The 41,962-nt window shown below is 41.5% G+C and carries 38 protein-coding genes; 7 read left to right on the top strand and 31 right to left on the bottom strand.

Translation table 11 applies throughout. The annotated features are described in order from the left end of the window. Nucleotides 1-78: 78 nt before the first annotated feature. The 4 genes from hemG to pepQ are packed head-to-tail and all read right to left on the bottom strand — an operon-like array spanning nt 79 to nt 4,092. A complete protein-coding gene (gene hemG / locus PSF67_RS08910; protein ID WP_272676790.1) occupies nt 79-603 on the bottom strand; it encodes a menaquinone-dependent protoporphyrinogen IX dehydrogenase in 525 nt (174 codons plus the stop codon). A gap of 60 nt (nt 604-663) precedes the next feature. Then, nucleotides 664-2,115 carry a Trk system potassium transporter TrkH gene (gene trkH, locus PSF67_RS08905; RefSeq protein ID WP_166267368.1) on the bottom strand — a complete coding sequence of 484 codons (1,452 nt, stop codon included), beginning with the start codon at nt 2,113-2,115 and terminating at the stop codon, nt 664-666. Between the two features lie 28 nt (nt 2,116-2,143). Further along, the gene (locus PSF67_RS08900) at nt 2,144-2,758 is read right to left on the bottom strand and encodes an IMPACT family protein (protein ID WP_102139071.1); all 615 of its coding nucleotides are present in this window, start codon (nt 2,756-2,758) and stop codon (nt 2,144-2,146) included. Then, complete coding sequence (gene pepQ, locus PSF67_RS08895) at nt 2,758-4,092, bottom strand: Xaa-Pro dipeptidase (RefSeq protein ID WP_102139072.1); 1,335 nt, start codon at nt 4,090-4,092, stop codon at nt 2,758-2,760. The genes PSF67_RS08900 and pepQ overlap by 1 nt, the downstream gene beginning before the upstream one ends. A gap of 257 nt (nt 4,093-4,349) precedes the next feature. On the opposite strand from pepQ, the gene fadB reads away from it, so the two are divergent. Next, complete coding sequence (gene fadB / locus PSF67_RS08890; RefSeq protein ID WP_272676789.1) at nt 4,350-6,542, top strand: fatty acid oxidation complex subunit alpha FadB; 2,193 nt, start codon at nt 4,350-4,352, stop codon at nt 6,540-6,542. A gap of 4 nt (nt 6,543-6,546) precedes the next feature. Further along, nucleotides 6,547-7,713: an acetyl-CoA C-acyltransferase FadA gene (gene fadA, locus PSF67_RS08885; protein WP_272676788.1), complete on the top strand. Its 1,167-nt coding sequence runs from the start codon at nt 6,547-6,549 to the stop codon at nt 7,711-7,713. A gap of 224 nt (nt 7,714-7,937) precedes the next feature. On the opposite strand, the gene fre is transcribed toward fadA, so the two are convergent. The 3 genes from fre to pepE form a co-directional block, all read right to left on the bottom strand. Continuing rightward, nucleotides 7,938-8,639: an NAD(P)H-flavin reductase gene (gene fre, locus PSF67_RS08880; protein WP_166267361.1), complete on the bottom strand. Its 702-nt coding sequence runs from the start codon at nt 8,637-8,639 to the stop codon at nt 7,938-7,940. A gap of 10 nt (nt 8,640-8,649) precedes the next feature. After that, on the bottom strand, nt 8,650-10,125 hold the full coding sequence (gene ubiD / locus PSF67_RS08875) for a 4-hydroxy-3-polyprenylbenzoate decarboxylase (protein ID WP_272676787.1): 1,476 nt from the start codon (nt 10,123-10,125) through the stop codon (nt 8,650-8,652). Nucleotides 10,126-10,377: 252 nt separating this feature from the next. Next, nucleotides 10,378-11,103: a dipeptidase PepE gene (gene pepE / locus PSF67_RS08870; protein ID WP_272676786.1), complete on the bottom strand. Its 726-nt coding sequence runs from the start codon at nt 11,101-11,103 to the stop codon at nt 10,378-10,380. A gap of 165 nt (nt 11,104-11,268) precedes the next feature. On the opposite strand from pepE, the gene rfaH reads away from it, so the two are divergent. Continuing rightward, the gene (gene rfaH, locus PSF67_RS08865) at nt 11,269-11,763 is read left to right on the top strand and encodes a transcription/translation regulatory transformer protein RfaH (RefSeq protein ID WP_102139078.1); all 495 of its coding nucleotides are present in this window, start codon (nt 11,269-11,271) and stop codon (nt 11,761-11,763) included. A 95-nt stretch (nt 11,764-11,858) separates the two neighbouring features. On the opposite strand, the gene tatC is transcribed toward rfaH, so the two are convergent. From tatC to ltnD, 17 genes are all read right to left on the bottom strand, one after another. Beyond that, entirely contained in the window at nt 11,859-12,626 is a 768-nt protein-coding gene (tatC, locus tag PSF67_RS08860) for a Sec-independent protein translocase subunit TatC (protein WP_004260806.1), read from the bottom strand. Nucleotides 12,627-12,629: 3 nt separating this feature from the next. Next, nucleotides 12,630-13,172 carry a Sec-independent protein translocase protein TatB gene (tatB, locus tag PSF67_RS08855; protein WP_102139079.1) on the bottom strand — a complete coding sequence of 181 codons (543 nt, stop codon included), beginning with the start codon at nt 13,170-13,172 and terminating at the stop codon, nt 12,630-12,632. Nucleotides 13,173-13,175: 3 nt separating this feature from the next. Beyond that, nucleotides 13,176-13,457 (bottom strand): twin-arginine translocase TatA/TatE family subunit, encoded by a 282-nt coding sequence (gene tatA / locus PSF67_RS08850; RefSeq protein WP_102139080.1) that lies wholly within the window; start codon nt 13,455-13,457, stop codon nt 13,176-13,178. Nucleotides 13,458-13,571: 114 nt separating this feature from the next. Further along, a complete protein-coding gene (gene ubiB / locus PSF67_RS08845) occupies nt 13,572-15,206 on the bottom strand; it encodes a ubiquinone biosynthesis regulatory protein kinase UbiB (protein WP_102139081.1) in 1,635 nt (544 codons plus the stop codon). Then, entirely contained in the window at nt 15,193-15,846 is a 654-nt protein-coding gene (locus PSF67_RS08840) for a ubiquinone biosynthesis accessory factor UbiJ (protein ID WP_272676785.1), read from the bottom strand. Before PSF67_RS08840 ends, ubiB begins: the two co-directional genes overlap by 14 nt. Nucleotide 15,847: 1 nt before the next feature. Next, nucleotides 15,848-16,603, bottom strand: coding sequence for a bifunctional demethylmenaquinone methyltransferase/2-methoxy-6-polyprenyl-1,4-benzoquinol methylase UbiE (gene ubiE, locus PSF67_RS08835; protein ID WP_102139083.1), 756 nt, complete (start codon nt 16,601-16,603; stop codon nt 15,848-15,850). 75 nt (nt 16,604-16,678) lie between these two features. Beyond that, nucleotides 16,679-18,034 (bottom strand): DNA recombination protein RmuC, encoded by a 1,356-nt coding sequence (rmuC, locus tag PSF67_RS08830; RefSeq protein ID WP_210848964.1) that lies wholly within the window; start codon nt 18,032-18,034, stop codon nt 16,679-16,681. A 107-nt stretch (nt 18,035-18,141) separates the two neighbouring features. Next, nucleotides 18,142-18,672, bottom strand: a complete 531-nt coding sequence (locus PSF67_RS08825; RefSeq protein WP_102139085.1) for a DedA family protein — start codon at nt 18,670-18,672, stop codon at nt 18,142-18,144. Nucleotides 18,673-18,821: 149 nt separating this feature from the next. Further along, nucleotides 18,822-19,604, bottom strand: a complete 783-nt coding sequence (locus PSF67_RS08820) for a tyrosine-protein phosphatase (protein ID WP_096865127.1) — start codon at nt 19,602-19,604, stop codon at nt 18,822-18,824. A 274-nt stretch (nt 19,605-19,878) separates the two neighbouring features. Beyond that, nucleotides 19,879-20,637, bottom strand: coding sequence for a uridine phosphorylase (udp, locus tag PSF67_RS08815; protein ID WP_042848832.1), 759 nt, complete (start codon nt 20,635-20,637; stop codon nt 19,879-19,881). A gap of 289 nt (nt 20,638-20,926) precedes the next feature. Then, entirely contained in the window at nt 20,927-22,303 is a 1,377-nt protein-coding gene (locus PSF67_RS08810) for a GntP family permease (RefSeq protein ID WP_094961394.1), read from the bottom strand. A 10-nt stretch (nt 22,304-22,313) separates the two neighbouring features. Then, a complete protein-coding gene (gene denD, locus PSF67_RS08805; protein WP_102139086.1) occupies nt 22,314-23,273 on the bottom strand; it encodes a D-erythronate dehydrogenase in 960 nt (319 codons plus the stop codon). A gap of 63 nt (nt 23,274-23,336) precedes the next feature. Next, nucleotides 23,337-24,104, bottom strand: a complete 768-nt coding sequence (locus PSF67_RS08800) for a DeoR/GlpR family DNA-binding transcription regulator (RefSeq protein ID WP_004260836.1) — start codon at nt 24,102-24,104, stop codon at nt 23,337-23,339. Nucleotides 24,105-24,116: 12 nt separating this feature from the next. Next, complete coding sequence (gene otnI, locus PSF67_RS08795) at nt 24,117-24,896, bottom strand: 2-oxo-tetronate isomerase (protein WP_102139087.1); 780 nt, start codon at nt 24,894-24,896, stop codon at nt 24,117-24,119. 10 nt (nt 24,897-24,906) lie between these two features. Continuing rightward, on the bottom strand, nt 24,907-25,548 hold the full coding sequence (gene otnC, locus PSF67_RS08790) for a 3-oxo-tetronate 4-phosphate decarboxylase (RefSeq protein WP_004260842.1): 642 nt from the start codon (nt 25,546-25,548) through the stop codon (nt 24,907-24,909). Then, nucleotides 25,541-26,818, bottom strand: coding sequence for a 3-oxo-tetronate kinase (gene otnK / locus PSF67_RS08785; protein ID WP_272676784.1), 1,278 nt, complete (start codon nt 26,816-26,818; stop codon nt 25,541-25,543). Before otnK ends, otnC begins: the two co-directional genes overlap by 8 nt. Further along, nucleotides 26,815-27,723, bottom strand: coding sequence for an L-threonate dehydrogenase (ltnD, locus tag PSF67_RS08780; protein ID WP_102139089.1), 909 nt, complete (start codon nt 27,721-27,723; stop codon nt 26,815-26,817). The genes otnK and ltnD overlap by 4 nt, the downstream gene beginning before the upstream one ends. A 382-nt stretch (nt 27,724-28,105) precedes the next feature. Between ltnD and PSF67_RS08775 the strand changes: the two genes are divergently transcribed. Next, nucleotides 28,106-28,495, top strand: a complete 390-nt coding sequence (locus PSF67_RS08775) for a YidB family protein (RefSeq protein ID WP_102139090.1) — start codon at nt 28,106-28,108, stop codon at nt 28,493-28,495. A 56-nt stretch (nt 28,496-28,551) separates the two neighbouring features. Here PSF67_RS08775 and metE read toward each other — a convergent pair whose 3' ends face one another. Next, nucleotides 28,552-30,825, bottom strand: a complete 2,274-nt coding sequence (gene metE, locus PSF67_RS08770) for a 5-methyltetrahydropteroyltriglutamate--homocysteine S-methyltransferase (RefSeq protein WP_272676783.1) — start codon at nt 30,823-30,825, stop codon at nt 28,552-28,554. A 108-nt stretch (nt 30,826-30,933) separates the two neighbouring features. Here metE and metR point away from each other — a divergent pair, with 108 nt between their 5' ends. Further along, on the top strand, nt 30,934-31,890 hold the full coding sequence (gene metR, locus PSF67_RS08765; RefSeq protein WP_272676782.1) for an HTH-type transcriptional regulator MetR: 957 nt from the start codon (nt 30,934-30,936) through the stop codon (nt 31,888-31,890). On the opposite strand, the gene PSF67_RS08760 is transcribed toward metR, so the two are convergent. The 3 genes from PSF67_RS08760 to PSF67_RS08750 form a co-directional block, all read right to left on the bottom strand. Then, nucleotides 31,775-32,674 carry a carboxylate/amino acid/amine transporter gene (locus tag PSF67_RS08760; protein ID WP_210844223.1) on the bottom strand — a complete coding sequence of 300 codons (900 nt, stop codon included), beginning with the start codon at nt 32,672-32,674 and terminating at the stop codon, nt 31,775-31,777. The genes metR and PSF67_RS08760 overlap by 116 nt on opposite strands. A gap of 57 nt (nt 32,675-32,731) precedes the next feature. Next, complete coding sequence (locus tag PSF67_RS08755; protein ID WP_102139093.1) at nt 32,732-34,381, bottom strand: Na+/H+ antiporter; 1,650 nt, start codon at nt 34,379-34,381, stop codon at nt 32,732-32,734. Nucleotides 34,382-34,642: 261 nt separating this feature from the next. Further along, nucleotides 34,643-35,989, bottom strand: coding sequence for an NCS2 family permease (locus PSF67_RS08750; RefSeq protein ID WP_102139094.1), 1,347 nt, complete (start codon nt 35,987-35,989; stop codon nt 34,643-34,645). Between the two features lie 607 nt (nt 35,990-36,596). Here PSF67_RS08750 and PSF67_RS08745 point away from each other — a divergent pair. Then, on the top strand, nt 36,597-38,285 hold the full coding sequence (locus PSF67_RS08745) for an ArnT family glycosyltransferase (protein WP_272676781.1): 1,689 nt from the start codon (nt 36,597-36,599) through the stop codon (nt 38,283-38,285). Between the two features lie 45 nt (nt 38,286-38,330). Here the strand turns inward: PSF67_RS08745 and PSF67_RS08740 are convergent, their stop codons facing one another. Together PSF67_RS08740 and PSF67_RS08735 are read right to left on the bottom strand one after the other, a co-directional pair. Continuing rightward, on the bottom strand, nt 38,331-39,614 hold the full coding sequence (locus tag PSF67_RS08740; protein WP_331001562.1) for an MFS transporter: 1,284 nt from the start codon (nt 39,612-39,614) through the stop codon (nt 38,331-38,333). Between the two features lie 94 nt (nt 39,615-39,708). Then, a complete protein-coding gene (locus tag PSF67_RS08735; RefSeq protein WP_102139097.1) occupies nt 39,709-40,461 on the bottom strand; it encodes a sulfite exporter TauE/SafE family protein in 753 nt (250 codons plus the stop codon). Nucleotides 40,462-40,672: 211 nt separating this feature from the next. Between PSF67_RS08735 and PSF67_RS08730 the strand changes: the two genes are divergently transcribed. Next, nucleotides 40,673-41,230, top strand: coding sequence for a helix-turn-helix domain-containing protein (locus PSF67_RS08730; protein ID WP_102139098.1), 558 nt, complete (start codon nt 40,673-40,675; stop codon nt 41,228-41,230). On the opposite strand, the gene PSF67_RS08725 is transcribed toward PSF67_RS08730, so the two are convergent. After that, nucleotides 41,227-41,889 carry a hypothetical protein gene (locus tag PSF67_RS08725; RefSeq protein ID WP_210848958.1) on the bottom strand — a complete coding sequence of 221 codons (663 nt, stop codon included), beginning with the start codon at nt 41,887-41,889 and terminating at the stop codon, nt 41,227-41,229. The genes PSF67_RS08730 and PSF67_RS08725 overlap by 4 nt on opposite strands. Nucleotides 41,890-41,962: the final 73 nt, after the last annotated feature.

Here is a 41,962-nt window from a genome sequence, read left to right as displayed (position 1 = left end):
TTTTTTTGATTTATTTCACCAAGCGATGATTTATTAAACAAAAAACACAAAATAACTACATTTTGTTGAAATTAAGACCTATAAACCATCAAATTCAGTTGCGAATTCGGCAACCTTTTCCCAGTTAGTATACTCAATCTCTGTTTTTGGGTCGGTTGGGCCATCTGTCATTTTCATAATTAGGCGGATCATCATTCTATCAAACCATTTATAACGCGGATAAAACAGCGCTCCGGCAAAAACAGACTTCAATGTTGGCTTCCAAGGACACGCTTCTAAAAACTTTCGCGTATATGCGTTAGTTTCAACCGTATTCTTACCTTTTTTCCTTGCCGTTAAATTTACAGCAAAAAAACCGGTCTTCATTGAATTCAATTGATTTTGATGGGAGGTCACAAAGCGTTGTAGTTTTTTATTGAAATGCCCGTAACGAATAGATGCCCCTACTAATACTTTATCGTAGCCTGATAAATTAAGCTGTTGGTCAGTATTTAAATCACGAATATCACATTCACGACCTAAGCCTCTCAGCTGTTCCGCCATTTTTAAAATAATTTTTTTTGTTTGCCCATCCGTACTGGAGTGTAAAAGTAAATAGCTCATTATTGTTCCTAGATTATTATCATTTCTATATAGATAGTCTTATATATAGATTGCATTCAATTATTCACGCCAGAAAGTTGGAGTCAGTAGCACTAATAAAGTAAACACTTCCAAACGCCCAAATAGCATCGTCACCACTAGAATCCATTTACCGGCTGGATTCATTGACGTAAAGTTATCTGCAACAGTCCCAAGGCCTGGCCCCAAGTTATTGAGTGTGGTCGCTATTGCTGAGAATGCAGAAAACTCATCAACACCTGTTGCGATCAGCAATAATAAGCTGACGACAAAAACAAGTGCATAGGCAGAGAAGAACCCCCAGACCGCTTCGATGATCCTTTCAGGCAATGCACGCTGCCCCAGTTTGATTGTGTAGACCGCATTTGGGTGAACTAAGCGCTTTAATTCACGCGAGCCTTGCAAGAAAAGCAATAAGATACGAATAACTTTTAATCCGCCCCCTGTTGAACCTGCACATCCACCAACAAATGCAGCACATAATAGAAGCATTGGTAAGAAAAGAGGCCAACCAGAAAAACTGTCTGTCGTAAATCCTGCCGTTGTCGCCATTGACACAACTTGGAAGAATGCCTGATCAAGCGTTTGCCCGAAGCTGCCATAAACCGAATGGTACATAAGTATTAAAGTACAAATCACCACTAAGACAAATTGGAAGCTGATGAACATTCTAAATTCGGGATCGCGCCAATAAATCCCTAAACTACGTCCAGTTAGTACTGCAAAGTGTAAACCGAAGTTACAACCAGAGATAATCAGGAAAATACCTATGATAGTGTTAATCGCAGGACTATTGAAATAACCAATACTGGCATCATGAGTTGAAAACCCGCCAATAGCGATAGTCGAAAAGCTGTGGGAAATAGCATCAAAAACATCCATTCCTGCTATCCATAAAGCAACTGCACAAGCAATTGTGAGCAGTACATAGATTAGCCATAATGTTTTTGCCGTTTCTGCAATGCGAGGCCGCATTTTATTGTCTTTCAAAGGACCCGGCATTTCTGCGCGGTATAACTGCATTCCCCCAACGCCCAAAAGCGGTAAGATTGCAACAGCGAGCACAATTATCCCCATCCCCCCAAGCCATTGAAGCATCTGCCGATAAAACAAAATAGCTTTGGGCAAGGAATCAAGCCCTGTCAGCGTTGTCGCACCAGTGGTAGTCAAGCCTGAAAACGATTCAAAAAAAGCATCTGTAACCGAAAGGTTAGGCCTTTCAGAAAAAATAAAAGGTAATGCCCCAACGCTTCCCAGTACTGTCCAAAATAAAACAACAATAAGGAAACCTTCTTTTGCTTTAAGCTCGTGCCGGCTATTGCGGGTTGGTAGCCACAGAAAAAGGCCAATTAGCAAAGCAGTAACAAAAGTCTGGCTAAAAGCTCGACCTGCACCATCACGATAAATTAGCGCAACAATACCAGGAATAACCATGGTAAAAGAAAAGATAATGACAAGCAGCCCGACTATGCGGGTTATTGCACGAAAATGCATTCGGCAGGTTCCTTGATAAAACTGTTTACTATTCCGATTCTGGCGTGAGCGCTAAGGCCCCACGACTTATATCGCGTAATTTATCATTGACCTCCTGCTCAAGAGTAGCAGGAATTGCAATTTGTAAAGAGACAGTTTCATTATAATCACTGTGCAAAACCGTGCCATTCACCTGAGCAAGGAGTTGTTCAATCGCATTAATCAACGAATAGTCACACACTAAATTAAAGATTTTTTGTGGTACTTTTGTCTTTGTCGGTAATATTCTTAATGCTTGCTGGACACCATTTCCATAGGCTTTAACGAGCCCACCCGTTCCCAGTTTTATCCCACCAAAATAACGCACAACAACACAGGTAACCTCCCCTAGGTTGCTACCTAATAGTTGCGCCATAATGGGTTTTCCTGCTGTTCCAGTTGGTTCTCCGTCATCAGAGAACCCCAACTTTTGTGAATCATCAGGCCGACCAGCGACAAATGCCCAGCAATGGTGCCGGGCATCTGGGTATTGAGCTTTAATTGATTGAATATAATCTTTTGCCGCGTCAATACCATCTGTATGAGCTAAATACGTAATAAATTGGCTTTTTTTGATCTCTTCTGTAAAAGAAATAGTTTCAGCCGGTATTAAATAAGGTTTCATTAACGTAAATGTAAGTCTCGAGTCATATTTTCAATACGATTTGCGTGGATCACGATATTGTCTTCAATACGGATCCCACCGTAAGGTTTGAAAAACTCAATTTTATCCCAATTAAAATACTGGCTAAACTCCCCATTTCGCCATTCAGATAATAGAGATTCAATGAAGTAGAGCCCAGGTTCAATAGTTAACACCATTTTAGGTTCTAAAACACGAGTACATCGTAAGAATGGATACATTTTAGGAGCCGCAAGATGTGTACCGCTGTCATCTTGCATAAAGCCAGCAGCATCATGAACTTGTAACCCAAGCGGGTGCCCTAAACCATGAGGCAAAAATGGCGTTGTTAAGCCACTTTCCACCATTGACTCTTCGCTAATACCTTTAATAATATCATGTTTAATCAGTATTTTAGCAATTCTATGATGCATATCTACATGATAATCGGTATAGCGCACACCCGCCTTGATTGTATCAATTAAAGCGAGCTGTTCCGTATTGACATCCGCAACTAATTCAGCAAATTCATCTTTCCCTTTTGCCGCATAAGTTCTCGTAATATCAGCAGCATAACCGTTATATTCAGCTCCTGCATCAATAAGGAAGCTGCGTAATTCATTCGGCACAGTTTGCTGTAGCTTAGTGTAATGCAATACCGCTGCGTTTTCGTTCAGCGCAACAATGTTACCATAAGGGACATTGGTATCTCGATGCCCAGTTGATTGTAAATAGCTGATATTAATATCAAACTCACTCATACCTGCACGGAATGCTTCGAGAGCTGCAAGGTGCCCATTTACTGCCATTTTTTGCGCTTCACGCATGCAGTAAAGTTCATAATCGGTTTTATAAGAACGATGATAATGATAGTAATCTAAAACAGGTTTGGGATTGATATTATGTAGCGAAATCCCTAACGACTCAGCTTTTGCAGTTGCCGAACCAATATAAGCCACATTTTCTTTCGGTAGACTTGTTAGGAAGGTTTTAATGTCATCCGCATTTTTTAAATGGATTAATTCAATATCTTTAGTCCAAAAACTGTTCGGTAGTGGCTCAACACTATGCCAATAGTCAACAGGGGAATAAAACCATAGTTTAGGTTTATTTACGCCATCAACTAATAACCATGAATGTGGAACATCGGTGACAGGTACCCACGCTTTAAAATGAGGGTTAACTTTAAACGGATAGTCGCTATCATCAAGAAAGATGCGTAGGGGTTCACCTGAATGAATCAATATGGCATCTAATTTGCTGCGCTGTAAAACTTGCTGAGTTCTGTTTTGTAACGTTTTAATATGTTCAGCGTAGAGTGCAGTCAGTTTTTCCATTTCCTTCAACCTTTCAGCATTAATTAGAAAAATTAAGCTTACCACGTTCTGTTATTAACGGATATGCGCTCTGTTGCAAACCTGCACTAATTAATTGATATATAGTTAATTTATCATTTAAAACATTAATTATTTCACTTAATTGCTGTGACCAATCTTCCATTTTTGTTATTAAAAGTTTGCAATTAATTAACATTCTAGTCACACTCAACTCATCTGGTCGTACCAGATAACACTACCACGTAGAGGAGAGCAGAATGCTTTATCAAAGTGACACTATCTATATTCAATGGTTGAAACAAGGGATTGCAGAACTGGTTTTTAACTCACCAGGGCCAATTAACAAATTGGATACCCACACCGTTGCTTCACTTGATGAAGCCGTGTCTGTTCTTGAGCAACAAACCGAGCTGCAAGGTGTAATTTTCCGCTCTGATAAATCCGCTTTTATTGTTGGTGCTGATATCAAAGAGTTTCTTTCACTCTTTGAAGCATCAAAAGAAACGCTAAGTGATTGGTTGCACTACGCTAACAGTATTTTTAATCGCATTGAAGACCTGCCTGTTCCAACGATTTGTGCCATTAATGGCTATGCATTAGGTGGTGGCTGTGAATGTGTTTTATCCACTGATTTTCGCATCGCTTCACCTGATGCTCGAATTGGGCTTCCTGAAACAAAACTTGGGATCATGCCTGGATTTGGTGGGTCTGTTCGTCTACCTCGATTAATTGGTTTAGATAGCGCATTAGAAATTATTACTGCAGGTAAAGATGTCGATGCCTCTCAAGCTTTAAAACTTGGCCTTATTGACGCGATTGTTAGTACAGAAGCTCTCGCACACTCAGCGCTGCAAGTTATTGAATCTGCAATCACCGGGGCCTTCAATTGGCAGAAGAAACGCCAACCTAAACTTAATCCTCTACAATTGAAACCTATTGAGCAAACGATGAGTTTCAATGTCGCTAAGGGGATGGTGTACAAGGTTGCTGGCAAACACTATCCAGCCCCTATGGCTGCTGTGAATACGATAGAAAAAACAGCAAACTGCACTCGTGATGAGGCATTGAAGCATGAAACAGCTGCATTTGTTCCTCTAGCGCATAGTGATGTTGCACGTGCTTTAGTGAATATTTTTCTAAATGACCAACAAGTTAAATCAAACAGTAAAAAAGTCGCACAACATGTTGATATTCCAACACATGCTACAGTATTAGGTGCAGGGATTATGGGCGGTGGCATTGCTTATCAATCAGCCAGTAAAGGCGTGCCAGTCTTAATGAAGGATATTAATGTTAAGTCATTAGACTTAGGGATTGAAGAAGCGCAAAAGCTATTAAATAATCAGTTTGAGCGTGGAAAAATTACAGCTGCGAAAATGGCAGCAACCTTATCATCAATTCATCCCTCATTATCTTACAACGGGGTGGAAAATAGCCAAATCGTCGTAGAAGCCGTTGTTGAGAACCCGAAAGTCAAAGCTGCTGTATTATCTGAAGTTGAATCCTTAGTAACAACAGAAACCATACTGGCTTCAAATACTTCAACGATTCCAATTTCAACCCTCGCAAAATCACTAAAACGCCCAGAAAATTTCTGCGGCATGCACTTTTTTAACCCAGTGCATCGGATGCCATTAGTCGAAATTATCCGAGGAGAACAAACTTCTGATAACACGGTTGCTAAGGTTGTTGCCTACGCCAATAAAATGGGTAAAACCCCTATTGTTGTCAATGATTGCCCTGGCTTCTTTGTTAACCGAGTACTTTTTCCTTATTTTGCAGGCTTTAATTTGCTGCTACAAGATGGAGCTGACTTTAGAGAAATAGATAAAGTCATGGAAAAAGAGTTTGGCTGGCCAATGGGGCCTGCTTATCTCCTTGATGTCGTTGGTATTGATACCGCTTTTCATGCGGAACAAGTTATGGCCCAAGGTTTTCCTGAAAGGATGGGGAAAAAAGGAAAAAATGCCATCGATGTAATGTATGAACAACAACGATTTGGCCAAAAGAATGGCCAAGGGTTTTATCAATATGAAAAAGATAAAAAAGGGAAACCGAAAAAAATTGATGACCCTCGGACTGATGAATTACTTGCTACTATTTGCCCAACAAAGCGCACTTTCACCAAAGAAGAAATTATTGCTCGAATGATGGCTCCCATGATTAACGAAGTTGTTCGTTGCTTAGAGGAAGGTATCATTCAAAGCCCTTCAGATGCAGATATTGCTTTAGTTTATGGTTTAGGTTTTCCACCATTTAGAGGGGGAGTGTTCTGCTATTTAGATACCTTAGGTAGCCAGTCTTACTTGAAAACGACGGAATCTTTGCAGCACTTAAGCCCGCTATATCACGCGCCTAGTGGCTTAAAAGAAAAAGCGGCTACCAATGCAAGATATTACCCACAGCCACCTGTCGTGGCGATTGATGTCAAAAAAGTTGCGAGAGGTTAATTTTATGGAAAATGTCGTCATTATTGATGGAATACGTACACCAATGGGCCGTTCAAAAGGTGGGGTATTTCGCCATGTTAGAGCTGAAGACCTTTCTGCACACCTCATGAATGCAATTTTTGAACGTAATCCAAACGCAAGTAAAAAAGAATTGGATGACATTATCTGGGGTTGTGTTCAGCAAACACTGGAACAAGGGTTTAATGTTGCTAAAAATGCAGCATTGCTCACGGATATTCCTCATACAGTTCCAGCAGTTACAGTAAATCGCCTTTGTGGTTCATCAATGCAAGCAATACATGATGCGAGTCGGTTAATTATGACGGGTGATGCAAAATCTGTACTCATTGGTGGGGTGGAGCATATGGGCCACGTACCAATGACTCATGGTATAGATTTCAACCCTAAGCTGACTTTACACGTTGCTAAAGCCGCAGGCGCTATGGGTCTAACCGCTGAAATGCTTGCCAAAATGTATAAGATTAGCCGAGAAGAGCAAGATGCGTTTGCGTTACGGTCTCACCAACTTGCTGCCTTAGCGACGGAAAAAGAGAAGTTCAATAACGAAATCGTCCCAATTAGTGGCCATGATGCCACAGGTAACCTCATTTCAGTCAATTATGATGAAGTGATTCGTTTTGATGCAAATCTCCAAGGTTTAGCCGCTCTTCGCCCCGCTTTTGACCCTGTTAGTGGAACGGTAACCGCAGGTAATTCATCTGCTCTGTCTGATGGTGCTTCTGCGATGTTACTGACTAGCGAAAGTTATGCCATGCAGCAAGGAATTAAGCCACGAGCCAAAATACGCGCAATGGCCGTTGTTGGCTGTGACCCATCAATCATGGGATTTGGGCCTGTGCCAGCAAGTGAACTCGCTTTGAAACGCGCAGGACTAACTTTAAATGATATTGATATTATTGAATTAAACGAAGCTTTTGCGGCGCAATCTATTGCCTGTCTAAAAGGCTTGAAGCTATCAGAAAACCAATTAGATGATAAAGTAAATCTCAGCGGAGGGGCTATTGCACTTGGCCATCCTTTGGGTTGTTCAGGAGCAAGAATTTCAACAGCTTTGCTTAATCATTTAGAACAAAACGATAAACAATTTGGTTTAGCCACCATGTGCATCGGGTTCGGCCAAGGTATAGCCACAATTATTGAACGAGTTTAACAATTTAGTTTTAGTTTTCGCAAACATTGTATTTTGTCGATGTTCCCGCCTAGTCAGGGGCGGGTTTTTTTTGCCTTTTTTTGCCCAAATAACCACAACAAACTTAACCCTCATAGTTCGGGTTATCGGTAGGCGGCAAGCAAATGAGACCCTAGGAGCATACAAAAGTATGTAACTAGAGCGAATGAGTGAAGCCACCCCCCTACAATTTGAAATATGACGGGTTAAATGAATTCGTAAGCATCACCGAATAACTGCTCCGATTTAGCTCCGCGCTCATTACAAAACCGTTCTCTCGCTATTTTCGCCATTTCAAAACGACCTGCAATATAGATATCATGACTGGACAAATCGCCAAAATCTTCTAATACTGCGCTCAGGACTGTTCCTGTTCTACCACGCCATAGTTCATCTGGTTGCTCAACAACAGGGGTGATCTTTAAATTAGGATAGTTTTCACTGAGGGCCTGCAATTCACCAAGATCGTATAAGTGCTCCAATTGACGACCGCCCCAATAGAAAGTTATGTCACGATTTGGGTTTTCAGCTAACGCCGCAAGCAATACTGAGTGGGTATAGGAAAAACCTGTTCCACCTGCAATTAAAATCATTGCGTTACTGCTATTTTCCCGAAACCAAGCTTTACCGTGAGGAATGTCAATATTTATACGTTTCTGATCCAGAATTCGATCCATTACAGCCATTGCGTATAAATTAATCTCAGAAGCACCAATATGTAATTCGATAGTTTCTTTATTATTTGGAGTTGAAGCCATTGAAAATGGTCGTTTGTCACGCTCATCCATCACGACCATTAAATATTGGCCTGCTTTAAAATGAAAAGGACCATCTGGCAACAAAATCACCCGATAAACCGTATCCGTGATAGATTCAACAGATGTTACTTTACAGCTTAAAGTTGCCATGGTTTCCCTCTTATTTTTTATCAAAAATATTTAATTGTTCCCAAATATCATCAATGCGAGATTTAACGCTCTCTGTCATTACGATAGGACGCCCCCACTCACGATCTGTCTCACCAGGCCATTTATTGGTAGCATCAAGTCCCATTTTTGAACCTAACCCTGAGACAGGAGAAGCGAAGTCGAGATAATCTATTGGTGTGTTTTCCATCATCACTGTGTCACGGGCTGGGTCCATCCGAGTTGTAATTGCCCAGATAACATCTTTCCAGTCCCGTGCATTAATATCATCATCACAAACAATAACAAATTTAGTGTACATGAATTGGCGCAGGTATGACCAGACCCCCATCATGACCCTTTTGGCATGTCCTGCATATTGTTTTTTCATTGTTACAACGGCAAGACGATACGAGCACCCTTCTGGAGGAAGATAAAAATCAACAATTTCAGGGAATTGCTTTTGAAGAATAGGGACAAGTACCTCATTTAACGCCTCCCCTAATACTGCAGGCTCATCGGGTGGCCTTCCTGTATAGGTTGAGTGATAAATTGCATCACGACGCTGAGTCACATGAGTCACGGTAAATACAGGGAAATTATCGATTTCATTATAATATCCTGTATGGTCACCATAAGGGCCTTCAGGGGCCATTTCGCCCGACTCAATATACCCTTCTAAAATAATTTCAGCGCCAGCGGGAACTTCAAGGTCATTCGATATGCATTTAACAACCTCGGTTTTATTGCCACGCAATAACCCCGCAAAAGCATATTCAGATAATGTGTCAGGGACTGGTGTTACCGCACCTAAAATGGTTGCGGGATCTGCGCCAAGAGCGACTGCAACAGGAAATTTTTCGCCTGGATGAGCTTGGCACCACTCTTGAAAATCCAAAGCGCCACCGCGATGAGATAGCCAACGCATAATGACTTTATTTTTTCCAAGAACTTGCTGGCGATAAATACCTAAATTTTGCCTTTCTTTATGTGGGCCCTTAGTGACTGTCAACCCCCACGTAATTAAAGGTGCAGCATCTTCTGGCCAACAATGCATAACTGGGATTTTTGTCAGATCAACGTCTTCACCGGCCCAAATTTGTTCCTGACAAGGCGCAGAACTTAGCCGTTTTGCAGGCATGTTCAGCACTTGCTTGAATTTTGGTAGTTTATCGAAAAGGTCACGAAAGCCTTTCGGAGGATCGGGCTCTTTCAGAAAAGCGAGTAATTTGCCTACATCATGTAAAGCTTTTATGTCCTCTTGCCCCATTCCCATCGCAACACGTTTAGTTGTGCCAAACAGGTTACACAAGACAGGCATGTTGTAGCCTTTGGGATTTTCAAATAATAGGGCCGGTCCCCCTGCTCTTAGTGTGCGATCTGCAATTTCGGTCATTTCCAAGTAGGGATCGACTTCCATTGTAATACGTTTTAACTCGCCTTGTTTTTCAAGTTGCGAGATGAAATCTCTAAGGTCACGGTATTTCATTATCTTCTTTTACTGTTACAGAGGGAGTCTCATTATAAGACGTCCGGCCAAGGTTACAAGTTACAGCCTATCTCCTTAATCCTTCAAGTTACAGCGCTTTTCGTTGAAGTATAAGTGACTACTCTCAGCTAGCCGAGTCACATAGTTTATCTATGTGCCCCGCCAATCTTCCTTTATCACCTACCTGTAGCTCGAATTATTTGGAGTATAAAACACTTTAAAATCAATCTTTTTCTGGCTTAGTATACCATTTTACTGGCAATCAAAAGGGACTAATTTTTCTAATAGTAATGTATTAAATTGTTCTGAGAATGTTTTATTATGCTGAAATAGTTTAAAACCTTCATCTTTTCCGCTGAAATAATGAAGTTCATTACCTTTAATTTGTAACCCACTTCCCTCCCTGAGCGCAACAACAACTTCGTGCGGGTTAATCACACAAAACTCTTGTAATCGCTCATCACGAGTTTCTCCCATATGACCAGAGATGTGAGCATCAATATAGTGAGGATTAATTTGTAATGGAAATATCCCCAGAGATGGCATAATTACGGCGTTACTAACAGGCATATCATTCGTAGTACGAATACTTGGCGTCGCTACATTACATCCCGCACTCCAGCCGATATATGGTACACCACGCTCACGAACCGCACGTTGAATAGCAACGATCAACCCATTCTCATGTAGGCATTTATTCAGCCACCAAGTATTACCACCACTGACAAGAATACATTCAGCCTGCTCAATCGCTTCTACAGGGCTAGAAAAGTGCTCAATTGTCGTAACTTTTATTCCCAACGCTTCCGAAAGTTGTTCAGCTCTCTCATCATGTGAACCTCGAAGAACCGCATAAGGAACCAAAACTGCTGACTTTATGTTCTTACGAGCAATCATTTCTTTGATTCGAGGTAAGGCGTAGCTAAGCCATACAGGGTTGCCTGGTAGCTTACCATTACTCAACAAAAAGATATCCATTATGTCTCCTACTGATTTAGTTTTTGCACTACAGTTATCATAAGAATATATTGGATTAATATAGACCTAAGAGTATCAATAATATGGTGCCATTATTCATTAGTCACATTGTTATGTCGTAATTTGTTATCATAAACATAGTTTTGTCAGATGGAATTCAAAAAAATGGAAAAATGGTATTTGCTTTACTGCAAACGAGGGCAAATTGAGCGTGCTATGGAGCATTTAAACCGACAGAATGTTATTTGTATGACGCCCATGACTGAAATGGAAAAAGTGGTTAGAGGGAAAAGAACGACTGTGCAAGAAGCGCTGTTCCCAAATTACTTATTTGTGAAATTTGATCACAATGAAATCCATACAACAACAGTCCAATCAACAAGAGGGGTCAGCCATTTTATTCGTTTTGGCCAATTGCCAGTGGAAGTCCCCGAAAAAATTATTGAGCTTCTACAACAAACTCCCATTAGTTATACCGTTGCACCAGATATGCCAAAGCATGGTGATCAGGTTACAATTACGGAAGGTATTTTTGCGGGTGTACAAGCTATTTTTGATGAGCCTAATGGTGAATATCGTTCTATTCTTTTACTGAATATTTTAAATAAAAGCGTACCAAAAGTAGTTGATAACACACAGTTTAAAAAAAATACAGATTGAATGTTTCAAGCAATAATGTTTCAAGCAATAAAAAGCCCTCTTTAGAGGGCTTTTTTTGTCATTGTACATTACAAATAACAGCTATTTGATGCAAATCAGGACTCTTCTTTTTCTTCTTCCTCTGCCCCTTCTTGTCGATTTCTGCCTTTGCCAACATAGAAATTGGATAGCAAGACACCGAGTTCAAAAAGCAAATACATTGGAACAGCAAGTAAAGTTTGAGAGAGTACATCTGGCGGTGTTAAAAACATCCCAACAATAAATGCCCCGACTAAAATATAAGGACGTTTACGTTTCAGTGATTCCGGTGTAGTCACACCAGTCCAACACAGTAAAATAATTGCAATAGGTACTTCAAATGCTGCACCGAAAGCCATGAATAATGTCATGACAAAGCTAAGGTATTTACTGATATCAGGAATAAAGTTGACGCTATCCGGGGTCGTTTTAACAAAGAAACCAAATGCGAGCGGAAAAACAACGAAGTAGGCAAATGCCATTCCCAAATAAAACAAGAAGCTACTTGAAACAAGCAAAGGCAACATGAGTTTGCGTTCATGCTTGTATAAGGCGGGCGCAATAAAAGCCCAAATTTGATAGAGAATAACTGGGATCGATACAAAAACCGATACCATCATTGTCAATTTAATTGGGGTAAAGAATGTTGACGCCACATCCGTCGCACTCATTTGCGAACCTACTGGCAGCTTATCAATCAAAGGGGCTGCTACCAGCCGATAGATATCATTTGAAAAATAAGCAAGGGCAGCAAAAACAATTAAAACTGTAATTAAACAGTTTAGCAGCCGTTTGCGAAGTTCAATGAGGTGGCTAATAAGTGGTTGTGTATCATTTACAGCCATGTGTTATTTTTCACTTTCAGTTTGATTAGAGTTTTTTACGTTAGCTTCGAGTGATCCTACTGTTTTTACAGCTGTTGAATCTTCCGGTTTTTCATCCTCAACAACGGCAGCCATTTTCGCTGCATGTTCAGGGTTTGGATCAGACTCCTCAGGTTGCTGAGTATTATCTTTCGCTTCCTTTACAGCACTATCGTAACTGTCAGTGATCTCTTTTGCTTTGTTTAACTCTGTTTCAATATCATTGGTTGTCTCTTGGTAGCCGCTTTTAAGCGATTGTGCAGCTGTACGCAATTCTTCCATGGACTGCTTAAGTTCAGGAGAAAGTGCTTCTAAATTAGCCTTTTCTTCAACCTTTTTCAGCGTGTCCTGTAGTTCCTGCAATTTTAACTCTTGCGTTAACTCATTTTGTACATTTGCAGCCATAGAACGCATCGCACGGATCCACCCAGCGACAGTTCTCACTGCCACTGGTAATCGCTCAGGGCCTAATACAACGAGACCAATAACTGCAATAAGCAACAGTTCACTAAAACCTATGTCAAACACGGTTTAACCCTGCTCTTTATTTTTGCTCTCAACTGGGCTTTCTTTCTTCTCAGCAGCCTGTTGTTCCGTAATATTTTTAGGTGCGAAGTCAGCATCTTGCTTTTCTTGTTCTGCTTTTGCTTTTTCATCATCGCTCATCGCTTTTTTAAAGCCTTTGAGTGATTCACCTAAATCAGAACCTAAAGAACGTAATTTCTTGGTGCCGAAAATCAAAATAATAAGTAAAGCAATGATAATGAGTTGCCAAGGACTACCGAAAGCAGCCATTGCAAAAGTTGATTCCATTGTTAATACCTCTATATAGTTTTGGGATCAATGTTATGAGATCTATTATATACAACCAACACAAAATACGGAAATGTTCACAGCCTTATAAACTTGTCGCAAAACAAAGTTTACTTAATTTTCGTCTGTTTTACACCAACCAAACAGCCAAGACAAGGCGCCTGCGGCCATAAATACCACGGCTAGCTGCTTTAAGTCAGAAATAAAAAATAAGCTACCGCATAAGACAAATGTCGCCCCGATCCCTAGGAGGAATTGCGACTTACGCTGTTTATTACGCTGATTTTTCAATTGCTGTGTTAATTGGTCAATATTCGACTGTAAGTATTTATGCTGCCTCAAAGCACCATATATCAAATCAGGAATCTCAGGCATTTTTTCTGCCCAATAAGGCGCCTTTTCTTTTAATGCTTGAGTGATTGCAGGTATCCCTACTTGGCTATGAACCCAGTCCTCAAGGAATGGTTTGGCTGTTTTCCATAGGTCAAGCTGAGGGTAGAGCTGCCGTCCTAGCCCTTCTACATACAGCAGTGTTTTTTGTAATAAGACTAACTGTGGCTGAACTTCCATGTTGAAACGGCGTGCTGTATTAAATAAATTTAATAATACTTGCCCAAATGAAATTTCAGCCAATGGTTTTTCAAAAATAGGTTCACATACAGTACGAATAGCAAACTCAAAGTCTTCCACATTTGTGTCTGAAGGAACCCAGCCCGAGTCAACGTGCAATTCTGCAACTTTGCGGTAATCACGATTAAAAAAAGCAATGAAGTTTTCTGCCAAATAGCGTTTATCTTCTTTGTTTAATGAACCGACTATTCCACAGTCTATCCCTATGTATTGAGGATCTTCTGGATGATCGTAACTAACAAAGATATTGCCTGGATGCATATCTGCATGGAAAAAACTGTCACGGAAAACCTGTGTGAAGAAGACTTTAACACCACGTTCTGCCAGCAGTTTCATATTGGTTCCCTGCGCTTTAAGCGCAGCAATATCAGAAACTGGGATCCCGTAGATACGTTCCATGACCATCACGTTTTCACGACAATAATCTGGATAGACCTCTGGCACATACAGCATGGCGCTGTTTTCAAAATTACGACGAAGCTGAATGGCATTTGCTGATTCACGGAGTAAATTCAGCTCATCAATCAATGTTTTTTCGTATTCACGCACGACTTCTTTTGGCCTTAATCGCCGCCCATCTGGCAACAAAGGAACCCAATTTGCAATGCGGTACATTAATTTAATGTCAGCTTTAATAATTGGCAAAATATCAGGGCGGATCACCTTGATGACAACATCTTTGCCATTTTCTTTTAATGTTGCGGTATGAACCTGAGCGATGGACGCAGACGCTAAAGCTTGCTCATCAAAATCATCAAACCACTGTTCTAGTGGCCCTTCGAGAGACTCTTCAATATAGCTTCGTGCCAGTTTGCCATCAAAACTCGCGACTTTGTCTTGCAATAACGAAAGTTGATCTGCGATTGCTGGAGGGAAAAGATCTCGACGAGTCGATAGCATTTGGCCAAATTTGATCCAAACGGGCCCAAGTTCTTGTAGGGCGAGACGAAGCCTTTCACCCAATGCTTTGTCTTTATGCTTATTTCTGATCCAAAAGAAACCTAAGCGACCAATTCTTAATGGTAACGTTAGTTTAATTTTGGGGATTAACTCATCTAATCCGTAAGAGAGAAAAACCCGAATAATGAAGTAAAGTCGTTTTATTTCACCGGGTGTCATTCTTCTCCTCCAACTGGCTTAACCGTTGTTCAAGCGCACTCAATGAATTTTCTATTTGCTCAACTCCATCACTAAAATGAGCTAGCTCAAGTTGGCTAGGAGCCATTTTCCATTCTTCAACTATTGCGTCTTTGATATACGTTTTTTGCCGTTTTACTAAATGAGATGCAAGGCACGCGCCTTTATTCAGTAGCTTACTAAGACCCTCGGCTGCAACATCACCAATATAAGGTGATAAATAGTGAGCAGGATTCCAAATTGCTAAATCAAGCAAAGAAGACCAGTGCTGCACAATTTGCATATCCCCTTCAATCACGATATCACCGCGATTGATAAGTTGAGCTAATTGCTGTTTGTCTTTCAATTTAACAAGCGTAAAGATGGATATTTTAATGGTACAGTCCGCAGGCTCAACCCACTGGCTTAACACATCAACATGGTTTTCAGCAAAAACAAGTGTTAACGTTTTATTCAGTTCTTTAAGTTCAATCGCCATAACTTTACCAGCCAAACGCATTCTAGCAGGCTGTAGAACTTTTTCTTTAAACAACATGTGGTTAAGAGAGGTTTCCATCAATGCTGTTATCAAAGAATACAAAACTGTATTTTGATTTTCGGTATGTGTTGATGGTGCTTCCATCTTAGAATTTAAACCCTTTGTGCAATGCGACAATTCCACCTGTCATATTGGTGTACGACACTTGTTCAAAACCTGCATTTTCCATCATACCTTTTAATGTTTCTTGGTTTGGATGCATGCGGATTGACTCAGCTAAATAACGATAGCTATCGGGATCATTAACGATCGCCTGACCAATACGAGGGAGTATATGGAATGAATAGGCGTCATAAGCTTTATTCAAAGGTTCAATAATTGGTTTTGAGAACTCTAATACCAATAAACGCCCACCTGGTTTTAGCACTCGGAACATAGAGCGTAGCGCTTTGTCTTTGTCGGTGACATTACGCAGGCCAAAAGAGATAGTAATGCAGTCAAAATAGTTATCAGGGAATGGCAGCTCTTCCGCATTGGCTTGCACATAATTAACATTACCGACAATACCAAGGTCACGTAATTTCTCACGCCCCATTTTTAGCATTGAGTCATTAATGTCTGCGAGTATGACTTCGCCTTTTTCACCTACTAAACGTGAAAATTTAGCAGTTAAGTCACCTGTTCCACCTGCAAGGTCAAGTACTCGCTGATTACGACGTACTCCGCTCGCTTCAATGGTAAAACGCTTCCAAATACGATGGATACCAAATGACATTAAATCATTCATTAAGTCATATTTTGATGCTACTGAGTGAAAAACATTCGCTACTAGGCCAGCTTTATCTTCTTTGCCGACAGTACGGAAACCGAAATCAATGGTTTCTTTAGTTGGTTCAGTCATTTCTCTTATGCCTGCTTATCATTCAAACTTTTGTAGGAAGTGTAACAGTCTTTGAGCCAAAACCCTATCAGAAGTCTAAGATTCCGCACAATTAGGCGTATCAGACCGCTCAACTAATTGAGGCGCTATAGGTTGCTTAATTTCGACTCCGAGCTCTTTAAAACTTTCCGCTTGGCTAATTAAATTTCCACGTCCTTGAGCAAGGCGCTTCATTGCCGATAGGTAAGTATTATTCGCTTTATCAAGACTGGCGCCTAAAACTTGCATATCATCAACAAACAAACGCAGCTTGTCATACATTTTCGCTGCTCTGTTTGCTATCTCTTGAGCATTTTGCCCTTGGCGTTCATACCGCCATATATTATTAATCGTTCTTACTGCGACTAACAATGTTGAAGGACAAACTAACATAATATTCTGTTTAATTCCTTCATCAAGTAACTCGGGAGCCTCTTTCAAAGCAAGTAAATAAGCAGGCTCAATAGGGATAAACATTAAAACGTAATCCAATGAGCGAATTCCCGGTAACTGGTGGTAATCTTTACGACTCAACATACGCATATGATTGCGGATAGAAGCCACATGGTTTTTCAATGCTTGTTGCTGTTCATGTGGGTCTTCGCTATTGAAGTAATGTTCATAAGAAACTAGCGACATTTTGGCATCAACAACCACATCTTTACCTTCAGGAAGATGGATAATCACATCCGGTTGATAACGGCTATTATAACTTGTATTGATGCTAACTTGAGTTTCAAATTCACTTCCTTCACGTAAACCTGAGACTTCGAGAATTCTGGTAAGAATGGTTTCGCCCCAGTTCCCTTGAATTTTGTTATCCCCTTTCAAAGCTCGTGTCAGGTTAACCGCTTCTTTGGTCATTTGATTATTGAGCTGCTGTAATTGCCGAATTTCATAGGCTAAAGTGTGGCGCTCTTTGGCTTCTTCACCAAAACTTTGCTGAACTTGCTGACGAAACCCCTCTAATTGCTCACGAAAAGGTGACAACATCGCCAATAGGCTTTTCTGTTGTTGCTCTGATGCACGGCGCTCATTTTGTTCAAAAATACGATTTGCTAAGTTTTCGAATTGTGCTGTCAGCCGTTGTTCACTATTTTGTAAAATTCGCTGTTTTTCTTCGTTTGCTAGCTGGTTTTGCTCAAAACGGGTGATGACCTCGCGAAGTTCTGCTTCTTGTTCTCGGTTGATGTCCCTTTGAGTACGCAGTTCTTGATCTAGCCTGTCATATTCTTCTTTCCATTGCGCAAGGTGAATATTTTTTTCGTCACTTGCTGCAAGTTGACGGTTGAGTTGCTGCAGTTCCTGATCTTTTTGCGCAATTTTTTGGGCAATAGAGAACCAAGTGGCTAAACCACCAACTAAAATGCCACTCAACGCCCCAATAACAGCATATAAAAGAGAGGTATCCACGGTTAAATCCTTACTTTACAAAGTCTAGTGTAAGGTAATGGGATACTGTATAAGTGTCCAGAGGTAATTTAGCTATCAAAGAAAATTTTGCGAAGCGCTTCGCAAGCTTAGCCTATCCAACTTGCGAACCACTTTAGGCCCAGTGCCCCTGGCGCTAAAATACCAAATGCCCAAATCATCGCAGAAGCGATATTGGCGAGTTGGAAATGCCGTTGTGGCATTGCGCAAATCCCAGCAACCAAGGGAACAATGGCTCGTAACGGCCCAAAGAAGCGCCCAAAGAAAATGCCCCAGATACCCCAGCGGTCAAAGAAACGCTGCCCTTTATCAATCATTTGCGGGTTACGAGAAATCGGCCACATATGACGTACATTTTCTTTGTAATGATAACCAATCCAATAAGAGAGCCAGTCCCCAAAGAAAGCACCGAGTGCGGCCGCTAACCATATTGGCCAGAAAGCAATATTACTTTCGCCAATCAAAGCACCAAGTGCGAGTAAAATCACCGTGGCGGGTAACAAAAGTGATAAAAATGCCAGAGATTCCCCAAACGCCAAAAAGAAAATAATAGGAAGCGCCCATACTTCATGTTCGCGTGTAAAGTCCGTCACAATGGTGACAATTTCATGGAGTGTCACGGTCAGTTCCTTTCATAAGGGGATAATCAGAATACTGTAGCGAAAAAGTGGTAAATCAAAGTTAAACAAAGCAAAAACACCTTTGGAAAAACCGAGTTGTGGATACAGAAAAATGGATCATCCACAACTCATCTTACAGTTAGTGAAACTTAGTCCAAAAACTGACTTTGCAGTGCTTCTCGTTGTTGCCTTCCTAAGCCAAAATCTTTTTCTAGCCATTGGTCAACATTACCATAATGGCTTTCAATGCTGTTTAGGGCCGTTCTCAAGAAGTCTTCACGTACTGAATAGACATACTCAAATTTTTTCACAATGCTTTCGTCCATCGTTTTTGCATGCTCTTCGAGTAAATGCTTGCGGTATGGCGCAAGTGTTTCATTAGTCAGTAAGTAATCTTCCATTACTGTGTCTAAATCTGCCCCTAACGCAAATAATACGAGTGCAGACCCGACCCCAGTACGGTCTTTTCCTACCGCACAGTGTTGCACGATCCCGCCTTTTTCTGGCTGCTTGAGTAAATTGACCAATTGGTGATAAGCAGGGTTGTTCAGCGGTAATAATTCATATAAACGAAACATGAAGGCTTGTGGATCAAACTGTTCCAATATTTCTGGTGTGAGTTTATCTAAATTCGCGGTGACTTCTTTAGCTAACGGATTTGCTGGAGCATGAACATAATGCGCTCCTTGCCAAATAACATCAGGCTTATCTAAGATTTCAGCTTCATCACGATAATCAATGATTTGGAAAAGATTTTGTGAACGTAAAACCGCTTCGTCTTCCTGTGTTAATCGGTCTAACGCACCGGAACGGAACAGGACTCCAGGCTTGATTTTTCCACCATTAGCAAGTTTTTTACCACCGAGATCGCGGAAGTTAATACCGCCTTTTAAAGGCAAAACAGAAGGATGAAGATAAGGTGTTGTTGACATAATAATTCCTTTTCGCCCTACAGCTTTTATTCCAGTTAACAACAAAACAAATGTAACCTGAATAATTTAAGGGCACATAACATTGATAATTGTTTTTATGACAATAACAGATCTAGCGAATAAGAGGATCAGAATATTTCCTGTAAATTAATTAACAATTGTAATATTTATAAAGGAAACAAAGAGAAATAAGGGATATATAAGAGGACTAAGCCCGCTTACTTTTTGTCCACAACCGAGTGAAAGCCAAGTAAGCGAGCCAGTAAATCACGGACTACAGTAAGCGGCGTGCAGCTTCAACCACAATACTTAATACGTTACCTTCCGTTTTCTTCAGTAACGCTTCATTTGGAATTTCTTGTTGGGTACGATTTACGATAACCCCCGCAACCATACCAGCACGTAACCCTTTACTGCTAGAACACATAGTCAGCAATGTGGCTGATTCCATTTCATAGTTCATTACGCCCATGTCTTGCCACTCTTTCATCGAACCTCTGAAATGACGCATTACACGGCCAGTATAGGTATCATAACGCTCTTGACCGGGGTAGAAGGTATCTGATGACGCGGTGACACCGACATGAACGGTTGCGCCCGCATCTTTCGCTGCGGCATAAAGCGCATTGGTACAGTTAAAATCAGCAACAGCAGGGTATTCTAATGGTGCAAAGTGTTGGCTAGCGCCATCTAAACGTACAGCCCCCGTTGTGACTAACACATCACCGACATTAATATCTTCTTGAATTGCACCTGTTGTACCAATACGTAAGAAAGTACGGATACCAAGTTGTGCCAGTTCTTCTACGGCAATCGATGTTGATGGACCACCAATACCCGTTGAGCAAACAATGACGGCTTTTCCGTCAAGTTCACCACGCCAAGAGGTATATTCACGTAATGACGCAAGGTGTACAGGGTTATCCATCAGACGTGCAATTTTTTCAACACGGTTAGGATCCCCAGGAACAATCGCTACGGTCGCACCCTGTAAGTCACTTTTCTTTAAACCTAAGTGGAAAACGTCGGACATTTCAAACTCCTTTACACAATGGCATCATTAAATCAGTCGATACTGATTAATCGTTATTTGTAATATAACGAGAAAACGATAAATTTTTAGTGATGAACATCACCTTTAATGAAAACAATAAAAGTTTGATTTCATTATTTAGTGATTTACATCACATATATTCATTGATTTTATTTCTCTTTAACACCCATTGCCATCAGTATAGATGAAAGTTTGACATAACGACAAAAGCGCCCCTGATTACTGGGCGCTTTGATTATTTGGCAGAACTAAAAATAGTAACGCTATACTAGAGAATTACATCAAGAACGAGGACACCAACTAGACCTATCGCCCACGCAATGGTGGTCGGAATAGACCAAACAATGATTTGTTGTTTAACGTCCTTAATTCCCATCATTCTGTTCACCACCCAATACAGGCTATCGTTGAAGTAACCGAAGAACAGAGACCCCATGGTTGCCGCTTGCGCCGCGACCAATAAGTTAATATCAGGTATTTGGCTAATGATTGGAGCAGAAATAGATGCTGCGGTAATCATTGCTACTGTACCCGAGCCTTGAATCAAACGAACCAAGGTCGCAATAATAAAAGGAATCAATACAGGTGTAATTGGCAGATTTGCTACATGTTCAGCAAGAATGTTTCCTGTGCCACTATCACGCAGTACCGCCCCTAATGCACCACCAGCCCCCGTAACAAGCAGAATAATACCGGCTGCTTGTAAGCCCTCTTCCATACGGTCGATGACTTCTTCTTTTGTTGCTTTTGGCATTAATGTGTAAACAGAGATCAACACACTAATTGATAATGCGATAATTGGTGCGCCTAAAAATTCAAACGTTTGGAAGTACCAATTGCTTTCCATGCCTTGGAAAGATTCTGTTTTTAGAATTAACCCATTGATTGCATTTATGAAAATCAACAAAATAGGTGTGATAATTGGTAAAAGCGATAAGAATAGGCTGGGTAATGGTTTATTCGCTTTTTCTTCCATATAACGAGCGTGAACTTCTTTCAGGTCTTCGCTGCCCGTTTCATCTGGCATAAATTCAGGGTACTTAGTCCCTAACCATTTTGCATACAAAACAATACCGATAACACAAGGAATAGCGAGGCTCATACCCGCGAGGATCATCGCGCCAACATCGACACCAAAAATCCCTGCAACGCCTAAAGGCCCCGGAGTCGGTGGAACAGTATGGTGTGTCACCACCAACCCACCAGCGAGTGCAACGCCTAGAGTCAGTATGCTACGTTTACCATTTTTGGCTAATGCTTTTGCCAATGGATATAAAATCACAAAAGCAGAGTCAACGAAGATAGGAATACTGACAATATAACCGGTAATTGCTAACGCCCATTCTTCGCGTTTTTTACCTAGCCATTTGATAAAGCTATAAGCTATCTGTTCAGCAGCACCTGAAACTTCCAGCACCCTTCCCATCATTACCCCGAGTCCAATAACAATACCGATGCTACCGAGTGTTGACCCAAAGCCTTTTGTGATGACTGTCACCGTCTCTGCCGCGGTCAAACCACCGGATATACCCGCGATTGCCGCAGCAATTAGCATTGCTAATAACGCATGAACACGCGTTCGTAATACTAAAAAGATCAGGACAAATATGGCCACTGCGAGGCCAATAATAGGAATATAGGACATAGGCTATCTCCTACTTAGACGAACCGTGGTTGGTGATAAACGAACGGATCGCATCACCAAACGAGCCATCGGCACGGAAACCGAGATCCAATGCACGGCTGATATCAAATTTGCCCGGCCAGCTCGCCACAATACGGTTAATGGCTTCGTCAGGTTCAAAGCGAATCAGATCTACCGCTTCTTGGCCTGCAACATCACGTAACGCATCAATCATACCTTGGACGGTAACGGTGATACCTGGCAGGTTCACAGTGCGTGATTTACCGAATTTCTCAGCAGGGATACTCACTGCATGAATAAAGTTGTTAATCACAGTTTCAGGGCTAGATAACCATAGCGCGAGGTCAGGGGAGACAGGACAAACACTTTCAATCCCATTTAATGGCTCACGAATAATGCCACTTGCGAATGAAGAGGCCGCTTTATTTGGCACACCCGGACGAATACTAATGGTTGGCAAACGCATCACACGGCCATCAACAAAGCCTTTACGTGAATAGTCATTGACCATCAATTCACACATGGCTTTTTGAGCGCCATAGGACGACTGTGGGTTAACGACACACAAGTCTGTGATGACATCAGGTAGCTCACCACCAAACACAGCGAGGGAGCTGGTGAACATAAATTTGATTGCAGGGTTCTTGGCACGAGCGACTTCCAATAATTGGCGAGTGGCTTCAAAGTTAACCTTCATTCCCAAGTCAAAATCACTTTCAGCGTGGCTACTTACGATAGCTGCAAGGTGGAAAACCACATCGGTTTGTGCATCAATCAGTTTATCAGCTGCCCCTGCTTGCGTTAAATCTAACGCAACACAACTGACTCTGGCATCTTCAACCGGTGATGTAGGGCATTGAATATCGGCTAAAACAAGGTGGTCAAATTTTAAACCCTGGCGATTTTTAAGCAAAGCAGCGGCTAGCTGCTGGCCCAGAAAGCCTGCGCCACCAGTAATAATAACTTTCATTGTAATTCTCCTTGCTATAGCCTTTTAACTGGCTATGCAGTTTTAGGTAAGATTATTTATGTTTTATGTCTTGATTAAATGAAGTTTTATGTTTTGTTCTGTTATCCGCTGCACCACATCAGTTGGCAATTGGTCATCACAAATGATGTCGTGCAATTGATTCAATGGGCAAACACGAAACATGCCATATTTGCCGAACTTACTACTGTCTGAAACCAGCACACAACGGCGAGCAACATCCAATAGCGTTTGTTTTATCTGAACTTTTTCCTCATGTGGAGTAGAAACCCCATGCTGCAAATCCCATGAACTGGTGCTGATAAAAGCAATATCAACATTGAGCGTTTTCAGCATCATCGCAGCCGTATTTCCGACACTAGAATGGTTACGTTTATCCACTAATCCCCCGGTGTGGTATAGGTTTAGCTGCGATTTATTCATTAAGTACTGCATAATGGAAAAATCATTGGTGACAATCGTTAAATTAAAACGCTCGCCAAGTACGCGTGCTATCTCAAAGGTGGTTGTTCCCGCATCGAGATAGACCACTTGCCCATCTTCAACTAATGAGCTGGCAAACTGGCCAATTTCACGCTTATGGCGATGATGCAACCGTGCCTTTTCACTCCAAGGTAGCTCTTGGCGCAATACATCATTTAACTTAACGCCACCACTGATACTGAGCACCTTCCCTTCTTCTTCTAACATCCGAATATCACGTCGCACTGTCATATGAGAGACATTCATTAGCTCAACCAAGTCACTGATCGATACGGTTTGATGTTCATGCACGTAACGGTAAATAAAATCACGACGCTCAGAAGGGAGCATAGGTTCTCCTAATTATGAATTTGCTTGTTTAAGCCAGCCTAATCCATCTTCGGTACGGCCTGCTGGATGATATTCACATCCTAACCAGCCTTCATAACCCATTTCATCTAATTGCTTAAAAATCCATGGGTAATTGACTTCACCGCTATCCGGTTCATGACGATAAGGGACTGACGCTATCTGAATGTGACTAAATTTACCCCATAAACGCTCAATTGTTTTCAATAAATCACCTTCCATAATTTGGCAGTGATATAAATCCAACTGGATAAAGACATTTTCACGATTAATTTCAGGCAGTAATGCTTCAGCTTGTTTTTGCGTGGTCAAAAAGTATCCGGGCATATCACGGGTATTGATGGGTTCGATAAGCACACGAATACCGTGCTCAGCCATCACATCGGCCGCATATTGAATGTTTTTGATATAACACGCAGTTTGCTGTTCAAGTGTATAGTTATCATTCACTTTTCCTGCCATCGCATGAACTTGTTTACAACCTAACGCTTTCGCATATTTCAATGCGGTCTGTACGCCTTCGGCAAATTCGTTCTCACGACCGGGGATCGACGCCATTCCGCGCTCACCTTGTGCCCAATTTCCTGCTGGCATATTAAACAGAGCCTGAGTTAAATGGTGTTTACTCAGCTCACCAGCAATGACATCGGCATCTTCTTCATAAGGAAAAAGATATTCAACACCTTTGAACCCTGCATTTGCAGCTCGCTCAAAGCGCTGTATAAAAGGCACTTCGGTAAACATCATGCTTAGATTTGCAGCAAATTTAGCCATTTTCGCCTCTCTACTTTTGTGGATAACGACTTTCGAGCTGTTCAACTTGCTCTTGCGTTAATGTTGTAAAGCCATGTGGGCGTAATGTGATATATAAGCGAGCGGTATCTTCTAACTCTTCTGCATTGAAGAAAGCTTGTCTTAATGTTTTACCACCCACGACCGGGCCATGATTCGATAGCAATACCGCATTATGTGTCGGTGCTAATTTTGCAATTTCCTCACCAATTCGGTCATCCCCCGGTGGCAAGTATTCAATCAATGGCAGTTTCCCCACTCGCATCACATAATATGGTGTGATTGGAGGCAAACAATTTTTTGTATCTAACCCCGGCAAGCAAGACAACGCCGTTAACCAAGGTGAGTGAAGATGAACAACCGCTTGGCAATCAGGGCGTTGCAGATACATCGCCATATGCATAGAAACTTCTTTTGTCGGTTTATCTCCCCCAATCCAATTGCCTTGTGCATCGAGCTTACTCAGTTTGTTAGGGTCTAAATCACCAAAACTGGAGTTTGTCGGTGTCACGATAATCGAACCATCAGGTAACCGAGCACTAATATTTCCTGCGCCACCGCTACTGTAGCCGCGGTTAAACATTGATTTAGCCCAATCGACTAACTCTTGGCGCAGCGCCTTTTCATCACTCATTAAACATCTCCTGTGCAAACTGGAAGAAATTTTCTTGGCCGAAATTACCTGATTTCAGCGCCAACCAGTTACCGCTTGCTAAGTCCTGTACCCATGGCACACCAGGGGCGATTGGTGAACCAATACTTAATTGTTCTGTCCCAAGGCTTTGAACCACTTTTCCAGAGGTTTCGCCGCCAGCAATAATAAAGGTGTCATACCCTTGCGCTTTCAACAGCACGACAACTTCACCAAATACCTTCTCGACCGCGGAACTTGATTCCGCTGCGCCATATTTTTCTTGTGTCTGTTTCAATAATTCAGGTGATTGAGTGGCATAAAGCATTGGTGCTAAACCAGTTAGTTGCTGTGCTTGCACCCAATCTGCCAATGTTTTGGCATACTCAGGGTTATTTAAACACTCCCCCACATCCAACATTTTTGCAGGGGCAACTTGCTGATAAGCCAGCACTTGTTTGTTAGTCATTACCGAGCAACTGCCTGATAAAACAACTATTTTCCTGTTTTTACCTGTTGGTTTTTCACCTCGTTGCGTTGTGCCGCCCCATGAACATTGGCTATCCACATTGGCCAGTGCAGCACCGAGGCCGGAACCCCCAGTTAACAATGGCATCGCTTTAACCGCTTGTGCGATAGGAAGCAAATCATCCATCGTCAAGCCATCAACGACCGCGTAACTCACGCCTTGTTGAGCTAATTCGGCAAGTTTTTGGCTAACAACGTCACTGCCTTTTTGAATATCATCAAGTCTGACTAAACCTGCTTTGCCTTTTGATTGCTTTTCCATCACACGCAATAAATTTGCGTCGGTCATTGGGGTTACAGGGTGATGCTGCATGCCACTTTCATTAAGTAGCTGGCCATTCACAAACAAATGACCATGAATAACTGTTCTGCCGTTAATCGGTAACGCAGGGCAAACTAATGCTAAGCCTGTTCCCAGTTGCGCCATCAATGCATCTGTAACGGGACCAATATTGCCTTTTTCAGTTGAGTCAAACGTCGAGCAATATTTAAAGAAAATTTGCTGACAATTCGCTTTTTGTTTCAGCCAATTGCACGCATTGGTCGATGCACTGACAGCTTCATCGACAGGACAAGAGCGGCTTTTTAAACTAATGACTATGGCATCAACATCTTGTGGTACCGGTGTGTTTTCATCGGGTTCATTCAATAACTGGACGACCTTCCAACCGTTTTGCACCATAAAGCCTGCGATATCAGTCGCACCGGTAAAATCATCCGCTATTACGCCTAACTTCACTGTCATGCTTTTTTCTCCGGTAAAGTAATACCTTTAAATGTTTTGATCACCGCGCTGTCATCCTGCAAACCAAAACCTTCATTGCTCGCTGAAATAAACATTTGATGGGCGGTTGAAGCTAGTGGGAGCGGGAAATTTAATGCTTTCCCTGTTTCCATCACTAGCCCTAAATCTTTGACAAAAATATCGACTGACGATTTTGGGGTGTAATCACCATCTAGAACATGTTGCATGCGGTTTTCAAACATCCATGAATTTCCAGCTGCATGGGTAACAATGTCATACATCACATCAAGGTTAATACCCGCTTTGGCGGCTAAAGCCATACTTTCTGCAGCAACAGCAATATGCACCCCAGCTAATAACTGGTGAATCGTTTTGACGGTTGAGCCTAAGCCAACGTCATCCCCTACACGATATAAGCGCTCAGAAATAGCGTCAAATACGGGTGAAAGCCGCTCAAATAAAGCAGGCTCACCTGAAGCCATTATGGTCAACTTCCCTTCAGCGGCTTTAATTGAACCGCCTGAAATAGGCGCATCTACAAGCGGTAATTGATATGAGGCAAGGCGCTGAGCGATATTTTTTGTTTGCTCAGCGGAGAGTGTGCTATGCAGTACAATAACTGTACCGGGGCGTAATTGCTCAACAAGAGGCTGTTCACCCGAAAATAAAATCGCTTCAACTTGACGACCATTGACGACCACTAACAATAAAGCGTCAATCTCATGGGCGAATTCCGCTGCATTTTGTCCCACTGCAACAGCTCCACCACGAAGTAGGCTTTCGCAAGCACCTTGGTTTAAATCAAATCCATAGGTAGGAATGTTATTTTTTATAAGAGATTGTGCGATCCCCATCCCCATAGAACCTAGGCCAATCACGCCAACTTTATTAACGAAATTTCCCATAATGACCCCTGATGTTGTTAATCTTCGTGACTGTTGTGAATTTTCACACAATAAAATTCACAAACACATGACTAACATCACATTTGAGATAATATAAAAAACCAACAAATAAAACGTAACCAATTGAATCAAAACAAATTAAATGAACAAAACCCTCAACACCCCCTTCACAAGATAATGTGATAAAAAATGTGATGCCCATTGCGTTTACTCACATTTAATTCACAAATGAAAAACCGTTATTTTTCTACTGCACTATATTCAATGCATCATTTCTATTGACCTAAAACTCAAATTGCTGAAAATAGCCGACTACAATTTTTTGAATAATGCTCCATACTATGGATGAGAGCATGAATTGGCTGATTGCCTAGGAGATAACATGGGGTTATTTGAGCAAATGATGGGTATGGTTGCAGGCGACAAAATGCAACAATTTCAATCAGTAATAAACTGGGTTGAGGAGCAAGGTGGCCTTCAAGGTGTTATCGAAAAATTTAACGAACAAGGCTTAGGTGGTGTTATTGCATCGTGGATCAGTGAAGGTAATAATTTACCTATCGATGCTAGCCAATTAATGCAAGTCTTTGGAAATGCCAATATCCAAGAGTTAGCTCAACAGGTTGGCTTAGAGCCTCAAGCAACCTCAGAAATGATTGCTAAATATCTTCCTCAATTAGTTGATAGTGCCACACCAAATGGCGAAGTTCCTGAAAGCCTCGATCTTGCTTCTATCGGTATGAACTTACTGAAATCTAAATTATTTGGTTAATATTTTCAAAAAGGCAGGTTTCCCCTGCCTTTTTGACACACTAGCTGATCACCATTTTACTGCTCATTTCTAAGCTGTTTCGCTGCCTCAACCATGTTGGCTAATGCTTGGCGAGTTTCTGGCCAGCCGCGAGTTTTTAAGCCACAATCTGGGTTAACCCATAAACGTTCCACCGGGACACGCTTCGCCGCCTTTCTTAATAATGCAACAATCCATTCCACATTAGGTACATTTGGTGAGTGAATATCATAGACACCGGGACCAATTTCATTTGGATAATCAAAATCTTCGAATGCGTCTAACAGATCCATATCTGAACGTGATGTTTCAATCGTGATCACGTCAGCATCCAGAGCCGCAATAGAATCCATGATGTCATTAAACTCGCAATAGCACATATGAGTGTGAATTTGCGTGTCATCATCAGCAATCGCAGCACTAAGCTTGAAGGCGTCAACTGCCCATTTGAGGTAAGCCGCCCACTCATCTCTGCGCAATGGTAACCCTTCACGCAGTGCAGGCTCATCGATTTGAATAATACCGATCCCCGCTTTTTGTAAGTCATCGACTTCATCACGTAACGCTAGCGCAATCTGTTTAGCAATCGTTTCACGGCTAACATCTTCACGTGGGAATGACCAACACAGAATAGTGACAGGGCCAGTTAACATCCCTTTGACCGGTTTCTCCGTTAAGGACTGAGCGTATTTTGCCCACTCCACGGTTATCGCTTCTGGGCGACTAATATCACCAATAATCACTGGGGGCTTAACGCAACGTGAGCCATAGCTTTGAACCCAACCATTTTGGGTAAATACATAACCATCAAAGTGCTCACCAAAGTATTCCACCATGTCATTACGTTCAGCTTCGCCATGCACAAGAACGTCGATATCTAAAATTTCTTGTTCTTTAATAGCTTGCTTAATATGTTCACTAATATTGGTGCGATAGTAGGTTTTATCCACATTTCCTTTTTTGAAATCTAAACGTAGCGTTCTAATTTCACTGGTTTGTGGGAAAGAACCAATCGTGGTGGTCGGCCATAATGGTAAGTTAAAGCGTTGACGTTGGCGCGCTGCTCGCTGTGGATATGGGCTATAACGCTCAGTATCCCCTTCACTGATTGCAGCCAGACGCTGAGCCACTGATGCATTATTCACTCGAGTTGATGTTTTACGCGCTCGAATAGGCGCACTGTATGTCTCTAATTCAGCAATGTGACTGTCTGTTGGCTGATTTAACGCTTTAGTTAACAGAGCAAGTTCTTCGCATTTTTGGATAGCAAAAGCGAACCAGCTTTTTACTTCGGTATCTAAACGCGTCTCATCATTTAAGTCGATTGGGCTATGCAGTAATGAACATGACGTTCCTACCCATATATCACGCTGACCTAAGAGCGGTTTCACCTGTAAAAATTTTTCACCTAAGTCCGCCTTCCATACATTACGACCATTAATAATTCCCAGTGATAATACCCAATCTGCGGGCAGCACTTGATGTAGTTTTTCAATATCATCAGCGCCTGCGACCACATCAACATGTAAACCTTGCACTGGCAATTGCTTAATCAAGTCTAAATGGTGGCTCACACCATCAAAATAGGTGGTTAACAACAGCTTTATATGACCTGACAGCGCTTGATATGCGTGCTGATAAGCTTGCTGCCATTGCTCTGGCAAATCTAACACTAATGCAGGCTCATCAATTTGTACCCACTCAAGGCCTTTTTCTGCTAAGCGAGACAAGATCTCCTGATATACAGGTAATAATTCATTCAATAATGATAAGCGGTCGAATGGTTCACCTTTCACTTTACCTAACCAGAGGTAGGTTATAGGGCCAATGATAACGGGTTTTACCTTGTGGCCTAATGCTAATGCCTCATCGACTTCATCAAACAGTTGTGTCCAAGACAGGGAAAATTGTTGCCCTTTTTGAAATTCAGGCACGATGTAGTGGTAGTTCGTATTAAACCACTTCGTCATCTCACCTGCGGGAGCGGGTTTGCCCGTTGGTGCGCGACCACGAGCAACACGAAATAAGGTATCTAAATCAATCGAACCATCTTCATTTTGATGGCGTGGCGGCACATTGCCCAATAGCAAACTGGTTGTCAGCACTTGGTCATACCAAGCGAAATCACCAACGGGTAATAGCTCAACACCTGCACTTTTTTGTTGTTGCCAATGGCGCGCACGTAACTGATAACCGGTTTCTAATAGCGCGGCTTGGTCAATCTTGCCTGCCCAATAATCTTCTTGTGCACGTTTTAGCTCTCTTTTTAGACCGACACGTGGAAAACCAAGTGTATGATTTATAACAGACATATTGACCCCTTAAAATATTTAGCCGTCTAGATGTTTACACATCCATAATCAACAGGTACTGTATAAAGCACAAGCGCAAATTTTTCATTGTCACCGTGAAGGTTTCTCATGATCGAACTAAAACATTTAAAAACATTGCAAGCGCTCAGCCAATACGGTTCATTAGCGGCAACAGCAACACACTTGCACCAGACACAGTCTGCTTTATCACACCAATTTAGTGATTTAGAGCATCGGCTAGGTTTCCGGTTATTTATTCGTAAAAGCCAACCTTTGCGCTTTACGCCACAAGGGGAAGTCTTATTACAGTTGGCACAACAAGTCCTGCCATTAGTGAAAGATGCTATTCGAGTATGTAATGAGCCTAGGGTTTGTGCGTTACGCATCGCGATTGAATGCCATAGCTGCATTCAGTGGTTGACCCCTGCACTACAGCAATTCAGACAAACTTGGCCACAAGTTAGTGTGGATTTTAAATCTGGGGTGGCCTTCGACCCACAACCTGAATTGCTCTCAAGGGAATTGGATATTGTGATGACTTCTGACATCTTGCCAGATCAAGGCATCCACTATACGCCAATGTTTGATTATGAAGTGAAATTGATTGTGGCGAACGACCACCCTCTAGCCAAGAAACCACATATTGACCCCCATGACTTGGCAGATGAAACGTTGCTTATCTACCCAGTACAACGGGATCGCTTCGATGTGTGGCGCCATTTTCTGCAACCTGCGGGTGTGTCACCTAACGTAAAAAATGTCGATAACACATTAATTTTAATCCAAATGGTCGCTGCTAAAATGGGTATCGCTGCACTTCCTCACTGGGCGGTTGATTCATTTGAAAAACAAGGGCTAATAAAAACCAAAACCTTGGGTAGCGGTTTGTGGAGCCGGCTGTATGCGGCCTGCCGTGAAGGAGAACAGCGCCAGCCAGCTATTGAAGCATTTACTGAGGCGACGACGGATCACGCTGTGGAGTACTTGTCTTATGTGAAGGCCGCGAAAGGATCCAACGCTTATGCACCCAAAGAGAAGCAACTATTAGGCTCGATCCTATGGTAAAACTCAGCCAATCCGGGTGTTGTTGCCAGATAGCAAAATTCACTAATAACCCCGCTGGGACCATCATGTTATTCATAATAGCAAGGGTTCCGGCATCCACTTTGGTTGCGCCATAGTTCCACATAAAGTAGCCAATGCCTGAAGCTGCAATACCCAGCCACAATAAGACGCCCCACTGGAGAGTCGTTGTCGGCATCATCGATTTATTACCAAATAGCAGCCATCCAAGCAATGCAACTAGCGTTGCACCAAGGTAAAACCATGAGAAAGCCTGATGTTGAGGGATTGGATGTATCTCCATCAGACGTTTATACCCCACCTGTCCAATCGCAAAAAAGATATTAGCCAACTGCACAAAAAGTAAACCTAACCAAAAAGATTCACTCAAGTGGTCATAACGAATAATTGCCGCACCAATCACCGCTAATAATGAGCTAAACAGGTAGCCTTTACGCAGCTTCTGCCGTTCTAATAAGTCATAAATTAACGTGACGTATAGCGGTGTTAACACTGTAAAAAGCAAAAATTCAGCAACAGTAAGGTATTGATAAGCATGGAATACAAACAGGTACATGATGCCAAGTTGGCAAGCGCCCACTAGCATATAGAGCGCAATCACTTTAGCGCTAAATTGGCGCCAACGTAGGAAAGGTAAAAAAACCAGCGAAGCCAGTGCAACCCGCACTAATACTGAGAACCAACTATCTACTTGGCCCGCAAGGTATTCGCCGATAAGACTAAACGACGCTGCCCAAAGCAGCGTCGTGATAACAAGTAACCACATAATGCTGTATTTCGCCCCAAACTTAAGAATGTTGGCTAGAATACTCGCTTTTTGGTTTTAATGCTCTTTTTCGATCAAGACGGCTTCTAATAAGTCCAGATCGACCAACAGCGTTTGTAGCGTTTCATTACTGATTTTCTTGGTGGCACGCAAGTGATAAAGCTCACCACGCTCAGCACGTAAAGCCGTTAAACGAAAACGTCGCTCAAGGTCTTCTATCAGCAGATTATGGTCAATTTCATCTTGCCCTGCCGTACGTCGTCTTAAATAACCCGTCACACGGGAAGCAACTTCACTGATATCTTCTGAGTCGAGTTTTTCATCAACGTCAGCAGATAAACGTTCCTGCATCTTATTTAAGCTGACAATCGCCACTTCAGCCATTGCGGCTTTTGCCATGCGGATTTCATTGGCATCGGCTTCTTTGTCGCCCACTTTAAAATTACGCAGCAGAAGCGGTAAAGCGACCACACCTGCAAAAATGGAAAATAAGATAACCCCCGCGGCAATAAATACTAACTGGTAACGCGCAGGGAATGGCGAGCCATCCGTTAAAAATAACGGGATAGAGAGCACACCCGCTAAGGTGATCGCCCCGCGTACCCCTGCAAAAGAGGCAAGCCAAAGCTCACGCACGGTATAGTTCGCAAACTGCAGTGGCCTTTTCTTTAAGAACAAACGGCTAAACCTTTTCATCAGCCATAGCCAACAAAAACGCAATAGCAGTAAAGCAAAATAGATAATTGCCACCGCGGCAAATAGCATCCACGTTTCTACGCTTGGGTCGAGATCCGCTTGGATAACAGACGTTTCCCAAATACCGGGCAATTGAAGCCCTAACATGATGAAAACCAACCCGTTAAAGACAAATTCAAGCATCGACCAAACGCTATCAGCACGTAGCCTCATCGCTAATGGAGCGTTACGGATAACCCCCGATTTTGTAATGGTCATACCCGCCGCAACGGCAGCTAAAATACCTGAAAAACCAATATGTTCCGCAATCATGTATGATGCAAATGGCAGCAATAGCATAAATACAATTTGGGTTGCAGGGTCATCACCGCTCCAGCGGCTCATTAGACGTAATGATTTACTGTATAGCCAAGTCACGATGATACCTGCGAGTAGCCCGCCAACCGCAACTTTGAAAAATTCAATGGTAACGCCAGAGGCGCTAAACACCATGGTTCCCATGGCAATTGCTACCGCAAATTTTAATGCAACCAGACCAGAGGCATCATTCATCAATGCCTCTCCTTCTAGCACACTCATCATCCGTTTAGGAATACGCCCTTTTCCAACAATGGAAGATAATGCAACGGCATCGGTGGGCGATAATACAGCCGCTAGAGCAAACGCAGCAATCAATGGAATACCGGGCATCAACCAATAAATTAAATAACCTATCCCAATAACCGTAACCAATACGAGAACCAACACTAAAATAAAAATTTCTCGACCGTTTTGAAAGAACTCACGGGTTGGCGTTTTCCATCCATCAACAAACAGCAAAGGTGGGATTAACAGAACCATAAAAAGTTCTGGGTCAAAGGTGACATGTAGGCCAAATTGTGGCCAAGCCAATAGCGCACCAATAGCGATTTGAATGAGAGGAAGAGGAATACGAATAGGAAGAATTTTAGCGGCCACCCCTGAAACAGAGACAGCTAAAATCAAAATAAGAATAGTAAAGAAAATTTCCATGTTGCCCTTACTGAATTAACCTAGCGACTAGAACCAAGAATTGCCTGCCGCCGCATAGTAAGAGATAGCACCGTCCAGACCATGATAATTGAGACCAAGCCAGCCACCAGTGGAAGTCATACACAGCCACTTGATTAACTGCCTTCTCTCTATTTTATCCCTAGCCATCCATTTTCGGGGAAAAAATTAAGACTTTACGATTAATTAATACAATAAGTTAAAAAGGTGGCAACATTGGCCACCTTCTTGAAGCAATTCACTTTAGATTGCTAATCCTGAAGCGTAAAATGCCACTAAAAGTACCGCAATAATGACAGTACCAATATTCAATTTGCGCCATTCACCTGCACAAATACGGCCGATAACCAAAGCGGCAAAGCCCAACATGATACCTGTGACAATATTACAAGTCAGAACAATGAACACCGCACATAATAAGCCAGACATTGAATCCACAAAATCATCAAAATCAAGCTTAGAAACATTACTGAGCATTAAAAGCCCAACATACATCAATGCAGGAGCCGTTGCATAGGCAGGCACCAAATAAGAGAGTGGCGATAAAAAGAGAATCAATAAGAATAGTACGCCAACCACCACTGCGGTTAAACCGGTACGACCACCCGCAGCGGTACCTGCCGCAGATTCAATATATACCGCCGCAGGAGATGCACCAATCGCCCCCGCAAAAATACTGCTCACGGAGTCTGCTGTTAATGCTTTACCACCATCAATAATTTGGCCGTCTTTATCCAATAAATTCGCTTGTCCCGCCACTGCGCGGATAGTACCTGTCGCATCAAAAACTGCCGTCATCACTAATGCAAGCAAGCTTGGCAATACCATTGGCTGTAATGCACCCATGATATCCATATTAAAAACCAATGAGAGCCCGTCATCACCCAATGAAGGCAACTTGAAGAAGCCCTGATATTTCACAGCAGGATCAAAAATTAAACCAATAATTGAAATCGCAATAATAACAAGGAGCACACCACCCGGAACGCGACGTTTTTCTAAACCAAAAATGACCGCTAACCCAATGAGTGACATCAAGACAGGGAAAGACGTAAATTCACCCAGAGCAACAGGCAGGCCTGCATTTGGGTTTTTGATCACTAAACCCACCCCATTAGCAGCGATTAACAGTAAAAATAAACCGATACCAATACCTGTACCATGTGCAATACCCATTGGCATATTGCGTAAAATCCAACTACGAATACCTGTAACAGAAATGATGGTGAACAAACACCCCATTAAAAATACAGCGCCTAGTGCCACAGGAATACTAATTTGCTGCCCTAACACCAGACTGAATGCAGTAAATGCAGTGAGTGAAATCGCACAACCAATCGCCATCGGTAAATTGGCCCATAACCCCATTAATAAAGAGCCAAAGCCAGCCACTAAGCAGGTTGCAATAAATACCGCAGTTGGAGGGAACCCTGCTTGCCCTAACATGCCAGGTACAACGATGACAGAATAAACCATCGCTAAGAATGTGGTTAACCCTGCAATGATTTCACGGCGAACTGAAGAGCCGCGCGCTGTTATCTTGAAAAATGAATCCAATTTGCAACTGGATGAAGCCTGTTGGCCTGACATGGTATACCTCTGCTGTTAATGGAAAACGAAAGCACTCAAGTACTGCTAACAACTAATCTATATATCGACGTAAACGATTACGTTTTTCAGAAAAAACAAACTAACTGGGAAAAAAACCCAATAAAAACAGCTGCGCAATCGTTTGGCTTTAAAACTAGAATAAAACATATTGTGAGGGGAGCAATTATCATTCTAAACAGGGGGAATGATCAAGTATTTTTAGCATTTCTTACCCACTAACTGTTTTTTAACATCTAAATACCCAGGTTCTTATGTAATGAACATTATTTTCAAATAACAATTCTTTTTAGTTACATTTACCTTACGTAAAAATAGCTAAATACCTTTCATATAGTGTCTGTTTAAAAAGTACGGTTATTTTTTTGATACAATCCTAGAATATTTTCTTACAAAACGAATAGCTGAAAATTTATTTATTGGTGGTAATATGCGTTATTTAAAAACGTACCTAAAAATACGTTCCCTATTGTTTTTTTATAAAAAAAACAACCATCACTCACTGAGTAAATATATATTTAAGTATATAATCTCAATTATTATCAACTGCAGTTATAGTTTCAATTTAATCCAGTAAAAACACATTAAAATGCCAAATAAAAATGCACCATTAATCATATTACAGCGGAGTATTTTATTACTTTTCATTAGTTTTCTTGCTATGTATTTATTACCAGGAATATATAGTCATAGCCCTTGGAAGCAAGATGAAAATTATAGTTTTGGTATTATTCAAACTATGTATGAAACAGGTAAATGGTTAGTCCCCACAAATGCGGGCGAGCCGTTTATGGAAAAACCTCCGCTTTATTATTGGGTTGCAGCAATTACCTCTCATTTGTTTTCAAGTTTTATCCCACTTTATGATGCCGCCCGTAGTGCAAGCTTATTTTTTTCGGTGATCAATTTTTCATTTTTTATTCTTTTGGCGCGCCGTTTTTTCCATGCCAAAGACTTCACCGATACCCGTATTTGGGTCGCTTTTGCACTGTATGCTTGTGCCCCCGGTGTTATCAGGCATAGCCATGATATGTTTACCGATGTTGCGCTGATGGCAGGGACGACTATTGGCTTGTATGGGTTATTAGGGCTGATACAACAACAAAAAATGCACATGTCTGCACTTTGGTTATCCCTTGGAACCATCGTCACCATGTTGTCAAAAGGTGTTTTTATCCCTGGTGTTCTCTGGATCTGCCTATTTTTATCGCCAATTTTTCTCGCTCAATGCCGAACTAAGCAATTTTGGTTATACAGCTTAACTGCAGGGTTAATTGCCTTTATCGCGATTTTACCTTGGCCTATCCAACTGTACCTTCAACACCCTGATTTGTTTATCGTGTGGTTTTGGGAAAATAATATCGGCCGCTTCTTTGGTTTTTCGGTTGAAAAATTAGGGGCAAAAGCTAATTTAACCCGGATCCCTGCGGCAGTTTCCTTATTTGCCTTTCCTTCTGGTTTACTGGCTGTTGCTTATTTTCTAAGGCATCCGGTTAAGCGTTTATTTAATTCTAACGAGTTTCTATTGGCGCTATTTCCTTTATTAGGTATCGTTTTTTTACAGATTTCAGCTTCTGGTCGGGCGTTATATTTACTGCCTTTTATTGCCCCCATGGCCATATTAGGAAGCCAGACACTATTTTGTTTCCCAGAAAAGCTCCTCAATAATATTGCCCGCTTTGCAGCTGTTTTGTGGTCTGTACTTATTCTTTTTTTATGGGTCTGCTATTTCATCTCTTTGGCTGGCTATCAACAAGAATGGCTAGCTCCATTTGGCCGCTGGCTCCCTATGAGCTACCAAATGGCATTTTCTCCCGTTGTATTCATCTGTGCTCTGTTGATTACATTGGTATGGTTTTTACGCAATAAAATTATTCCAAACTTTATGCCACCTGCTTTTCATATGATGAAAAACTGGTTATTAGGCTTATGTGCTGTTTGGGGGGTAATTTTAACCTTATTTTTGGGGTGGATAGACTATGCAAAAGGTTTCGAAGGGGTTTTTGTCGATTTAGACCAGCATTTAACTGGCCAATTTACAGAAAATGATTGTATGGCATCTGATAATATTGGTGAATCTGAAGCACCGATGCTCTACTACTACGCGGGGGTATTACACCAACGCCAAGATCGGTTTGAAAAACCGGAACAATGCCGCTGGCTAATTGTACTCTCAAAAACGATTAAACCTGCACCGCAAGGCATGGAATTATTCTGGCACAATCATCGGCCGGATGAATTCAGAGAAAACCTCGTTGTGTATAAAGTTATTGAGTAATTTATTTGCGGTGCTCGCTGGCTGAGTAGAGCACCGCAAATGAGCTTATTGGGTAACTTGCTCAACTTTTTGGGCACTGTATTTTTCTCGTGTGAACCATAAAAATACAGTCACAGACAGAACCAATAACACCGGTAAGCCTACAGGTGAGATTGAAGTCGCAATTCCCGCAAGAAGTGGCCCTGATAAATTACCAATTCCCCACAGCATGGCAGCCGCAGCATTAGCAATGATCAACTCGTTCCCTTTGAAATATTGGCCGATTTGCACCAACGCAATAGTATAAATTGCCCCTGCTGTCGCCCCTAAGACAAACAGTAATACCCAAATCAGATAAGGTTGAGTTATAAGGAAAGGCAATAATAGACTGGCTGCAAGTGTGATAATGCCACAGATTCGGTACAATTTTTCTCTATTCATATGGTCTGCTAGCCAGCCGAAAGGAAGTTGCATAATGGCATCCCCAGCAAGAATAGCGCTGATCATTAATGCGGCAACCGCTTCTGTATGACCCATTCCCATGCCATAGATTGGGAATATCGATAAAATGGTTCCATCAAAAAAGGCAAAAAATAAAATTCCGCCACAAATACCCGGTGCAATTTTCACAAATTGAACAATTGAAAAATTAGATTTTTCGGCATTTTCGGCTAAACGGTCACCGACTTTTTGGTCCATTAAAATAAATAGTGCCACAGAGATCAAATGGATCAACGTACAAATCAATAAAGGGGATTTATCTTCCACACCATAATAAGCAATAAAGGAAGGCCCGAGTAGTTGGCTTACTGTGAATACAGTGGTGTAAATTGCCAAAATACGGCCCCGTTTATTTTCAGGCGATAATTCGTTAATCCACGTTTCACCCAAGCAAATCAGCACACCGCTCGCCAAGCCTGTTACTAACCGTAACGGAAATAATAACCAAAGAGGTAATGTGCTCAATAATGGTAATAAGCTAATGGCAGAAACAATCGTTGCCAATAGCATTGCTTTTCGCTTACCTGACCAACGCACAATGCGTTGAACGACAGGTGCAATTAAAAACATGCCTAATGCAGGTGCAGCTGAAATAATGCCAATATACAACTCATTGATACCATAATTATTTAGCCTAAGCGCTACCATTGGAATACTTAGCCCAATAACGATACCAATGACAGCAATACTCATTGTGATGGTAAAAATAGCAAAGGATGGGGAACGACGAAAATGTTGTAAACGCTGATTATCAGAGCTCATGTTGAAATTAATCTGTTTCTTTTTAACAAAATAACAGACTTTAACTCCATAAAATAGATTGTTATGAGAAATAAAAAACCACATCATTATTAGTAAAACCAATAATGTTCGCAGTGATTGTAACACGGCCTATATATTCTGCTATTTATCTTTATAAAACTATTTTTAATATTCTAAATACTTAAAGGACGAAAAAATATCGATAAAGCAGAGCAATACCTGATAATAAAATAATAACATTAATAAATTTTAAAAAACTTTCACGTGAAATTTTTAATGTTATATGCCGCCCAACCCACGTACCGATTAACATAGCAGGAGAAAACGCTAAGGCAATCAATAAAATATCCAGATTGAGATACACTCCCATCACCAAAAATATCACCACTCGAGTTAGCGTGCTAAACCCAATTAACGTCATTTGAGTGAGTCGAAAACGTTGTTTATCTTCAATTCGGCTCGATAAATACATGGCATAGATAAAACCACCACTACCAAATAAAGCACTAAAAACACCGCCCACTAAACTAAATGGGACAACCAATGCCTTTGAAAAGGGTAATTTTGATTTTTTAGAAAAGAATGCGTGTAATACATAACCTACAACAAATAACCCAAGTAATAATACGAGTATATCGGGGCGTGTTTTTAATAAAATCGCAGCGCCAACTAAACTCCCTACTATCATTAATGGAATTATCCATTTAATTTCCTGATAATCCGCATTTTTACCATCTTTAAATAAGTTCAAAACTGCGGCGGTTAGATCAATTAGCGCAAGAATTGGAACAATCATATTTAATGGCAAATACATGGCTAACACAGGGGTTGCAATGAGGGCCGAACCAAACCCCGCCATACCAAAAACCAAATAAGCAAAAAGTAGCGTTGAGAAACAAATCGCCATTTCTAATGATAATAATTCAAACGGCATGACCTTAACTCCAGACGTTTTTTAACGTCCTCACTATAGGTTCTTTCAAATACAGAAAATAGTTTTATTTTTGTCGGGTTTTAAATTTCAAATCTATATCAAAAAACAAAATAGCCACTTTAAATACAATATACAACTAAGAGTGTATAATTTGCTTCACTGAGTGATACAGAACTAGCACAATAAATTAAAATTCAGGTAAAGACACATTGTGGATAAAAAAATTAATTTAAAAATCGGGCAGAAAATTCGTTTACTTAGGCAAGCAAGAGATCTTTCACTAAACGAGCTATCTCGTCTATCGGGGATCTCTAAAGCGGCTTTATCCAAGTTGGAATCTGGCGATTCAAACCCACGCATTGATACATTAGAGTCGATTGCCATTGCCCTGCGCTTTCCACTAAGCGATCTGTTTACACGGCAACATGAGGCCTATCCCTATTTTCTCAAAGCCACTCCCAATGAAAAAGAGTATTCACAACAGTTTAAGTTTCGCATTAGCATGGGAAATATCTCTGAAATTTGGCAATTAACCATGAAGAGAGGCGCTATCATTAATAGCCCCGCCCATATGAGTGGAACCCACGAACACATTATGGTGAATTCTGGCTCACTCATGTTACGGCTACATGACGACCAAAATATCGTCTTAGAAGCGGGAGATTTTTATGCTTTCAGTGGTGATTTCCCACATAGTTATCTCTGTATGGAGGGAGAGCTGCAAGCAACCGTCGTCATGACTTACTCTCACCTTAGTGATAGCGTTTAAATTGCGGCATGTTGTGCATCATAACTAATGCGCAACGTCCCCTTTTTAAATTTCATCGACTTAATTGAAAAATGCTGAATGTTATCTAGCGAAGAAACATGTGTTCCACCACAAGGCATTTCTTCAGTTTGGTCGATATAGCTGATCCGCAAATCCCCCTTTTGCTTTATTGCAACGGCTCGCCCACTATGAAGGCTTTGGTTAACAATATCTTCAATGTATTGGCTATCTAGCTCTTCAAAAGGCGTGACATCCCCTTCCATCATGCTAAATTCCACCCGTGATTCATCAGGAAAGTGATGGCCTTTTTGTGCAAGCCAACCAAAGCGACGTAATTCCCAATTCAGCAAGTGACCAGCAGTATGTAGCGCCGCATAACGCTGACGTTTTTCCTTATCGACCCTTGCAACCACATTGCTATCTTGGCTCAAAATGACATGTTCTGGTAAGTATGCCACAATCAAGCCACCCAATTGTTTCTTAATACGAACAGTAATATCATTCACCCAAGCTGTGTCCATGGGTTGCCCACCACCTTGTGGGTGGAAAATATTATCTTTTAAAGCAACCCAATGCCCCTCATCATCTTCCCCTTGCGCCAGTAAGGAAGTTTCGATTTCATACTGATAAGTGTTCGATAAATAGATGTTATTTTGCATAGATTCATACCTGTTTGTTATTCAATTTACCAAATAGAAACCCACAATACATTCGAAAAATTATTGTTCAACA

Source organism: Providencia sp. PROV076 (assembly GCF_028483405.1).
Taxonomy (GTDB): Bacteria; Pseudomonadota; Gammaproteobacteria; order Enterobacterales; family Enterobacteriaceae; genus Providencia; species Providencia huaxiensis.
Note: the sequence above shows the minus strand (reverse complement) of the source record. Positions and strands in the feature narration are given on the sequence as shown.

Coding starts and splice junctions, on each gene's coding strand:
- hemG (WP_272676790.1), bottom strand. CDS start 603: ATGAGCTATTTACTTTTACACTCCAGTACGGATGGGCAAACAAAAAAA.
- trkH (WP_166267368.1), bottom strand. CDS start 2,115: ATGCATTTTCGTGCAATAACCCGCATAGTCGGGCTGCTTGTCATTATC.
- PSF67_RS08900 (WP_102139071.1), bottom strand. CDS start 2,758: ATGAAACCTTATTTAATACCGGCTGAAACTATTTCTTTTACAGAAGAG.
- pepQ (WP_102139072.1), bottom strand. CDS start 4,092: ATGGAAAAACTGACTGCACTCTACGCTGAACATATTAAAACGTTACAA.
- fadB (WP_272676789.1), top strand. CDS start 4,350: ATGCTTTATCAAAGTGACACTATCTATATTCAATGGTTGAAACAAGGG.
- fadA (WP_272676788.1), top strand. CDS start 6,547: ATGGAAAATGTCGTCATTATTGATGGAATACGTACACCAATGGGCCGT.
- fre (WP_166267361.1), bottom strand. CDS start 8,639: ATGGCAACTTTAAGCTGTAAAGTAACATCTGTTGAATCTATCACGGAT.
- ubiD (WP_272676787.1), bottom strand. CDS start 10,125: ATGAAATACCGTGACCTTAGAGATTTCATCTCGCAACTTGAAAAACAA.
- pepE (WP_272676786.1), bottom strand. CDS start 11,103: ATGGATATCTTTTTGTTGAGTAATGGTAAGCTACCAGGCAACCCTGTA.
- rfaH (WP_102139078.1), top strand. CDS start 11,269: ATGGAAAAATGGTATTTGCTTTACTGCAAACGAGGGCAAATTGAGCGT.
- tatC (WP_004260806.1), bottom strand. CDS start 12,626: ATGGCTGTAAATGATACACAACCACTTATTAGCCACCTCATTGAACTT.
- tatA (WP_102139080.1), bottom strand. CDS start 13,457: ATGGAATCAACTTTTGCAATGGCTGCTTTCGGTAGTCCTTGGCAACTC.
- ubiB (WP_102139081.1), bottom strand. CDS start 15,206: ATGACACCCGGTGAAATAAAACGACTTTACTTCATTATTCGGGTTTTT.
- PSF67_RS08840 (WP_272676785.1), bottom strand. CDS start 15,846: ATGGAAGCACCATCAACACATACCGAAAATCAAAATACAGTTTTGTAT.
- ubiE (WP_102139083.1), bottom strand. CDS start 16,603: ATGACTGAACCAACTAAAGAAACCATTGATTTCGGTTTCCGTACTGTC.
- PSF67_RS08820 (WP_096865127.1), bottom strand. CDS start 19,604: ATGTCAACAACACCTTATCTTCATCCTTCTGTTTTGCCTTTAAAAGGC.
- udp (WP_042848832.1), bottom strand. CDS start 20,637: ATGTCCGACGTTTTCCACTTAGGTTTAAAGAAAAGTGACTTACAGGGT.
- PSF67_RS08810 (WP_094961394.1), bottom strand. CDS start 22,303: ATGTCCTATATTCCTATTATTGGCCTCGCAGTGGCCATATTTGTCCTG.
- denD (WP_102139086.1), bottom strand. CDS start 23,273: ATGAAAGTTATTATTACTGGTGGCGCAGGCTTTCTGGGCCAGCAGCTA.
- PSF67_RS08800 (WP_004260836.1), bottom strand. CDS start 24,104: ATGCTCCCTTCTGAGCGTCGTGATTTTATTTACCGTTACGTGCATGAA.
- otnI (WP_102139087.1), bottom strand. CDS start 24,896: ATGGCTAAATTTGCTGCAAATCTAAGCATGATGTTTACCGAAGTGCCT.
- otnC (WP_004260842.1), bottom strand. CDS start 25,548: ATGAGTGATGAAAAGGCGCTGCGCCAAGAGTTAGTCGATTGGGCTAAA.
- otnK (WP_272676784.1), bottom strand. CDS start 26,818: ATGACAGTGAAGTTAGGCGTAATAGCGGATGATTTTACCGGTGCGACT.
- ltnD (WP_102139089.1), bottom strand. CDS start 27,723: ATGGGAAATTTCGTTAATAAAGTTGGCGTGATTGGCCTAGGTTCTATG.
- PSF67_RS08775 (WP_102139090.1), top strand. CDS start 28,106: ATGGGGTTATTTGAGCAAATGATGGGTATGGTTGCAGGCGACAAAATG.
- metE (WP_272676783.1), bottom strand. CDS start 30,825: ATGTCTGTTATAAATCATACACTTGGTTTTCCACGTGTCGGTCTAAAA.
- metR (WP_272676782.1), top strand. CDS start 30,934: ATGATCGAACTAAAACATTTAAAAACATTGCAAGCGCTCAGCCAATAC.
- PSF67_RS08760 (WP_210844223.1), bottom strand. CDS start 32,674: ATGTGGTTACTTGTTATCACGACGCTGCTTTGGGCAGCGTCGTTTAGT.
- PSF67_RS08755 (WP_102139093.1), bottom strand. CDS start 34,381: ATGGAAATTTTCTTTACTATTCTTATTTTGATTTTAGCTGTCTCTGTT.
- PSF67_RS08750 (WP_102139094.1), bottom strand. CDS start 35,989: ATGTCAGGCCAACAGGCTTCATCCAGTTGCAAATTGGATTCATTTTTC.
- PSF67_RS08745 (WP_272676781.1), top strand. CDS start 36,597: ATGCCAAATAAAAATGCACCATTAATCATATTACAGCGGAGTATTTTA.
- PSF67_RS08740 (WP_331001562.1), bottom strand. CDS start 39,614: ATGATGTGGTTTTTTATTTCTCATAACAATCTATTTTATGGAGTTAAA.
- PSF67_RS08735 (WP_102139097.1), bottom strand. CDS start 40,461: ATGCCGTTTGAATTATTATCATTAGAAATGGCGATTTGTTTCTCAACG.
- PSF67_RS08725 (WP_210848958.1), bottom strand. CDS start 41,889: ATGCAAAATAACATCTATTTATCGAACACTTATCAGTATGAAATCGAA.